Raw genomic sequence first — 55,636 nt, 5'->3', positions numbered from 1 at the left:
GAACGCCTAAAATCGTTGCGACCGTGAGACCTGTGAACATGATGGAGACGGCAGTCCCTTGCTTCGTGGGTGGAACGATTCGTGTCGCCACAATCGTCGCCATGGCGAAGAATAATCCGTGTGCGACAGCAGTCACGACACGAGACACCATCAACCATTCATAGGTTGGTGCGATGACCCCAAGGGCATTCCCAATCGTGAACACGACCATTAACCAAACGAGCAAGCGTTTTTTGTTCATCCCGCTGAAGACGACCGCTAAAATCGGTGTCCCGATGGCCAATGCGAGTGCGTAACCGGAGACGAGACTTCCAGCCGTTGTCAACGAGATGGCTAAATCATCCGCGACCGTCTCGAGCAGACCGACGATGACAAACTCGGTCGTCCCAATGGCGAAGGCACTGATGGCCAACGCGAACAAGGCGCGGTACATCTGTTTCGTCATAATGAATTCCTCCTGAATTATTGAATGAAGGAGGTGATGGCTTGACTATACTGCTGAAGGACTTTACTGAGCTGACGGTCACGCTTTTTCGTCAACCGTGAACTCGGACCCGAGATGGCGAGTGCGGCGATGACATGACCGTCACGCATAATCGGGACCGCGATACAACGCAGTCCGATTTCGGCTTCTTCATCATCGACTGCGTACCCTTGTTCATGGATGGCATGAAGATGATAGGTCAACAACTGACGATCGACGAACGTGTGCGCCGTCTTTTGAACGAGTTCGAGTTCCGTCATGACACGCTGTAACGACGACTCGTCCAAGAAAGCGAGAATCGCTTTTCCGAGCGCGCTTTGATGCGCCGGCGAACGTTCTCCGACTTCCGTGTGACTTCGAATCGAATGCGTTCCGTCCACGACCTGTGTATTGACGACGTTTGTGCCATGCAAGATGGCGACATATACCGTTTCGCCAGTTTCTTCACTCAACTGTTGGAGCGGTGGCACGGTATACCAGTTCGTCACCGTATCAATCGGCGCTTCGACCGATTCGAGCTTGTCACCGAGGCGATAGCCGTCTTCCGTTTTCTCCACATAGTTCAACTGCTCGAGCGTATACAGGAGACGGAACGTCGTCGTCTTGTTATAGCCTGATGCTCGCATCAGCTCGGTCAATGTCATCGATTCATTCACCCGAATCAAATCAATCAAATGTAGTCCTTTTTGCAGTGTGGTCACCATGTATGCTTCCATGTTGAATCACCTCATGTCGCTTATCATAAGCAGAATGTATTGTTACTTCAAAGATACCCAAAAAAGTTTCGATATATGAAACAAGCCTGTCACACACGGTGACAGACTTGATTAATCTTCTATGTTGAATTGTTTTACAATCCGCTCTGCCGACCGTAATGCCCCTTCGATATGTCCCCCGAACTGTGCATCCATCTCCGAACCGATCAAATGGAGATGGTCACCGAGTTCGATTGGACCGTAAGCCGGGAATGCCGTGAGCGGCATGAGGTCGTCAGAAGTTGCTGTCTCTGATTCTGTCGACCAGTCCATATAGTGAAATCGCAAGAAGTCATTCGCTTTCGGACCGTATAACTTCTCCAGTTGCTCAATGACACGTGTCTTCACTTGTCCTTCTCCCAACGCTTTACGTTCATCCGGTGACAGACGGAAGAATCCGAATAGCGCGCCTTGACCATCAATCTGCGAGGCGTCATGAATCTCTTGGAGCGGACCGACCCAGCTCATCCCAAATCCAGACAGACCCTCTTCTCGCCAGAACGGTGTCTCGTATAGGATCAGTGCCTTCGCCTGAGACGCCATCCAAGTTGGTGTCGTCTTGAGCGCATTTCGCGTTGAAGCTGATAATTCAGGCTCAATTGTTAGATTGGTGACAAGGCGTGGAGGAAGTGCAAGAATCACTTCGTCCGTGTGATGCACCGACCCATTTTGGAACGTCAATTGAACTCGGTCTGACTGTCGGTCGATGGATGTGAGGCGATGCCCAATCCGAACGATATCCTCGGGTAACTTTGCGTATAATGCTTCCACTAAACTCGTCATCCCGCCGACTAAACGTTTCGATCGGACGATGCTTTCCTCCGGCAGCACATGTCGTTCAGGCGCAGTCGTCGTCTGGCGTTCGAGCACCATTTGTCCTGTCGTATGTTGAAGGAAAGACTCGAGTCCGAGTGTATCCACGAGTTCCGAGATGGTCTTCTCCGTATCCGGCCAATACCATGTCGGACCGAGGTCAAAGCCTTCCTTCGTGAAGATGCGTCCACCAACTCGGTCACGTGCCTCGAAGACCGTGACGTCATATCTTTTTTGATGAAGCTCGCTCGCGGCATAAAGCCCACTGACACCAGCTCCGATGATGGCGATTGATTTCATTGTAAATTCTCCTTTGTCGTCCGTCTCTCCTCGATTATACTGAGTTAGATGATTGGATCTGTTCTAGAAAGGACGACATCAATTGAAAAATATGTTCTATTATCTCTACTTCCCTTATATCGTATTGATGCGCATCCTGTACCGATTTATTCGGACAGAGAATGGGATGACTTGGGCGATGTGTCTCGTTTCACACTCTATATGGTTTCTATTTTTATTCGATTTCATTCAATGGTCGATTTTAGTCGAGTCTGTTATCGTCCTTTACGTAATGAGCGCTCTATACACGCCCCAACTCTACTTTGAGACGGACGTAAAGCGAAGACGACCAAACGGATATATCCCAATCGAGGAGCGATATCGTTAAGTCCAATCTATTTCATTCAAATAGTCTAGAAGCTGTTGATTAGAAATCTCATTCTGCATCAATAACTTCTCCCCTTTTTCTATCCTCTGATCGTCTGGGTAGTAAAGTCTCAAAATTTTCAAGCATTCGTCTACGGTCGTCGCAAAACTCTTGTCCTTCACGTTAATGGTCAAATACCAACCTCGAATGACACGCTTCACGATGGAGCGCTTCTCCAGATGAGACATCTGTCCACGAAGTAATTTGGACTTAGCTGTTTCAATGGCGGAAACTAAATCCTGGTTCAATGCCTCACTTACACGAGCGTCCGGCTTCATGAGTGGGAATTGAGTTGAAACATCTTCCCCGTAAACACACGTACAGAGATGCCTTATCCAAAAGCCCCATTCAAAACGGTTCGCCGGATTTAGTGCCACATCCAGACGACCGATATCGTAGTCGATTTTAATGACTTCCCGATGTTCCGTTAGTAATTGCTCCGTCTGTTCTACCAATTCCGTCGCATCGATGTCCTCATGCACAAGCACCGTCAAATCGAGATCCGATTCACCAGCAACGGCCGTCCCGCGACCGATACTTCCGTATAGGTATATGCTATGTAGCTGTTCATCGAATGCTTCTTTCACCATTTCGATTGCTTTAAAAAGAACGGTTTCAAAGTCAGGCTGTATATGACGGATGGACGTCTGGTTGATGACGTACCCCGCCTCGTCCGTACCAAGTCGGGTTGGCTTGTTCATGACACACCTTGTTCGACGAACGATTGGACATCAAGCACTTGGTGAAGATGAATCTGGTCGACGATGTAGTAATATTTCGTATTCGTTTCAGGATACTCCTCAACGATTGCTTCACACCATTCACGGTCGAACATCTTCTCCCACGATGTACGCAGCTCTTCCTCGTTCTCTGCCTCACGGTCTTCAAAAGAGAGGAACCATCGATTTAACGCGAACACCCAATACCCTGCTTCCAGTTCTAACACGGCCTCATCAGGTAGCTCGACGGTCAATACGACACCCGGTTCCCCTGCCTCTAGAAAACCACCACGCGTGACGTTTGGTGGGGTATCACTAAGCCAAACGGGATCATTCCCATTCAGTAATCGTTTCGTACGCTTCTCATATTGGTCAGCCAGCCAATCGTAGGCAGATCGATGATTGGCATCTTCCTCATCTTTACACATGCCGTAGTTCGGGTCACCGAATAAAAAGCCATTCTTCTTAGCGGCTTCCCACGCACCTGCATGTTGATATGTATAATAGATTGCCACTTTCTCAACCCCTTTCCTTCTTTTATTTTCATTGTATCGAGAATAAATCCTTCAACGCTACCGCTAACCTTTCCATTTGGATGGATTTGGAAGTATAATAAAGATGTAAAATAGGGGGGGATTTTTAATGAACGTTATGATGATTTCATTATTCGGACTCATTTTCGAGATTTTACCGATCGTAGTACTAATCATCGGTATCTTGTGGATTCGCAATGTCGTGGCACGTTCTGAGAAACGAGCAGACGAGCAACTCTTTATGGAACGTGAACGCTCGAAGCAGATGCAAGTATTGATTGAACGTCTCGACCACATCGAACAGCAACTAGATTCGAACGCAAAACGCAGCTGACTTAAGTTAGCTGCGTTTCGTCTGATCACACTTTCCATTCAAACGGTTTAGACCGAATGAAACCAAGCTTATACCCAATCCGCCATCCCATCCCTTTTACACGATCCAACCAGTTGTCACCTCGCCCGACAAATGGCATGACCGCTCGCACTTGCGTAAGCTCGATACGATGGGTGACATACTGATATGTCAAACCGACTGAAGGTTGATTCGCTACGGTCGACTCACACCACGCACGATCAAAAATACGCTCCCATGATTTTCGGATCTCTTCTTTTGAAAAGTGAGAGTCGTCATAATCAGCGTTCTCCTCATCATAACTTTCGAAAATATATCCATTGTTCAAGACGATATGCCAGTATTGAAACTCTGATGCCAATACTGCTTCATCTGGAATCTCAACCGTCAAGACAATTCCTTTCGCACCTTGATCAATATGTCCATCCCTGCCTAAATCGGGAAACTCGTCCCAACACCAAATGGGATAGTTCCCATTCATCAAAATGTCGGTACGCTTCTCGTATTGCTCGACCATCCAGTCATAATATATTTTAAAATCATCATAGTCAGGATCCATAAACAATGCGTGTTCCCCACTTGCTTCAAGATATCCCCTCTTTAAAGCCTGGCGCCACGCTGCTTCATGCTGGTATGTATAATAAATTCCCAATGCCTTTTTCATCCTTCCACCGTTCGTCTCCAGCTAGTTTATAAAATTTACGCAGAAGCACTACGACAAAAAAATAACCAGGTTATATTATATGATGGGTCTGAATGATACAGGTGAAGATAGATTAATCAACGACGAGGGACGACCGTATCCCATTGATTCGTCGATGAACGTCTCTAGAGTGCGTACATTCTCCGTCACCACTTTGACGAGGTAACTATACTGACCGGCTAAGCGATGACACTCGATGACAGACGGCTGCTGACGACAAAATTCACGGAACGCCTCACATCGATGTGTGTCGTAGAGGATGAATGCAGTCACGTGTTTGTCCATCCTTTCGGGATTGATAACGGCCCGATAGCCTGTAATGACTCCGCGTTCTTCAAGTCGCTTTACCCGTTCGGTCGTAGCGGGCGTGGATAATCCAATCTGTCGTCCTAATTCGGTCATCGAGATTCGGGCCTGTTGTTGCATCAATTCAAGAACATGGCGGTCAATTTCATCCATTTATCATTCACCTTTCAAAAATAAAGTGAAACGGTACATAATCCGTTCTTTCTTAAGTCATTCGCTGAAACTTCCGTCAAACCTCTATGTATCTGTATTCCTCCGTTGCATACACTTGAAGTAACCAATTCAAGGGGGAATCCACATGCAAACACCGGTCGTTCCATTACTCATCATCGATGTCCAAAAAGCCTTTCATGATCCAAGCTGGGGAAACCGCAACAATCCACAATGTGAAGAGAACATCGCGCGATTGATTGAATCTTGGGAAAATCATAATCAACCGATCATCTACGTCCAACACGTCACCAACGTTCCGACCTCACTCTTCTATTTCAAAAAAGATGGCCATTTGTTCCAAGACTTCATTCAACCTCGTGAACAAGATGTCATCCTGACGAAACAGGTGAATAGTGCCTTCATCGGAACGGATTTACAAGAGCGACTCGAAGCACTTGGTGCGACACAGATTGTCATCACCGGATTAATCACAAACCATTGTGTCGAGACGACCGCACGGATGGCAGGCAACCTAGGATTTAATCCAATCGTTGTGTCGGATGCGACGGCGACGTTCGACCGTCAATCAATCAGTGGGGCATGGATCCCCGCAGAGGTCATCCATGACGTGTCACTCGCTAGTTTGAATGAAGAATTTGCATCGATTCAAACGACGGATGCAATGCTCCAATTCATTCAACAAAAAGAAGTACAGCCCTTCTCATGAAGGCTGTACTTCTTTGATGTCATCCTGCTTGATCTCGAAGGGCAGCATGAGATGTGAGAAAAGAACTTTTCTTAAAATATACACTTGAAACGAGTAACGTCAACGCTCCAATCAGATACAGGAGATTGGGATTGATCCAGTCCGCAAACATTCCTCCAAACAAATAGCCGAATGGGGCCAACATTCCTTGAAGCGCATAAACGACCGTCAACGTTCGTCCTAGGTATTCAGATTGAATTTGACGTTGAAGAAGTGTCTGAAACTGAATGCCCATCATACCGATTGCAATCCAAGCTATCCCAAAACTGGTCAACGTCACGCCAACGTTTCGATTCAACCAAATTGCAGATACACACCAAGCAAACCCTCCAATTCCTGTCGCCAAAACGAAAGTCCAACGCAATGAGCGACCACCGTAACGGGTAGACAGACCGCTCCCAAGTAACGTTCCTACGGAAATCGCCGCAAGCCATAAGCCATACATGTTCTCAGTCGTAGCGAGTATCGGGAGTACACCAAGTGAGATCGACACCATAAAGTTAAGGCATGTGAATGCAACAATCAATGTCCGAAACGTACCGAGTTTCCAAACATATCGAAACCCAACTTTCAAATCAGTCATATACGTCACATCGTCTGATTCACGAGTCACCGTCTCACTGATTCGAAGGAAGAAACCGATGACCGCAAACAAAAAGAGATAAAGAACTGCGTTACTCGTAAACATGAGACCGATACCGATGATTGTCAGCAAGAATCCCGCAATCGCATTACACAACAAATCGAGACTATGGTGTGTGAACGTGAACCATGCGTTCACTCTCTGTAAGTCCGCTTCTCGTACAAGTTTTGGAACGAGTGCATATTCTGTCGGATAACTCAGCTCACTCGCTAGCGTTGCGAGGAACAATCCGGCGATGACAATTCCAACAGTTAACTCCCCCACTGCATATAAACTCGCCAAAATAATCAAAACCATCGCCTGGACCGCCATGGCAACGAGCAATAACTTCTTTTTTGAATAACGATCAATGAGTGGTCCATAAAGTACTTGGAATGCCACTGGTATCATTGCCGCAAACGTGGTGACACCTATCCAAACCGAGGCATCCGTCGTCTCTTTGACATACCAGACCGACGCCAAAAAATAAAAGCTATCCGCAAAGTTCGCGATGACACGCACTACTAATAAAACCAATATATTCCGATTCATCTTATCCGCTCCTCATTTGATTTGTCGATGTCATGACAGACAAATCAGAGGGCGGTCCACGTATGCAAGGTTATATATCGTTCAAGTAATGGTACATGGTCTACTCCTTTTCCAATATGTTTCGAGTGCTTTCAATCAAAATGACCAACTTTCCCCCGACTGTATAATCGATGGGTCACATGACTCGCATCGACTTTCTTCAATCTACGGTCAAGATTCGAGGATGCAACGATTCCAAATAAAACGAGACTACAAGACAATAGCAATCCAGAAGTGTACCCTTCTCGATACAAAATTATCATACTCATGAGTGTAAATAGTACAATCATTCCAAGACCTAAAGCACACTCATACCAGACGAGTCGTCGATATCGCACGCTTTCGTTAAATGTCAAAAGAACATTCGTCCGAAAGGCAATCTTGATACACGCCGTGACCGGAAATAAGACGATGAACCAAGTGATTTCGGCTAACCGCTGATGATCATTCCAGTAAAACAAGGCACCGCTCAAAGTAATCAAGAGTCCCACTTGAATTGCAAGTCGGGTCGAGCGTTTTCCAGATGCGTAAAGTTGAGAAAATCGCTCAGCACTATTCATCCAGAGAATCCCTCCTTCTGTGTATATCACCTTTACTGATACTATGGACATAATCATTAAGCATGAAAGAAGGAATGAAATGTTTACTACAAAATCAGAAGTAAATGTCTACTTCAAGCTTGTCGGTGATGATTTTTCGATTGATGAAGTGACAAGGCTACTGGATTTAACCCCAACCGAATTCTATAAATTGGGCGAGACACGGGAACCTTCTAAACGTCCATCTACCTTTACCGCATGGATGATTGGTACGGGTTATCAACCTTCATTTGACGTGAACGATCAGTTAAAACAAATTATTGAAACATTAAATGGGAAAGAACTAATATTAGACCAACTCTATCAAACATATGAAAATCTACAAGCCAAATTTGTCATCGTCATCGTGATTGAAGATGGACAGGCTCCAGCGCTAGTCATAGATACGGATACAATCCAGTTTGCTCACCGAATTCAAGCCGAGTTTGATATTGACTTGTATGCGAATCCTTACGAAGAAGATGACTTTTTTGATGAAACTTAACGCATCACTCTACATGAATTCGTTTCATCCGCTTCCAATGTATAAACGCATTCGCAAACCAAATGATTGTTAGTAGCGGAAACATGACGTTCATCCAGTTCGAACGTTCTATGTGGAATAAGGGAATCGCAAGAAAGAGAGCCAAACTCAATATGCCTGCTCCAAGATACATGACGAATAGTAATCGATGGTTCGACTTCATCGTGAATCTTCCGCACTCAAAATCGGATACTTCACTGCATTTTTCACAAGCTTGTCTTCAATTGCTTTCGAGACATCGATTCCAGCAGCGTGAGCGAACGTCAACGCGTAAATCAACACGTCAGCAAGCTCCTCTTCCATCTCCGTCTTTTTCGTCTCAAGCGCTTCTTCACTCGAGATCCACTGGAATACTTCAAGTAACTCACTCGCCTCGAGCGACAAGGAAAGTGCCAAGTCTTTCGGGTTATGGTGAAACGCCCAATCGCGCTCATCTCGGAACTTAATAACCTCGTCCATTAATCGTTGTACTTCGTTCATATTTATACCCTCTCTCTTTGTAGCTTCAATAATTTTCGTCGTAGCGATTCATCGGACGCATATAGATAGAGTCCTTTGACGCCACGCTTCATCAATATGTTAATCGAGTTCAAGACGATCTGTTCTTTTGCCGAATCGACGTTCTCAGTTCCTTCGACTCCAGCATATGCGCCTGTGTCTTTATATAAATTCGGATCAATCACCAGACACTCCTGCTCCTCGTCATAAGATACGGATGGACCTAAAACGACACCTACATAATTTAAATCGAATCCTTGAATCGTGTAGATGGAACCGGCCTCGGCGATGGTTTCTGCTTTTTCGGCCCACGTCGTCTTTCCACCGGTCGTATTCCACGGCATTTTATAATCTCCGTTCGATTCATACACATAATAAGTGTCTCCGTCTTTTTTGTGTAAAAAATCAAAGGTCGAAACGACACGACTCAAGCCGTATTGTCGGTCTTGTTGAATAATGGCACGATGCATTTCCTCCAATGTTTCAAATATTCGTAAGTCATATCGCTTCGATTTCGGCAACGGATTGATTCGTTTTTCTTTGAATGCATTGACCCAGTTCATCATATCTTCATCCGCTTGCATTCGGAATTGATTGGTTAGTTTATAGGTCTCAACCGTCCTTGCTCTCTTTTTATAATCATCCAATTTTAGCGAATTCCAATGACTCTTCAATTTCAATACTTGATGTTGATCAAAAATAGCAATGACAATTTTGGCTTTCTTCAACAATTCCTCGAGATGATTGTCTTGCCGAAAGTTGTTATAGGCATCTGATTTCGTCAGCAACAAATGGGCTTCGTCCACAAAGATAATATCGACTTTCTCATCTTTCAGTTTATTCAATAACGGCGTCGGTTTTGTGAAGTCCCCTGCTTTAAGATGTTTCACTTGCTTTGCGATTCCTTTATAGGTCTTCAACATCTCTTCATGATTAACGACCAAATAATTTTTTGTCTGATGAAGTGTTGAATTGGTGTCTTTTGTTCGAGCTTGGATTGTATTAAAGATTGAGCTTAAGACAACACTTTTTCCCACACCTGCTTCTCCTTCAATCACATATAGATCTCCGTATGTTTCATTTGGGTCTACTTTCGACATTTGCGTTTCACAAAAGTCGAGTACCTTCTCTTTTAAATCTAACTGTTCGACAGATAATTCTTTAAACGGAGACAGCTTGAAGATATCCTTGTTTTCAATGGCGTGAAGCTCATTTTGAACAAGTCCCTTACGATGTAATTCATCCCAGAGTTCGGGAAACAATTCGTTGTCGTAATAAGTTTTATTGTAGTAATTGTGCGTGAAGTCGTTCGCAGTTTTACTTTTATTCTGAAGCGTATACTTCTCATCTCCTAAAAAATAATTGATGAGCTTTGTTTCGAGATGGAATGTTGCTGAACGGTTGAACTTATCATGATCGACGAGATGAATTTGACTCAGTTGTTTCCGTTCTGTTTGTTTAAGCTTTAGATGTTGCTTCATTCGCTTTTTAAAGTGAACCGTTTCTCCAATGTATGCTTCTTTCTCTCCGTTCAAAATGTAAATCACCGGATAGTTCACATATGTTTCTGTATCATCAATGCTATGTAGACTACTTTCTTCGAATGTGAATGGAATGACGTTAACCATACAACAAACCTACCCTCTTATAATTTCAAATTATATCCATTTTATCATACAATGCCTTTTAGATGATTACTTGCTACTTTGCAAGTTCTAAATCAGATAATGGTATAATTCCAATAAAAAGGGAGGGATTCGGTGCTTACTTTCCAAAGTGTCTCGGTTCGTCAACAAGACACACTCATTCTCGAAAATATTTCATTTACGATCCAACCAGGTGAGTTGGTCGCCATTCATTGTGGCGTCATTTCTCGGGAAATCATCTTCGGTCTCATCAGTCAGGAGATCTCGACATACACCGGGAACATCGACCATGCTTCAACGTTTTCTCTCTTCTCTATCCGGGACGGCTTATACGACCGACTCACCGTTGAAGAATATTTATGCTTCACTAAGCGTCTTTATGACTCATCCGACTCGGTCGAATCGGTCATTGAGCGTCTCCAACTCACCACATATCGAAAGAAGCGTCTCCATCGTCTCAGTCGCTCCCTTGTCAGACGCACGCAGTATGCTGCGATGCTTCTCCAGGACCGTGACCTGTATGTGTTTGAAGAACCGGATCAAGACGTAGATCAAGAGACACGTCACCTTTTACGCGATACGCTACAGACATTGACGTCGAGACAAAAAGCCGTCCTCATGTTGACGAGTAACATGGAAAGTGCGCTCTTCATGACATCGATCGTTTATCGGATCGACCATCGTCACTTACGCCTGTTAGACGTGGAACCAGAAGAAACGGATGAGACAGAAATCTCATCTGAGGTCATCCACGTCCGTTTCGAAAAGATCCCGACGAAAGTGAACGAAAAAATCATCTTACTTGACCCTCCTGAAATCGACTTCATCGAAAGCCAGGACGGCCAATCGATTTTACATAGTCAATCGGATCAGTTCCCGAGCGTCTTCACGATGAACGAACTCGAGACGCGTTTGACCCCGTACGGTTTCTTCCGCTGCCATCGGTCATATCTCGTGAACTTACAACGTGTCCGCGAAGTCATCACCTATACGAAAAACAGCTTCAGTCTCGTCTTGGATGATTCAGAGAAGACAACGATTCCGTTATCTAAGACAAAAATGGCGGAATTGAAGACGATGATGGGGCTCAAATAGTCTCCATTCATAGCTCATATCGCTTCATTCAACTCCTGATAAGCGCTATTTGTCGCCATTTGAATGCGATCCCCTTTTATTCCTTATACGATAGAGACAAGAAAGATGATATCGACAAGGAGGAACCGGAATGGAACCAATCATTCAAGTGAACGGATTGAAGAAATTGTTTGGAAACGAGGAAGCGTTACATGATGTGACGTTTACGGTAGGAAAAGGGGAAGTGTTCGGCTTCTTGGGACCGAGTGGTTCTGGAAAGACGACGACGATTAAAATTCTGACGTCACAGCTCGCACAGACATCTGGAGATGCAACTGTCTTCGGTGTGCCGGTCGCTGACTTGAAACAAGAACAGTACCGCAAACGCATCGGCGTGTTGACAGATAACAGTGGTCTATACACACGACTTTCGATTGAGGAAAATCTCAGTTTATATTGCGATCTATATGATGAACCGAAGACCCGGATTGATGAAGTATTGAACATGGTCAATCTCAGCGGGGAACGAAAGAAGCGCATCGACAAACTCTCTAGAGGAATGTTGCAACGGGTGACGCTCGCACGCGCCCTTCTTCATGAGCCAGAGCTCCTGTTTCTAGATGAACCGACATCGGCTCTCGACCCGGTCAATTCTCGACACATCTATAAAGGGATTGAACGGTTGAAGGCAAACGGGACGACCATCTTTTTAACGACACACGATATGCAGGAAGCTGAAGAGCTGTGTGACCGTGTCGCTTTTTTACATCAAGGGTCGATTCAATTACTCGATGCTCCGAACGTATTGCGCAGGAAATATGCGACTGGATCGATGCGAGTCGAATTGAACAACGGCCAGACGCATGAAGTGACACAAACTGACGAAGGCGCAGACTGGCTTCATAAACAGATGCGCGCTAAAAATATCGCGTCAATCCACTCCAATGAGCCGACACTCGGCGACATCTTTATCGAAGTGACAGGGAGGAAATTATCATGACTTTTTCAATGAAACGTGCACTCGCCATTTTCCAAAAAGACTATAAAGATTTGTCTCGAAACTTGTTTGTCTCGTCGACCTTGATCATGCCCCTCTTCTTCGCTGTCTTTTATTCGCGAATCGGTGACGGTGGCGTCGACATCACGTACTTCGTCATCAACATCACGTTCAGCCTCGTCGCCATCTTTGTACAGTGTGCGTTGATTGCCGAAGAGAAAGAGAAGAACACGCTTCGCGGGCTCATGTTGTCCCCCGCGGGCACGCTCGACATCTTGCTTGGGAAGAGCGCCCTCACATTCGTGACGACGATGATCCTCATTGTCGGATCGGCATTTTTGATGGACTATGCCCCGCAAAATCTGTCTGTGATCGCCCTGGCGCTCATCGTCTCGACATTCTTTTATATCGGGATCGGAACGATGTTCGGCTTGATGACGAAGACGGTCATGGAAGCTTCATTGATTGTCATGTTGCCGTTCTTTTTCTTCTCGTTCTCACCGATGTTGTTGCCACTACAAGACCGTTTCGCCATCATCGGAGTGCTCGAGTATTTACCGAACGTACTCTTGATTGATGTGGCCCATCAAGTGGAAGACGGTGCGAACTTCGGTACCGTCGGGCTAGAGCTCGGGTTGCTTACGGTGTGGGCGCTTGCCGCATTCGTCGGTAGCGTCGTGATGTATAACCGAAAACAGACGGACTGAAAAAAGAATCGCCTGAGAAAGGGCGATTCTTTTCATATACACTCATTTATGTTCCGCCGGTGTCCAACGCTCCTGTTCACTCGACGCAGGGTAATCAATTCCATCCGGATAGGCAATCAGCTCAATGAGTGATCCCCACGGTGCCTTCCCGTATACACCTTGGTTATTCCCATTGTCTTCGACACCGGCTAACGGATGCGGTTTCGACAACAACTGCCCACCTGCACGTTCAAAGCGCTGAGCCGCCTCTTGCATATCATCCACATAAATTGCGAAATGATGTAAACCGTACGATGAAATTCCTGTCGGTTCGGTTTCATTTACTTGTGCGACTTGAAACAACTCGATAGACGGTCCTGATTTGATTTGAAGCAGCCGCATATGGAGAATTTGTTGTCCGTCTGGTAAGTCCAGTTGTTGCTCTGCTTCTTCCCCTTCCATCGGCTCATCTTCTGGACGTTGCACGTCGTAGCAAATCTCAGCGTGGAACGCATCTTTCAAAAAAGTAGTTGCCTCCTCAATAGAAGGCACCGTCATTCCGATGTGATCAATTCCTCTGTTCATGATGAGTCCCCTTCCATTGTTGACGGATCTGATCCATCCACGTCATGACATCCCGTGAATAAAGTCGCGTCTCGTCAGATTCACCAGAAATGACACGATGCATCGCGTCGATTTCATAGCGTAATGCCTTCTCCGTCTCCCCGAGCTGAACGGTCTCAACCGAGCCATCTTTCGTATACGTGATGGTCGCCTCCGTTGCACGAGGAAACGAATTGACGGTAATGTACCCGTCTTCTCCAGCGACTACGCCTTGCTTCGGTAACTTCGTGCGCATCGCAAGGGTAATGTTCACCATTTGATTAGAATCCGTACGAAGGATCGTACTTGATTGTTCATCGACCCCGGTCTTGTATGGCTCCATTGTCGTCAACACGTCCACTACTTCTTCGTCTAAGAAATTTCGAGCGAACGATAAGGCGTACGTTCCGATATCGAGCATCGCACCCCCAGCCAATTCCGGATTGAAGAATCGGTTAGACGGATCATCTTCTTTATAACTGCCGAACGTCACATGAATCATATTGACTCGTCCGATTGCACCTTCCTGAACACGCCGTCTCAACTCTTCAAAGAGCGGCATATGATAAATCGTCATTGCTTCGAGCACAATCACCCCTTGATCATCAGCCAGACGTTTAATGTTCTCCAGCTCTTCACTGTTTAGTGTGATGGCTTTTTCGCAAAGGACATGTTTTCCATGTGCGATGGCTTGTTCCATCATCGAATAATGGAGGTGATGAGGTGTCGCCACGTAGACGATGTCGATGTCAGGTGAAGACAACATCTCATCTAACGTTTGGTACACATATCTCACACCATATTCTTGCGCGAATTGTTCGGCTTTTTCTACATCTCGTCCCCATACCCCGTAGGCAATACCATCTGATTGTGCGAGTGCTTGAGCGAATTCTGTAGCAATCGCACCTGGTCCAATGATTCCCCATCGCTTCATTTCACTTCCCCCGTTTCTGTTGAATAGACGACTGTATCGTGATGCGATGCAACGATGACGTGCGTGACGACATCTGTGAACAAGGACGTATCAACCACGCCACGCACTTGAGATAACTGGTGGTGCACCTCAATCGGATCTTCAGACGGATGGACAACCACGTCGAGTAATCGGTTTCCGTTCACGGTCACCAAGGCCCCGTCACTGTTCAAACTTTGACGAACTTGTAGAGATGTCACCCAAGGGAACTCTTGAATTTTTTGGTTCACATAAGTGAATGCTTGTGGAAGAACCTCTAAGACAACCGGATGATTAAACGTTAATCGTTCAACAAATTTAGAATCATCCACTAGTAATACATACCGCTGCGCCATGGTTGCAATGAGTTTTTCTTCCGTATGAATCCCGCCTCCACTCTTTAAGGCGTGGTGTCGTGTATCAACTTGGTCACATCCGTCAAAAGCAAGGTCAATCAGCGAGACATCCCCCGTCTCAACAACCCGAAGCCCTTTTTCCAGACAAGCACGTCGTGTGACAAAAGAAGGCGTCACGATTGTCAAGTCCAGTTCATTCGCATGAATCATATTGATGAGGTGTTGAATGGTACTGCCGCCCCCAAGACCGATTGTCATCCCCGATTCAATCCAAGGGAGTGCGGCTTCAGCACACTTCTTTTTTACATCCATCTGTTCATTCCCCCTATAACAGTTGTTGGGCCGTGCAATCAGTTGTCACGATGACATCAATCAACCGATACTGGGCAGCAACTCGAATCGCCTCTACTTTCTCACTTCCATAGGCCACTCCGATTTTAAGCGGCACCTTCGCGAGTTGTTGATGCTCAATATGGACTGTTCGATCCGATAACGAAGTGGTCACGGTCTCTCCATTTTGATTATAGAAGTGCGAGCAAAGATCTCCTATGATTTGGAGTTCGTTCATTTCCTCGGTAAACGTTTGACCATAGAAGGCCAACCAGTTGGATTCCTGGTTCAATTGGGCCGAACCGATTCCAAAGAGGGCGATGTTCATCCGCCCCCACAGCTCCACGACTTCCTGAGCATGTGTTGACTGCGTCAATGCTTGTTTGATGGCAGCATTCGGTAAAATAGCAGGAACGTCGATAAGTTTAGATCGTCCACGCCATTTCCGTGAGGCGTCATACGCTAATGTGTTCGCATGAAAACGACTTTCGAGCTTTCCGTCCGGCCCACCGATGAGTGGCACACATTGGATAGTTGAATACGCTTCTTTCGGTGTGAATGCTTCCACAACGGCAGCGAGTGCTGTCCCCCAAGAAAAGCCGATCACATCGTCATCGGTCACCATCGACTCGACGTATGTTGCGCACGCTTCCCCCATACGTTGTAACGTCTCTTCGCGTTGTCCTGATTTTTCTGGTACAAGGATGACATGTTTTAGACCAAACCGCTCTTTCAGTTGGGCTGCCACGTCAATCGATTGATAGCGATCATAATCGATTTGGAACTTCACGATTCCTAATTCCCGAATGCGTTTTAACATGCGACTAACCGTGGCCCGATTGACATCGAGTGTCTCTGCAATCTGGTGTTGTGTTTGATTCTGTTCGTAATACAAGTGCGCTACTTCGTAAAGCCTTTTCAGTTCTTCTGACATTCAGTCACACCCCTTTGCACAAATGTACACCTAAATGAACATATGTGCAAATCGATATGTGATTGACTTGGTGAAACCGAAAAGAGCGACGAATTGAATCGTCGCTCCTGCTCTCGTTATATACTTCGTGTATTTATCAGACTTAAGACGCTCAGTCTTTTTTCGTCAGCAAATTAGTCAGTGTTTTTCTCACTTCTGGACTTTTTGCTAATGCTAATGCGGCACCACTGACTCCTGCTACAATCGATGCCCCCATCCATTTCTTGAACTCCGAATCTTTTTGAAATGACTTATCTACCATGCGTTCAATACGATCATTGAGTTTGTCTCTAGTTTCATCTGATAGGTTGTCTTCTTTAAGTTGCTCGGAAAAGACATCAATCGCTCTATCAATCGTATTGTATACTTTGTCTTGCGATTTTGAGCCAACTCCTCCCATGTTGCTAACGGCATTTATGACGTCTAGAGTATGCTTCAATATCATTTCGTATTGTTGAAAAAGGATGTCATTCATCTCATGTTCATCTCCCATAAGTTGTTTTGCAGATTGAACAATTTCTCCTTTTTCACTCATCACTCTACCTCCTGGTATGATCTCAATTCAAAGTTACGGTACGCATCGGTCCCAATATTCGACAAGCGGCGATACTGAAAAAACGGTATGACACCTTTCAATTTTACATGTTATACAAAGGGCAATGCCTCTTCATGTTCTGTATTCGCATTGAGCAAGCCACGGTTATGGAATGTCGAACTTAAATCTGCATAATGCGTCGTGATCGGCAGTCTTGTTTTCAATAGCGAGTGGACGTGCATGAACGACAATCGATAGACATCCGTCAAAATGGCTTCGAACGGCAAGGTCGTTGTTTGTTGTACGACTTTGAGTGGTTTTGCCATCCCGACACGAATATGAGGACTCGTCGTGAGGAGATAACCCATGCGCTCTTTTGTATAACTGAGTCCCTGTGAAGTTTTCCACCCATCTTCATGAATCGCCATCCGTCGATTGATATTCTTCAAAATTTCCACGTAGTCGAATTGAATTTCACGCGGAGATAGAATTGAATCAATAAGAGTCAAATCTTCACGACCAAATCCATCTCGATGGAACGTGATATGCTTCGGCGCATATCCGTACTGTTCTTCGAACGCGTGAAGTGTGTCATAGACAATTTCCCGCATCGTCTCAGAACTGATTTTCTCCCCTGCTTCACTTGTCGAGAGTGCTTTCTGCTTGATCATCGCCCCGTCTTTTCCAATGATTTGAATGATGCCTGCTGCATGTTTACCATTCTCATGGCTTACGTCTAACCCGACAAAACAATCCGAATGGAGCGGCTCACCAAGAATCCAAGGTTGTAGACCGGCCTTCACGTAAATACCGAGTAGAATGTTATATAGCGTGTCCTCAGAGTTCAATACACGGTCATGTAGCTCGACGCATTGCGTCACCACATCCTGTTTCCCACCAAACTGTCTTTTGATGGCTTGATATGAATGCTGGAGCGATTCTTCCTCGGCGATGACAACGACGACACCTTCAAAGTGTTGAGGGACACTCTTCAGTTGATATAGAACATCCTCTGCTTGCAATAAATCAGAAGGTAGTTTCTGGCTCAATCCTTTTGGTTTATTCGAGACATTGAGGGTCACCCCAAAGCGCTCAGAGGTAGTTTTTAGTTTATTGATAAACTCTATGACTTGCCGTTTTTGATGATCTCGTAATTTCGGGTCGACAAAGAAACTGACAGTCGCTTCTCCTGTTTCAAACACACCGCCTTGATTTAGACCAGTTTTTGCATAACTCGTAGTCTTCCCTTTACCAAATTGAAGACGTGGCGAAGGCAACGTTTGAATTGAGTAACCAAGACGAGCCGCCCGTACATCTTGTCGCTCAAACTGAAGCATTGGAAGACGACCAATCAACTTAAGCGCTTCCGGCATAAGTTTCGACATCCGCTCTTCAGGCGACAGTTTGATGATCCGATTGACTGCACCGAATTGATGAGTGGGGATCGTCTCAAATGAACAACTTTGTTTAAGCTGTTCAGGTAAGTATGGAAGAATGTGATTGTTTCGATCTTTAACATGAACGACGAGCGCATCTGGCGCAATTATACGCTTCGGGTCTTTCTTTGTGAAATAATCAATAATGGAACACTTCATAATCGGACTCACTTCGTTCGCTCGATATGGCGCGACCTCTACAAATTCGTACTCATACGACTTCGGATGAGTCGAATCCATGACACGCATCCCCGCAGATACGGATTTCGGATCACGCTTGATCTGCTGCAATAAGTTTTCACGGTATTCAAACTGATGAGTCAAATTGAATCCGAATACAATTTCAGCCGTCTCAGATACATTCACATTGAGATCTAATGCCGGATAAATGAGCAACCCACTTGTAGACTTTGGATGCGCCTGTTTCGAGCGGAACTTTCCTCGGTTCATCATGTAATCTGGATGAGCCAATCGCTCCAACTGTTTTTTCAACAGACGTTCAATTAATGTTCTCTCGACATTCAGTGAAGGACTAATTGGACGCGCCTCATATTGAAGAAACGTCTCGTCTCCCCATTGTTTGATTTCCTCAAATGAAGCAATGTACTGATCAAAAAACACCATCGGTTGAAAATTGTTCAATTTATTCAAGTGAAAAATCAACTTTCCACCCTGTGTATTTCGCGATGATGGGTCTTTGAGCGGTACGGTATAGATATGAAGTAGCACTTCCGTTGCTTTCGTTAACGCTCGCCATTCTGTTAAATAATACTGGTTCATCTTTCCCTCATCCTTCCCCGTTGTTCAATTCTTGCATCCACTATAACGGATTTCCTAATATTGGGTAGATAAAATAACGGATAGGGTTCAAATGAGTATATTTTGCACTACACAAATAATTCTTTGAAGTGTGTAAATTTAGTAATAATTGCCTTATAAACTTCATAATAATTTTAGTAGTTTTTAAATATTTGAATAAACAGAATTATAAGGAAAATAAAAAGGATGGCCTTGATAGAATATGGCCATCATATAATCGTATAAATTAATTTTTTCATAGTTATAAGTTAAAAACGATTTTAACTCACTTTTTTATTTAATCTTTTTGTCTAAGACGACATCTAATTGACTATTATAATTTTCGATTTCTCCATTAATCAATTTTTTAAAAAAGATGTCGTAATCTTTAGGTGTAATAAAAATGCATTTGTACTTGAATGGTAAATCTTCGTTTTTAAAATGCTTATTAAGTAATTCAAAGTGAGTCACTGCAGCTTTATACTTCCCAATATTTTCAACATCAGGATTAGTTATTTGTGAATCGTCTTTAGTTTCTACAACTAAAGTTAAGTTACCTTTTCTTATAAACCAGTCAGGATTAAATTTACCAGTTTGGTGGTGACTCCCTTTTTGCCATGAATAGTCAAAATCATAAAAATTCATATCAGCAGATTTTATAAAGCCATGGATATTTTTTGCCACTTCAGAACTGATAAGTTTTTTTAAAAATTCCGTCTCAGGGGCTCCATTCGTTGTGACAGCATACATGGGTGTTTTAAAATTATACTTGTTATTTACTTTCATTTGCTTGTATCCATTTGATGTATCTACTAACTCTACGAAACTTGCCTTGCTTGAATCATCGTCTAAACTATTTTCAAGTTCATCTGTATAAAATAAAGTTCTATTTTTATGGAAGTTACTTAATTCACTAGTTTCTCTTGGTAATTTAGTAGTGCTAATATTAAAATACTCTTCCGGTTTTACATCATAGGTTACACTTTTTGATCCTTGTCTGAAAAGAATGTTCATAGATGATAAAAAAGCATTTTTTATTCTTTTGGTTATGAATTCATTACTACTTTTTCTTAGAGAGACATCTATCATGTCTTCTATTTTTTCAATACTCCAGAACTTTTTGTATTCATTTTTAAGAATTTTATCATCTAAATCATCAAATCTTGAATATAAAATTTTAGCTAATTCTGACTTTTTTATAATCTCATGCTCGTAAGATACCGATAAATTCCTTGTTGAATTTTTATTTTGAACGCCAATTAAAGTTAAATTAGCTATTGCATCTTTAGAATCTGTGGGTAACTTAACTCCAATTATATTGTCATTTTCATCCATCCATATGTTATAAGAACCCATTTTTAAAAAAAATGGAGAAGTTTTTGCTTCAGATTTATATTTAATATTTTTTAATTCGAAATTAAATTTTGAATCTATATTTACTTTTATGGTTAAAGTTTTCTTTAATTCTAAAATTTCATCTACAATCGATTTCACATTATTTGCCCACTTTTCATGATTAAAGACTGTAACAGTGGGTGTTCCCCAAGACATTTCCCAATTTTCAGGTCTACGAAGTCCTCTCCCTAATACTTGAGCAATTAATAGTTTCGAATTAAAAGCACGCTCTTCATCTGGCACTATTTGAAACACTCTTTTTACATCCCAGCCTTCTGTTAACATTGAAACACTAAAGATAAATTCAACAGAATTTTTGGGTTGATCAACATTTTTTAATTTAACTCTATCACTGGCTGCAGAAGATCCACTATGCACACACAGTACAATGTTATCTATTTGAGCATCAGTTAGTTTTCGCTGAGTTTTTAAAAATTTTTTAAAATTCTTAGCTTGTTGATCAGCTTTTTGCTGAGTTGCAGTAACTATTATCGTTATTGGTTTTTCTCCAAGAGTTGATTCCAATTTTTTTGAAATTTCGTTATGTGAATTTAATATAACTTGCCAACGCTCATTCTTATCATTTGGCATATCTTCTTTGGAAATATACTCAACATCTTTGACAAAACTCTGTTCTATGGCATCTCGTAATGAATATCTAAAAATAACATCTGAAAAATAGTCATTGGCATCCCCAGTTTTTGTTCTTCTTTTATATGGGGTTCCTGTTAAACCTATTACATATTTAAAATTAATTCCGTGGTTATTGCTGTCAAGAATAAATTCCTTCCATTGATTTGATTCAGAATAATATACATGATGTACTTCATCATTAAGAATTAGTGTTTTTTCACCATTATTTTTTAGACTATCAATAATTGAATTTCGATTTGCTTGAGCTTTATAGATGGCGTTTCGATTCTCAATGGCAATTGAATTCTCAATTAAAGTACTATCCCCATTAAGTATTTCTGGTGTCACAAAATCAAGTCCTAAAGACTTTACCAACTGTTCTTTAGATAAAACATCTCGAAATTTTTGAGTCAATTCACTTTCAATTGTAAGGCTTGGCACCAAAACTAAAACACGATTTACCTTCTTACTAGCAAGCATGATTAGGGCGAGAGCAATCATTATATAAGATTTGCCTGTACCGGTAGCTAAATCAAGGGTTGCAGACAGTTTATCGGACAAATCCAAACTGTTCTTAAAAGACTCAAAGTTATTATTAAAACGGTCCTTGATTACTAAATTCTTATCAAAGTTTTCTTTGGCCAGCATTTCAAGATTTTTATACTCTTCAGAATTTAAATATCTAAGGGTTGTTTCAGTTGCTTCTTTTTGATATACACGATCATTAAATAGGAGATTTAAGAAAGTTTGATAAAACCCTTCGTCCCAAATTTGTGGATCAACGTTTTTTGATACTTTTAAAACTAGATCGCTCTCTTTATACGCCATTAATTTTACTCCTTTAAAGTGGCTTTGAGTTCATTTCCAAACTTATCAACAAAAATGTACATCATTTTTTCGGTTGCTTTATTAATATCAAGAGTTACTGTGTTATGCTCATCAAAATCATGTTGGTAAAAAACTTTGTCCATTACAAAAATGTTACCATCGTAACTATAATCAACTAACAGCATGGAAAAAGCTTCAAAACCATTACTTTGATATTCGCCTTTAATTCTTGAAAAAGCTTCAAATGATAAAATAGAAAGTAAGTTACCTTCTACTTTGAATTCCACTTTCGGAGGTCTAATAAAATCAAATCCGACTGCATCAATAGCTTCATTAACAGAATTTAAATCATCAGCCTGTTTAAGAGGAGTAAAGTTTTCAGTGAACTTTTGGAACATAGAATAAGGCACACGTAGTAGATTAAATGTCGTATCCCATTCACCATCGTTATCATACTCATCTACAGCAAGTCCAAATTTCCCTTGAGGGGCAATTATGAATACTTCATTTCCTAAAGATGGGCCTATACGCATTTGTATATCCCGCAGAGTATCTTCAGTTATTTTGGTATTTTCTTCAAAATCTTGAGGTGAATAAACTTTTACCAACTCACCATCTTTTAAACCATCAAAATCGAATCCCTTTATTGTATCTTGATGAGGTTCAACATCATATAACGACATTGCGAATTTTTTCCATTCATTTGTTTCAAATGAATTTAATTTACTTTCGTCATAATGCCCAGCATTATAAACTGCAAAACTTTTATGGTTATCAATAGCCAATATTCTTTTCTGAATTGTATAAATGGATAACTTACCAACATCCCCAGTTATCCATCGACGCCCAAGTTTTTCTGCTACTGCAGCAGTGGTACCAGAACCTCCAAATGCATCAAGAACCAAGTCACCTTCATTCGAGGATGCTTGAATAATTCTTTCTAGTAATTTTTCTGGTTTCTGAGTAGGATAATTAACATCTCTTCTTTCTCTCGCCATTGGATTTATCATTGAGATATCAAAAACATCAGGCATAGGGACACCTTTAGATTCTTCATCTTGAAGAATAGATTTTCGCTTTCCTGTTACTTCATCAATCACACTTAGCCAACTTTTCCCTTTGCCGCTAGATTTTTCAGATTTAGGTATATAGAGATTATTAAAAACATGATTTTTATTATTTTTTTCATAAAATAAAATGGTATCGTGATTTCTTGCAAAAGTGGAACCAGCAATGTTCCAACGTCTGTAATACCAAACAATCTCATTTAAGAAGTTACCTTCTCCGAAAATTTCATCCATTAATACTTTGACATAATGTGATTTATGCCAATCTAGATGCACATAAATAGAGCCGTTGTCAGAAAGAACTTCTCTTAGTAACACAAGGCGTTTTCTCAACCATTCTAAAAATTCAGCACCCTTTAATTTATCTGCATAAGCTTTCTGATCTTTAATGGAAAAATCTTGTTTAGTAGCAAAAGGCGGGTCAATGTAAATGAGCCTAACGCCATCAGTCCCATCACTATTCTTTAACTCACCTCTTTTTTTCATTTCTACTAAAGATTTCAAAAATTGAATATTATCACCAAAAATAATTTTATTAATCCATCCTTGTTCACCACTCCCCTTAAAATTTCTATCCATTTGTATAGGTGCAGCAAAAGTTTTAGATATAATTGATTGAACACTTTCTTTCCCATAATAAGTCAATTCATATTCTTTGCGTGAAGGTGGGAAAAGAACTCGAGCAAATTCAGTTGAAACTTCTTCTCCATTTTCTACAGACTCTTGAGCCTTTTGAAGTAACTGCAATAATTGTTGTTGCCGATGAAAGTCTATTTTAATCACCCTTAATTTCATTAATTGTGAAAATTTTATAATTTTTAAAGAGGGAAAATATCACAAATTCATTATACATAAATTTGTTGATTATTTACCAATCTCTTAACAAATAGATTATATAATTTTGTATTGTGCTTAAAAATTGAATTTACATAGCATTAATTTCGATGAATTTCTAAAATTAACTATGAGTAGTACAGCAATATGAGTAGTACAGCAAAATGATAGGTTTGCTTCACGCATTTTCAACTGAGATATTATACAAATGAGTAAATAGAAGTTTTAATTAAATCTCTCACTAAGCAAACTTCAAAAAGTAAATACTACATAATTTTACTGATGTAATTTCTTTTCTTTTAAATCTGATAGACTTCTCGGATTTCCTTCACCTATGTCCTCAACGTGCTCGATCCGACTCAGAGTTGGCGATATCTTTCAAGTTAATCAGTCATGGACTTCTGGGCTGCTCAAATACGGATACTCCTCCAACCAGGCAATGATTCAGTCCCGATATGTGTCGAGTTTCTTCTTTCGTGAACAGGCTTTTTGGTCAAATTCATGTAGTGCATCTTCATACGTCATTTTCAGGTACTTATATACCGTTGGTCTGGATACCTTCAGCGCTGTGGCGATTTGAGTCACTTTGATGTTCTGCTGATACATTTGATGAATCTTGATGTGTAGCACTTTTTTTTCTCCAAATCCATTCCCACCAGATAAAATAGCCTCAACTACTCTATCGGAGTTCTGTTCTGATTCTTCGGAAATAGTGTAAAATCGTATCGAGCAAAAACTATCAATTTTATTCTAGCGTTCCTACAGGCTAAGCGAAATATAAAGGATAGGTATATTTAATTTTTAATTTTGCTACTGAATTAGTTTTGTTGAACATAATACTAGCGAATTTTTGGACTTACTAAACAATAAACTATGACAAATAAATTTTAATAATTACTAGTATATTTTTATTTCTTGTTAGCATTAATAGTTTGAGTCACGATTAATATGTAATATTAGTTCATTTACTAGCTGATTTTGAAGTGGGAACGTGCAAATATCAGTACTTAAGAGTTTTTATTATTCTTTTCAGAGTTAAAAAAGTGATTTATCTTACTATTTAATTCAATAAATACAAACAGGATAGATAATCAAATAATGATGTTGAAAACAACTTCCTACACAAAATACAAAAGGCCTCCCATTAGCTAAATAAACTAATGAAAGACCTTTCACTTCAATACCACAAGATTTGAGATGGGAAATTAGAGTGAGCATTAATTTCTAATCACTTGTGAAATCGTTATATATTACAGACTTTTGTAACTCATTATGTTATCACATCATGCCGCCCATTCCACCCATGCCGCCCATGTCAGGCATTGCAGGGCCATCTTTTTCTGGCTTGTCTGCGATGACGGCCTCTGTTGTGAGGAACATCGCTGAGACAGATGCTGCGTTTTGAAGAGCTGAACGCGTCACTTTCGCTGGATCGACGATACCATGTGCGATCATGTCGACGTATTCGCCAGTTGCCGCGTTGTACCCGACACCGACTGACTCGTTCTTGAGTTTCTCGACGATGACCGAACCTTCTTCACCCGCGTTTTCCGCGATTTGACGGACCGGTGCTTCGAGAGCACGAAGGACGAGTTTGACACCTGTCGCTTCATCCGCTGTCACTTCTGCAAGGAGCGCACGAACAGCTGGTATGACGTTGATGAGTGATGTACCACCACCCGCAACGATTCCTTCTTCAACGGCCGCACGTGTCGCGTTGAGCGCGTCTTCGATGCGGAGTTTACGCTCTTTGAGTTCTGTCTCCGTAGCTGCACCGACTTTCACGACGGCTACGCCACCTGCGAGTTTCGCGAGACGCTCTTGGAGTTTTTCACGGTCGAAGTCAGACGTTGTCTCTTCGATTTGGTTACGGATTGTTTGAACGCGTGCTTTGATTGTTTCTTCGTTCCCTGCACCTTCGACGACAGTCGTTGTGTCTTTTGTGACGACGACTTTCGATGCGCGACCGAGCATGTCAAGTGATGCTGATTTAAGATCGAGACCGAGGTCTTCTGTGATGACTTGACCACCTGTGAGTGTCGCAAGGTCTTCAAGCATCGCTTTACGACGGTCACCGAATCCTGGTGCTTTGACGGCTACCGCGTTGAACGTACCACGGAGTTTGTTCAAGACGAGTGTCGCGAGGGCATCGCCTTCGATATCTTCTGCGACAATCAAGATCGGCTTCCCTTGTTGCACGACTTGCTCGAGCACTGGGATGATTTCTTGAATGTTTGAGATCTTCTTGTCTGTGATCAAGATGTACGGGTTGTCGAGTGACGCTTCCATCTTGTCAGAGTCTGAAATCATGTAAGGTGACAAGTAGCCACGGTCGAACTGCATCCCTTCGACGACGTCGAGTTCAGTCGTGAAGCCGCGTGATTCTTCGATTGTGATGACACCATCGTTCCCGACGCGCTCCATCGCTTCTGCAATCAATTCGCCGACTTCTTCGTCCGCTGCTGAGATGGCCGCGACTTGTGCGATTGCTTCTTTTGACTCGATTGGTTTTGAAATCAATTTCAATTCTTCGAGTGCACGACGAACCGCTTTGTCGATTCCTTTACGAAGGATCATCGGGTTTGCGCCCGCTGTGACGTTCTTGAGACCTTCACGAATCATCGCTTGTGCGAGGACTGTCGCTGTTGTCGTACCGTCCCCTGCGACTTCGTTCGTCTTCGACGCGACTTCAGCAACGAGTTTCGCGCCCATGTTTTCGAAGCGGTCTTCGAGTTCGATTTCTTTCGCGATTGTCACGCCATCGTTTGTGATGAGTGGTGAACCGAATTTTTTCTCGAGGACGACGTTACGTCCTTTTGGTCCAATCGTTACTTTGACTGCGTCAGCGAGTGCGTCGACGCCGCGAAGCATCGCGTGACGTGCATCTTCTGAGAATTTGATATCTTTTGCCATCGTTCATTTCCCCCTAAAAAAGTTTTTGAATAATGGTGCTTAGCCTACGATTGCGAGAATGTCGCTCTCGCGAACGATTAAGTACTCTTTTCCATCATGCTTCACTTCGGTACCTGCGTACTTCGAGTAGATGACCAAATCATTTTCTTTCACGTCGAGATCGATGCGCTTGCCTTCGTCTGTCACGCGGCCCGTTCCGACTGCGACGACTTTCCCTTGTTGCGGCTTTTCTTTCGCTGTATCAGGAAGCACGATGCCCCCGATCGTCTTTTCTTCTTTCTCCACGACTTCGATGATGACACGATCGCCTAGTGGTTTTAACATGGAAAAACCCTCCTCCGAATATGAATGATGTAATGTGTATCGTAAGGTTTTAGCACTCAGTTAAAAGGAGTGCTAACATTGATAAGTGTAGTATGCGACGATTAAAAAATCAAGTAGGGAACATCAAAAAATGCTCCTACTCGCGGTCAAGAGAACTTATTTGTTACAATGAGAAAAAGGTAGGTTCATTCTTATGATTAAGGACGTGTTGAATTGGCTACATTAAACTCAAACCAATCGATAAATACCCGTTTTTCGATGGCGCCTAACATTCGTCTCCGGCACCTCACCCCGATTTTACTATATGCGTTCGTCCAACTGTTTCCGCTCGCCATCCGTGAAGTGCGACCGGAATGGTTAACAGAAACGTTCGTCGGGCTCTGGCTCGCCATCGGATTCGGTGTGACGATTGTTCTGTCGATTTTACTCATCTGGCCGGACTTGAAACAATACAAGGCGCAAGGCATCCAGTCAAACTTGAACGACACGGTCAAATGGATCGGGCTCGGGATTTTGATGCAATATGGACTTGTCATCGTAGCGAACTTGATTGAGACGGCCATCTCTGGTGAACTGGTCGAATCGATGAACACACAAAATATTGCCGAAATGGTGGAAGTCATTCCACTCATGATTTTGCCGGTCGTCTTGCTCGGACCGATTATCGAAGAGATTCTCTTCCGTCATATTTTGTTCGGGAACTTGAACGCTCGCTTCGGATTCTGGATTGCTTTTGGGGTCAGTTCGATCCTATTCGCGCTCATCCACCAAGACAATCGGTTCCTCGTGTATATCGCGATGAGCTTCGCGTTCTCATACGCGTATGCGAAGACGAGACGATTAATCGTGCCAATCGCCATCCACGCGTTCAACAACGCGCTCGTGATGCTCGTACTATTTTTAATGTAGAAATGAGGTGGCAGTTATGCCGCGACAATTAAAAGTGATGTTGCTCTTTAGTCTCTCGTTCGGTGTGTTGTTCACCGTCCTCGCGTACTTCTCCGTACAAGAGTATGGGTTCAGCTTCTGGACGTACTTCATCATCGCCGTCGCCGCTTACGACTTTTTCAAAGTGTATCAAATCTTGGCACTCGCCCGAAAAGTCAAAAAAGAAGGCACGGACAAATCCGCATAACGAAACCCCGAGTCTTACGAGCTCGGGGTTTTTCTTATCGTTGTGACTTTCGATCGATCCTGTATTTCTTCTTGATAGACACTCCGAATGAGCAGTCCACGCAGACCGAACAACACACCTAATGCGACATAAATGGCATCAATCAGTAGGATTTGCGGTTCATCCAAGAAGAAATTGATGACCACACCAATGACCAGCAAACCGTAAATCGTGATGTTCATGAGTGTCGCATCGACTTGTCTCATGATTCTCTTACTCACCTTTTCCTCAAGCTTTTCAATTTCTTCGTGTCGATAACCATAAACCGCAAACCCTAGGCCTGTAATTGACAAGGCGACGAACTCACCATCCCATAGCGCAAATAAAAACAGTCCTACAAAAAAGATCATGAACCCAATTAGTAACTTCTTACGCACCATACCCCTCCTTAAGACGGAATCCATAGTTTTGCAAAATCAAAATAACCGAACAAGTCGACACAGACGTCCTTTAGCTCGACCGGGAACGGAATCGTCCGCTCCTCGTTATAGAGCGGGATGAAGTACGACTTCTCTTTCAACTCGCGCTCGATTTCTCGGTGCAACGACAACCAGTCCTCAAATGGCAAGTCGTCATACCGTTCGATTCGTTCCGCTAATCCCTCCATGTAAGGGATCACTTTATGTGGCGGCGAGTACTCGTTCGACATAAATTGTTCGAACCCAAGCGTGATATTCCGCTCAAACACTTCCCCATGAACGACCAAATCGACGTATTCATAATACGTTTTGTCGTGAATCGAATCTTTGAAGCTGATGGGCACAAACTCATAGGCAATCCCGTGACGTGTCAACATCTCCGCAATCCAGTCGGTCGTATCGTTCGTGTAGTCCGTCTGTTTGATTCGTATCGGACGATTGAACGTGACGGGTGCTCCTTCCGGAACATCATACGTCTCACTCAGCGAACCGAGAAAACCTCGGTCGTTCGGCGTTCTTCGCTCATTCAACGTCCCAATCTCCGGACGAATCTCCGCAATCAAGCGATGTATATAATGCCTCGCCTCTTCATTCGCGAACACACTATTCGGATGACTGTTTAAGATGACAAGCCCGAACCCGGACGGTGTCGAGATCAGTCCTGTCTCTTTGGAATCCCGCGACGAGATCCGATATGTCGGGTCATATCCGTCTGGCACTTTGATGAACTCGACCCGATCCAAGAGTGCTCGGACTCCAAAATAGTTCTCGAAAGCGAGAAGGACCGTCTTCTCCTTGTCGTGGCGATCCAATTGAAAGGGACCCGTCCCAACACTCCCTTTCGCGATGCTCGTATGAATCATCGACAGTTTCGGGATGTAGGAATTTCGGCGCCGGTCGAGCGTGACATCGACGCGATACGTGCCGTTCGATGCGATATGCCGGACGTGCCGGTACATATAGCGATACACATCCGACTGAACGAGTGTGCGTAAACTCTTCGTCACGTCTTTACTCGTCATGAGTGACCCATCATGGAAACGGACGCCTTTCCGAAGAAACAAGACGAGCGTATTTCCCTGCCATTCGTAATGATGAGCAAGCTCTCCTGTGACCTCTCCGGACGCGTCAATCATGAAGAGACGATTGAACACGTTTTGGACGAGGTGGGCGCTATGGATGTCAGCCGCCTCAAGCGGATGTGTCGTTAAAAAGTGACGACGGCGCGGAATGATGAGCGCATCGCTCGATGTTTGGACGTAACCGAACTTCTTCTCAAGCTGGCGCATGAAGCGCCCTGCCTGCGCAGGCGACCAGTCCCATTCGAGCTGACTCGTCACCGCCTCGACCGACTCTTTCTCCATGCGTTCGAGTAGCTGTTTCGCCAAGTCGCGCTCCACGTGTCGCAGCCATTCAAGTCGCGTCAAATTCCCCCGGCCGCGTCCGCTCGTATACGTGAGCCATCCTTCCTCTTGCCATCGTGCCAAATGACGCTTCGTCTGTTTCGGGCTTAAATGGATGGCTTCCGCCATATCAGAAATCGTGTACGCCCCGTCCCGACACTCTTTCCACAATCGAAATAAATATGCATCCACGTCGCATCCCCCTAAAAGTGGACATCACTTCCCCATGTCGTCCATTTTTTAAATCCGTTGTCTTGTTTATCATACAGGTACAGAATGGAAGGTGACAAGATGAAATGGAAAGATATACCTAAACCTATAAAAGTTCGACTCGTTACATCGTTTTTCAACCGCTCGGTCTCTTTCGCCATCATGCCGTTCATGGCACTTCTCTTTGTCAAAGCGTTCAATGAATGGATTGCAGGCGTCTTCTTAGTCTCGCTCGTCTGTCTCGGATACGTCATCGGGTTGATCGGAGGATACCTCGCTGATAAATTCTCACGGAAGCGACTTCTCGTGTTGACGGCAAGCCTCACGGCATCCATGTTTCTCGTCATGACGCTCAGTCTCCAGTTCGACCAGATGATTATCTTCATGATTGCTTATACAATCTTCACGGTCACAAATAACCTCGGTCGGCCGGCGATGAGCGCGATCATCATCGATGCGACGACGCCGGAGAACCGAAAAGCCGTATACGCGCTCGATTACTGGTTGATCAACTTATCGATCACGATTGGGACGGCGCTCGGGGGCTGGCTCTATGTCAGCAATCAGCTGTTACTGTTTTGGATTTTGACGTTCACGTCGAGCATGTTGCCGATTGCGTACGCCATCTTCCTCGAAGACACGAAACGGACGTGGACCTCACAAAAGCTCAAGCTCGTCTTCGTCGACGTGTTCCAAAGCTATCAAATCGCCTGGCGTGACCGCCCGTTCGTCAAAGTCGTCTTCGGCTCGATGTGTATTCTCGCTGCCGAGTTCTCCATGGGCAGTTACGTCGCCGTCCGACTCGCTGATTCATTTGAATCGCTCTCGTTCGAAGACTGGACGATCAACGGGGTGCGGATGATGAGCTTGATCCAAATCGAGAACACGCTCATCGTCGTCGCGTTGACGTTCTTCATTCAACGTCTCGCCTCACGCTTCTCGAACAAGCACACGCTTCTCGGCGGGCTCGCGTTGTACACAATCGGCTACGCGGTCATCACGAGCGCGAATTCGATGATGCTCCTTCTCGGCTTCATGCTCATCGCCACGTTCGGAGAATTGTTGTACTCACCCGTATTGAACACGGAGAAGGCGAACATGATGCCAGAAGACCGACGTGGTGCGTACTCAGCATTTGCCGGGACGTCGTTCGCCGGTGCCGACTTCTTATCGCGCTCGACGATTTTGATCGGATCGCTTCTCACACCGTTCATGATGAGCGTCTATATCGGACTGTTGGTCAGCTTCGGCTGCTTCCTCGTCTATAGCGGCATCTATGTAAAAGAAAAGCTCGTCCTACGGCGAGCGGCTTCCTAAATCAAAACCATCCTTTCTCACGCGAAGGGATGGTTTTTAGTCGAGATGTTCTTGGTGCATCGCATAAATCAATGTCAACGCCCGGATACAAAAGATTGTCGAGAAGCCGTAGATGCTCAGCTCGAGCAATGAAATAGAAGGTTCTTGTAAACCGAGCGAGACGGCATAGCCTACGAAGCAAAGCAAGATGACGAGTGTGATTGTCCACTCGTTCGACCGCTGCTTCATCTTTTCGGCTAACGCCTTGTCTTCTTTCTCGACACGTTCCCGTTGCCAAAAGTAAAAGAACAAGGCATACATCGCAAATGAGATTCTCGGAACGTCACCTAAAAGTAAATCAAAGATGATGAGACCTAAAAATAGATATGTCCCCAACTGATAGCCACTCTGCATGTGAAGACGCGAACGAAGTGGTCCATTTGCCCTCCACTTCATAACCCGATCACAGCTACAGTCAACCCTCCGTAGACGAATCCGAGTACGATGGCACTGATGGCCATTCGTTTATATTGTGGATACTGATACAGTGCAATCGCCCCACCGACGACGTGAACAAACGCGACGATGAACGTCAAAATCGGAAAAAGCATAGCAAACCTCTTTTCTTTTTAGGAAATCATGGAAACAAATCCATTTTCCGATATACTAGAGTCCGAACTTATTATAACAATTATGGATAGGGAGTTGAAATCCGATGAATGTGTCACGCATGGATTTGACGACGGAAGAAATGCAGCTCGTCAACAGCGAAGTCGAGAAGCGCAAGCGCAGCTTACTCGTCGCGTATTTACTTTGGTTTTTCCTCGGTGCACTCGGTGCACATCGCTTTTATTTCAAAAAGATTGGGTCAGGAATTGCGATGGTCCTCCTCGTCGTCTTGACGCTCGGTTTCGGTGCCATCATCACAGGAATCTGGGCACTCGTCGATGCGTTTCTCATGCCAGGTTGGCAACAGCGCGAAGTCGAACAAATCGAACGTGAGACGATCGAGCTACTGCAAACACGCTCTGACCGCTACACAGGATTCTAATCAAAAGACGATCGAGGCATTTCGCCCCGATCGTTTTTCACTGTTCTTTTAAGTAGAATGCGAAGTCCCGTGTCTTCCGTTCTTTCACCGCATAATGAATCCATAGCCACGCTAACCCTTCTAGTTCACGGGCAAGCTTCAACCCATGGAGCGGATGCGTATCGAAGCCGATCTTGTTCGATAGCTCGACGACAAGGCGCACCGCTTCTTCATCATCTCCTGCGACAAACATGACAGAACCATCCGGATTACCTAAATTCTCGACGCCTGTCTGGTTGAACGCCTTGACGACTTTCGTATCGGGAACGAGTCGCTGCAAATACTCCGCGCCCGACACCCCATCAGGGCGCTCGACTTCGTTAAACTCGATCGCAATCGGATTCGTCACATCAATCAGGACTTTCCCATTCAGTCCATCAAGTGTCGGCAGCAGGTCGACCGCAGCCACAAAAGGCGTACAGAGCAGGAGCACATCGCTTGCTGAGGCGACTTCTTGTAACGTCAATGTCCCTTCCCGCTCCGTCCGTGTCCCGTACAGCACCTCATAACCTGCCTGTTCGAATTGCTCCCCGAGCGTGCGACCGACTTTCCCGGCACCTAAGATTCCGAGTTTCATGTCTCACAACTCCTCGTCTGTCCGTGTGACCGTTCCTCCATACTCTTCTGCGAGCCCGTCTAAAATCGATGGGTCGAATTCTTCCCCGATGGCCATGACGCCTGTCTGACCCGGTTCGATGTTTCCGACCGTCCGTTTGAATGTATCTTGAATGCCTTGTAAATGTTTTACGTCTTTCGTACCGCCGATGAGACCACCTGTGAGTGTCCCGAACAGGATTCCGAACGGACCTCCGAGGATCCCAACCGCCATCCCGATGAGCGCACCTTTCGTCGACTTGTTGACGGGTGCGAGCTGCGCCGCATCCTCAAACGAGAACGCCCCGTTTTCTTCACGCTTGATGACGACCAATTGTTCAAAACCGACAAGCCCATCCGAATGGTACTTTTTCAGTTTACTGAACGCCTGATACGAAATCGCCTCTTCTGGGAACGTGAACGTGACGATGTGATACGGTTGTTTTTCCTTTTTAGCCATGAAAAATTCCTCCTTTAAGGTCGAAAACATGACGCGCACTTACCCTTTCCTATTTCCCCGAGTACCCTGTAAATAATCTACATTAACAAATCAATCGATGGGCATGTTTATGTACTGATTATGGTAAAATTTACATATCAACTCAAAAGGAGCTTTGCTATGCAACGTACACTTCGTAAGTCCGCGACGGACCGCTCTCTGTCTGGAGTATGCGGTGGGATTGCTGAATACTTTGGTATTTCTTCAATCGGAGTTCGACTCATCTTTTTGATTCTCCCTGGGAGTTTCCTTCTTTATATGATCTTAACGAATTCCATGAAAGATGCACCTCGCTATCTATAAGAAAACGCGAAAGCTCTTAGCTTCCGCGTTTTTTGTTAGGCATTCACTTTATCTTTCATCGCTTCAAGCGCTCCGCTGTTCAAGAAGTGCCATGGCTTGTTGTAGTGCGGTTGGAAGAAGAAATCGACATATGCGAGCTCTTCAATCGTCATCTCGTTTTGGATCGCAAGAGAGAGCGTGTTGACCGCTTGTGTCAAATCCGCTTTTGATAACACTTGTCCACCGACAATGCGATGTGTTCCTGTCTCATAGACGAGTTTGAATTCGACTTTCTCTGCGGTCGGCATGAACTCCGGACGATATGCATCCTCAATGACGACACTTTCTACGTCGAGTCCGAAAAGGGATGCCGCTTCTTCCGTCAAACCAGACGACGCAATGTTCCAGTCATAAAGTCGAAGTCCTGACGTTCCTTGCGTCCCTTGGTAGCGAACGCGTGGTTGCATCATGTTTTCCGCGACGAGCGTTCCCATACGGACAGCATTCGTTGCAAGCGGGATATAGGCATGTGTGCGTGCCGGGTTGTAGTAGACGGCACAGCTGTCACCTGCCGCGAAGATATCCGGGTTGCTCGTGCGCATGTATTCATCAACGATGATGGCACCGTTCCCGAGCATATCGACCTGCCCTTCGAGGAGTCCTGTGTTCGGACGGAATCCGACGCATAAGATGATGAGGTCCGCCTCGAATTCACCTTTGTCCGTCACGACATGTGTGACATTTCCATCTGTACCACGGAACGCTTCGACCGTCTGACCGAGTTCGAGGTCGATTCCGCGACTTGTCATGTCTGCTTCTAATGGATCCGTGAACGACTTATCGAGATATTTGTTCAAGATGCGGTCGGCACTATCGATGAACGTAACATGCTTCCCGTATGTTTCGAACGCCTCGACGAGTTCGACTCCGATATAACCCGCCCCGATGACGGCAATCTTCGTCGCATCTGTCGCACGCTCGATGATGCGTTGTGCGTGCGCATAGTTTTTACAGAGCTCGATTCCATTCATCTCAATGCCCGGGAGCGTTGGGACGATTGGCCACGAACCCGTCGTGACGATCAAGCGGTCGTACGTGTCATGCACGTCTTCCCCCGTCTCGAGATTCTTGGCGTGGACCGTCTTCGCTTCGGCGTCAATCGACAAGACATCATGTTTCATGCGCATTGTCGCTCCGAGCTCTTCAAGCTCACGTGGAGAGGAGTAGAACAATTCTTCCGCACGTTGGACGACCCCACCGACGTGGAGCGCAATCCCACACGAGAGGAAGCTGACGTTGTCGTTCCGCTCGTAAACGGTGATGTCGAGATTGTTGTATCGATTGAGTAACCCTTTGACAGCTGCTGTTCCTGCGTGTGTACATCCGATGACTGCGATTTTCATATGAGTCGTCTCTCCTTTTATGTTAGACAGTACGTTTTGTTTTTACATTGTGATAAATATCACATTCACTTCCTGACCTTAGTGTACTATTTCACAATATAGGATTCAACGACTATGCTCACTATTTCACGTAAAAGTGTCTAAAGTTTGAACAGGCTTTTTGAAAAGATTATGAGGACGCTTATAAAAAAAGACTTGCACACGGTTACAGTCGGATGTAAGATAAATTTAAATTTTCAGATTTCTCATAAAAGATGCATAGATGGGAAGAGCGAGTGACCGAGATTGTATAGAGAGCTTCTGTTGCTGGAAATGAGGCGAATCTCACACTCAAAGATGGTCCCGGAGCAGTCGGAAGAACGCGAGTCCGCTCGCCATTAGAATCGACCGGTATGACGGATACCGATATCATTCCATGGAGTCTCGAACTCCTTGAGGTGATTCGATGCGAATCGGATCACGAACAAAGGTGGTACCACGTGATCAGACATCACGTCCTGCGTAATGAGGGCGAGATGTCTTTTTTATGGGGTCCGCCCGGAAGGAGGAGACGGAAATGACGGAAGCATTGGTTTTGCAATCAGATTTTGGAGTAAGTGATGGAGCAGTCAGCGCGATGTACGGTGTAGCACACAGCATTAATCCTAGCATTCGTATCTTTGATTTAACACACGACATCCCACCGTTTCATATTTGGGAGGCCTCCTATCGCCTCGTTCAGACCGTCCCCTACTGGACCGAGCAGACGGTATTCGTATCGGTCGTGGACCCGGGTGTCGGTTCGAACCGAAAGAGTGTCGTCGCACGAACGCATGCCAATCAATATGTCATCACTCCCGATAACGGGACGTTGACACATCTTTGGCAAGCAGGGCTTCTTGCAGAAGTTCGGGAGTTGGATGACAAAACGCACAGGCTACCGCGCATGGGGGAATCCTACACGTTCCATGGCCGTGACATTTTCGCCTTCACAGGAGCGCGGTTGTCCAGTCATGACATCACGTTCGAGGAAGTCGGACCGCTCATCCCGCTTGACGAAATCGTCTTACTTGACCGGACACCCGCCACACGTGATGAGGATGCGGTTGAAGGGATTGTCGAGATCTTAGATATCCGTTTCGGGAACGTCTGGACGAATATTCCGGTTCAACTCGTCCGACAGGCTGGCGTTGATATCGGTCATCGTGTCATTGTCACGATTTCGTTCCGAGAACGTACGGTTTACGAACAAACCTTATCGTTCGGTCGCTCGTTCGCAGATGTTCCAGTCGGTTCAGGAGTCGTCTACATCAACTCGCTCGACCAAATCGCCATCGCTCTAAATCAAGGATCTTTTGCTCACGCTTTTGATATCGGTATCGGGAATGATTGGAAAGTTCGCTTACAACAAATTTAAGGAGGAAAAATTCATGAACTCATTCACAACGAAACAAATCGTCGCAACAGGAATCGGCGCAGCCGTTTTCATCATCCTCAGTCGCTTTGCGGCTATCCCGACAGGTGTGCCGAACACGTCAATTGAAACCGCCTACGCATTTCTTGCGTTTATGGCTGTCTTATTCGGTCCCATCACAGCTGGATTGATCGGTTTAATCGGTCACGCGCTGAAAGATGCGATTCTGTATGGATCCCCTTGGTGGAGCTGGGTCATCGTTTCAGGTTTTGTCGGTCTCGGAATCGGTCTCGTCGCCAATCGCATTCGTCTTGAGGAAGGTGGTTTGACGACTAAAAAAATCATTTTGTTCAATGCGACTCAAGCTGTCGTACAAGCCATCGGATGGATTGTCATCGCACCGGTCCTTGATATCTTGATTTACGCTGAACCAGCGAACAAAGTGTTCGTACAAGGTGCTGTGGCAGCCACTTCGAATATTTTGACAGTCGGTGTCATCGGGACATTACTCCTTGTCACTTACGCAAAAACACGAAGCCAGGCGGGAAGTTTAAAACGAGAAGCATAATGACGAAGGGCTGGCATCATGTCACACATGACTTCAGCCCTTTTGTATGGAGGTCAAGAGTTTGAAGACAATCATTGAGTTTGATCATTTTTCATTTACCTACCGTAGCCAGTCCGAACCGACACTACGACACATTCACCTATCAATCCAAGAAGGAGAACGCGTTCTCATCGTCGGACCTTCTGGGTCTGGAAAAAGTACGCTGGCCCAATGTATCAATGGGCTGATCCCTTTTTCTTACCCCGGGACGTGGGAGGGCAACGTTCGGATCAACGATATGGATGCACGTGAGTTGTCACTCTTCGACCGTTCCAAACAAATCGGAACGGTACTTCAAGACCCGGACGCACAGTTCGTCGGATTATCGGTTGGGGAAGATATTGCGTTCGCACTGGAAAACAAACGGGTCGCACGGCCGGAAATGTCACACATCGTCGAGCGCGTAGCTAAGTTAACCGATGTCGACCATCTCATCGATTCCCGATTGAACGAGCTGTCAGGCGGTCAACGACAACGGGTCGCGTTGGCAGGTGTCCTCGTTGAGGAAGCAGACGTCCTATTATTTGATGAGCCGCTCGCCAATCTTGACCCGGTCGCCGGTAGTGAAGCGATGGCCTTGCTCGATCGGTTGCAACGAGAGACGGGACGTACGCTGATTGTCGTCGAACATCGCATCGAAGACGTGCTCTCCATTCCTTTCGACCGCATCATCGTGATGGTCGATGGTACCATCATCGCGGACGACCATCCGGATGCCATCTTGAGTAACGATAGTTTGATGAACGCCTTTTTACGCGAACCCTTGTATGTAAGTGCTGCGCGCTGGGCGGACATCGCCGTTCAACCACAGGATCGTCCAAGTGATCTCGAGACGTTTGTCACACGTTTCGAACGTGAACCGATTTTGACTAAACTTGAAGAAGAAGCAGTGACCATTCATCAACCAACGTCACCACTGCTCGAATTAGAACACGTACAGTTCCACTATCATCAAGAGCAGCCTGTTCTCGAACGCATTGATGCCACCTTCGAAAAAGGGACACTGACGACACTCGTCGGTCAAAACGGAGCAGGAAAGTCGACGCTTGCCAAACTGTTGAGCGGTTATAAGCGTGTCAGTTCCGGCACCATTCGATTGAATGGCGAGGACATTACGAATCAGTCCATCGCCGATCGCGCAAAAAAGGTCGGCTTTGTCCTCCAAAATCCAAACCATATGATTTCAAAACAAACGGTCCATGAAGAAGTGCGTTACGGAATGCAGGCGCTCGGATTGAGTGATGAAGAGGAGTCCGAGCGTCTTGAACAGACGCTTCGTCGCTGTGGTCTCTATCCGTTTCGTAATTGGCCAATCCAAGCACTTAGCTTTGGACAAAAGAAACGTGTGACGATTGCCTCCATCCTCGTTCGCCAACCCGATGTCTTGATTCTGGATGAACCGACAGCTGGTCAAGATTATCGTCATTACTCGGAAATCATGGACTTCTTAGAGGCCCTGAAACAGGACGGGATGACACTTCTCATCATCACGCATGACATGCATCTCGTTCTCGAATACAGTGATCAAGTCTGTCTGCTCCATGGAGGGCGCATTCGCTATGCGGGTGACCCGCTGTCGCTCCTGCTTCAAGAAAACTTGTTGCACCATGCCCATTTAAAACAAACGTCTCTGTTCACAGTCGCGCGACATCTCGATGTGGATGTCAAACCGCTCTTGTCGGCCGTGATCAGAGCTGAACGAAAGGATCGGAAACAATGGCAGTAGAAATGCTCGGCTATATCGATAAACCGTCTCCCGTCCACCGCTTGACGGGGACGACTAAATTAATTGGCTTCATCTTGTTCACGACCGCCACAATGTTCACGTATGACACACGGGTTCTACTCGTCTTAGGTCTTTTCAGCATCGGACTCTTCTCGATATCACAAATCCGATTCAAAGAAGTTCGGTTCGTTCTTGTCTTCACCGCAATCTTTGTCTTACTGAATGCACTTGCTGTCTATTTATTTGAACCGGAACAAGGTGTCACCATCTATGAGACGCGCCATCTGTGGTTCGAGGGAATTGGGCGCTTCACCCTCACAGCAGAGCAAGCGTTCTATATGTTCAACCTCATTTTAAAATATAGCGTGATTGTCCCGATTGCCGTCTTGTTTCTCGTCACGACGCATCCAACCGAATTTGCGTCTTCCTTGAATCAAATCGGTGTGCCCTATAAAGTCGCATTCGCCGTCTCGCTCGCGCTACGTTATATCCCTGATGTTCAGCAAGATTTCCGTACCATTGCGGACGCACAAGCAGCCCGAGGTGTCGCGGTGACACAAGGGTCGCTCTTAAAACGGGCCCGACACAGTCTGCAAATCTTGATTCCGCTTCTCTTTACGAGTCTTGAACGGATTGAGACGGTCAGTAACGCGATGGATTTACGCGGGTTCGGCGCCGACAAAAAACGGACGTGGTACAATCAACGCGCGATGACCCGAATCGACTATATCGCCATCGGCATCGCCCTCTCGTTGACAGTATTCTCGTTCATCGTGACCTTCTATGATGGGAGTCGATTCTATAATCCGTTTTAAGTACACAAGCAAAACAGGCACCTAGCTCCCAATATGACAACGGGGACTAAGTGCCTGTTTTATTTCTCATTCATCTGTTTCATTAAATCCATCTGTTCTTGCACCATCGCTTCTTTCTCCCGGCGCAACACCCCTTTGTAGGCGACGCGTGAAATCGATAAACTGATTTCATACAGGAAGAAGAGTGGCAATGACACCATAAGGTGCGACGTCAAATCCGGTGGTGTGATGAATGCCGCGACTACGAATAGCGCGAAGTACGCATACTTACGAATCTTCGATAAGAAGTATGGTGTCACGACACCAATTCGGGTCAAGAACATCGTCACGACCGGCAATTGGAACAATAGACCGAACGGAATCGTCAGTTGCAACAAGAACGTGAAGTAATTGTTCGCCCCGATGATTTGTTCGAGTCCGAGGTCTTGCCCGAGGTCCGTCGAGATATCGAGGACGAGCGGGAATAACCAGTAGTAGGCGAACGCAAGGCCGATCAAGAACAATCCGAAGATGATCGGGATATAAGCAAGGGTACCTTTTCGTTCATTCGGATGCAGACCGGGTGCGACAAACGCCCACACTTGATACAGTAGGAATGGGCTCGCCGCAATCAGGCCGATGATGAGCGCCAAGTTCAAGTAAATCATGAGCGGGTCCGCGACCCCAAAGGCGTTCAGTTCGAGCCCGCGTTCGACGAGATCTTCTTGCAAGTACGCGAGTACATATTTGACACTCGGCAAAGCCATCAAAAAGAAGGCAAAGACGACAAATGCAGATAGCATCAGTCGTCTCCGCAGCTCTGTCAAGTGATCGGTGAGTTCCCGCTCTTGATCAGGTTGATGATTCATGGCTTACTGCTCTTTCTTTTCGATAGCTTTCTTGTCGTTCTCGTCGTGCTCGTTCATCATGCCGTTCGTTGCATTTTTGAACTCACGAAGCGTTTGTCCGGCCGCGCGACCAAACTCAGGCAATTTCTTCGGTCCGAAGAGAATAAGCGCGATGATGGCGATGACGAAAATACTGACGCCGCCAGGCATACCGACGACGAGTGATGATGCTAGTAATTCCATTATTGATGGACCCCCTCAGCGGTTGGATAGTGTTGCATAAAGTAAATGAGTGACTGCAGCTCAATCGACAAATCGATGTGATGGACGCGAACCGTGTCCGGTACGGTAAGTCGTGCCGGTGTGAAGTTCAAGATGCCCTTGATGCCGAAACGGACCAAGTCGTCTGCGACGGACTGCGCATAGGCAGAAGGTACCGTCAAAATGGCGACGTCAATCTTGTTTTGCTTCATAATCTGTTCCATCTCATCGACGTGATGAATTGGGACGCCTGACATCGTCGTGCCGACTTTTGTCTCGTCTGCGTCGAACCCGACGACGATATGTGTGTTATTGTTTTTAAGGAAGTTATAGTTGACGAATGCCGTCCCAAGGTGACCGACCCCGACCAAGGCGACATTCGTAATCTCGTCCTGATTCAGTGTCTTTCGGAAAAAGTCTAACAGATACTGCACGTTATAGCCATATCCCTTTTTACCGAGCGCACCGAAGTACGAGAAATCACGGCGAATCGTAGCCGAATCGACCTTGACCGCCTCACTCAGTTCTGCTGAAGAGACACGTTGTTTACCTGACGTGTGCAGGCTTTGAATAAATCGATAGTATAGTGGCAACCGTTTGGCTGTCGCTTGTGGAATCTTTGGTTCGTTTTGACTCAACGGAAAGAGCCTCCTTTTTACGACACGTTACAAACGAATCTGAATTTCATACACCTTGATTGTAAACGAATTCACATGACCACTCAACGAATATACCTAAAATCGCTGAAAAATACAGTATACTAAATAGAGAGAAAGGGGTTTTTTCACTTGATCCTACTGCAAGTCAATAACTTATCCAAATCCTTCGGCGTCGAGCCGATTTTAGAAAACGTCAAACTCGAAATCCAAGAAGGCGAACGCGTCGCCCTCGTCGGCCGAAACGGGGCTGGGAAGTCGACGCTTTTGAAAGTAATCGCCGGGGAATATAACTATGACTCTGGGGACATCATGAAACCAAAAGACGTCACCATCGGCTATCTCGCCCAAGACTCAGGGCTCGAATCCGACGAGACGATCTGGAACGAGATGCTCACCGTCTTCACGGACTTGATCGAGCAAGAGAAGACGCTCCGTCGCATGGAGGCCGACATGGGATCCGAACGGATTCTAAACGACGCCGCTGCGTACGAACGCCTCCTCTCCTCTTACGATGAAGAGCAGCACACGTTCAAAGAGCGCGGCGGTTACCAGTATGAAGCGACGATCCGCTCGGTCCTTCACGGGATGCGCTTCTATCCGGACGACTTCGAGCGCCGGATCGACACCCTCTCTGGTGGACAACGGACACGTCTCGCCTTGGCAAAGATGCTCCTTCAAAGTCCCGACCTGCTCATCTTGGACGAGCCGACGAACCATTTGGACATCGAGACGCTCGCCTGGCTAGAGAAGTACTTGAGCGGCTATAAAGGTGCCGTCCTCATCGTCTCCCACGACCGATACTTCCTCGACCGCGTCGTCTCGGTTGTCTATGAGCTGTCACGTCATCGGAGCCGCCGCTTCGTCGGGAACTACACGAAGTATCTCGAACAAAAGGCCGCTCTCTACGAACAAGAGAAGAAGCAGTTTGAGTCGCAGCAAGAAGAGATTGCCAAGATGCAGGACTTCATTCAGCGAAACATCGCCCGGGCGACGACGACGAAACGGGCGCAAAGCGTGCGAAAACGTCTGGAGAAAGTCGACCGCCTTGATGCTCCGGACGGTGACGAACGCAGTGCTGTCCTCTCGTTCTACATCAAACGACAGAGCGGGAACGATGTGTTGAGCACGAGTGACCTCGCCATCGGGTATGAAGAACCGATCGCCCAAAATCTCCGTTTCCAGCTACAGCGCGGGGAATCTGTCGCTCTCGTCGGTCCGAACGGGGTCGGAAAATCGACACTTCTCAAAGTATTGACGAAACAACAAGCCGCCCTCACGGGTGAGATTCGTTACGGAACCGGCGTCGAGATCGGTTATTACGACCAGGAACAACAAAACTTGTCGGACGCGAACCGTGTCATCGACGAGATTTGGAACGACTGGCCGCTCATGCGCGAGCAAGAAGTGCGGAGTCTTCTCGGACAGTTCCTCTTCAGCGGGGATGACGTCATGAAGCGTGTCCATGAACTATCCGGTGGCGAACGTGCACGTCTCACGTTGGCCAAGCTGAAGCTTGAGCAACCGAACCTCCTCATTTTGGACGAGCCGACGAACCACTTGGATCTCGACTCGAAGATGATCTTAGAGAACGCCCTTCTCGACTATCCAGGTACGATTCTCTTCGTCTCGCACGACCGCTACTTCATCGATCGTCTCGCGACGCGTGTGTTAGAAATCACGCCGAACGGCATCGACGAGTATCTCGGTGACTATTCGTACTACGTCGAGAAGAAAGAAGAACTCGAAGAACTCGCGCGACTCGCCCGTGAAGAGACGAAGCAGGTCGTCGTGAAAAAACAGCGTGCCGATAAAGAACAACAACGAGAAGAGCGCCGCATCAAACAGCGCATCGAAGAGATTGAGCTGGCAATCGAGCAACATGAAAATCGCCTCGACGAGATTGAACAGTTGCTTTGTGAGCCGGACGTCTTCAACGACTTCGCCCGTGCCCAGGAGTTGTCGACCGAATCGGACGCAGCGAAAGAATCCATCACCGCACTTTATGCGGAATGGGAGGAACTCCATACATGATGCGTACACGTGCCATGCGAATCGAGTTCATTCAAGCGTTTCTCACGGGACTGGCCTATATCGTACCAACCGGGACTGAGTTCGTATCGGAACTCATCCGCGGGGAGCCAACGATCGTCCCGTCTATTCTCTTTTACTTTTTACCGGTCGTGATCGGCTTCATCATTCAGACGTGGCCTGGGATTCTACTCAGTCTTTTCAGTGGTCTGCTCATGAGCACACTCTTCATCCGTATCGTCGTCTGGCCGGTCGATGTGACGGTTCACACGTTCTATGCACCGGGATCAGTGTGGGCCCACTTTTATGAAGAGACGCTCTTCATGTGGATCCTCGCCCTTCTCGTGTTCATCGTGAGCCGCATCAACACGTGGCATCGGGAGAATTATCGACAACCGAAAGCCTGAACAGTCCGTCCTCTTTTTTGAAGGGGACGGCTTTTTCATTTATGTATAAATTTATTTATAGATAAGGTTTTTTTTCTTAATTTGTTTTTCGTTAGAGCGCGCGTTATTCTAGTCACGTACCGAAACAACGGATGATTTCTTAGGAGGAATGACAGATGAGTAAACATGTATTAATGGTCGTGACGAACGCAAAAGAAATGAAGGACGGTCACACGACTGGACTTTGGTTGTCTGAGTTTGGCGAGGCATACGTCGAGTTCAAACAACAAGGATATGACATCACGGTCGCTAGCCCGAACGGTGGCCAATCTCCAATCGACGCACGCAGTTTAGAAGGAGAAGTACCGGCTGACATTCAAGCAACGGCTCCCCTTCTCGAAGATACGATTGATTTGAAGACGATCACCAACTTCGATCAATTCGATGCCATCTTCATGCCAGGTGGTCACGGAACGATGTTCGACCTTCCACAAAGTGAAGCGTTGAATGTTGCGATCCGTTCACTATTTGAAGCAGGTAAAACGGTTGCTGCCGTCTGCCACGGTCCAGCTGGTCTTGTCGGTGCGACATTGTCTGACGGCACACCACTCGTGAACGGTAAAACGATTGCGACGTTCACGGATGAAGAAGAACGTGCGACAGGTCTTGATATCTACATGCCGTTCATGCTTGAAACGCGTCTTCGTGAACTCGGTGCGAACATCGTGCTCGCAGACAACTTCACAGAAAACGTTCAAGTCGATGAAAACTTGGTAACAGGCCAAAATCCACAATCGACCGTTGCTGTCGCAAAAGCCGTCATCAACACGTTAAACTAATCGATTCTTTCTCGTTGCCAATCGATGAAAGAGAGCGACCCGCCTGTTCTCAAACAGGCGGGTTTTATAGATGAGGAGGAATGAAGATGATTACCATATTAGCTCAGATTCAAGCGAAGCCCGGTCTCGGGTCCGCGCTTGAGACACACTTACGCCAAGTCGTCACCCCATCACGCGCGGAGGCAGGTTGTGTCTTCTATACGTTACACCGTGTCGAAGGCAACCCGGACGCGTTCGTCTTTTATGAAAAGTGGGACGACAAGGCGGCACTCGATGCGCATATCGCCTCACCCCACTATCAAACGTATCGCCAAGAAGCAGAGGCACTTCTCGCTAGTCGCGACGTTCAATACTTAGAAGAAATCAAGGAGGTTTATTAACCAATGGAACGTTTTCAATATCACAACCCGACCAAACTTTTATTCGGAAAAGGACAACTGGAATCACTCCGTACCGAAATCCCACGATACGGGGACCGTGTCCTTCTTTTATACGGTGGAGGGAGCATCAAAGCGAACGGGCTTCATGAGGAAGTAACCGCTCTATTAGCCGACATGAACGTAACCGTCGTCGAACTTTCTGGTGTCGAACCAAACCCACGTCTAACGACAGTTCAAACAGGGATTGACTTAGTCCATGAACATCAAATCGACCTCATCCTAGCTGTCGGTGGAGGTAGCGTCATTGACTGTGCGAAAGGAATCGCAGCCGGTGTAAAATATGACGGGAATCCGTGGGATATCGTGACACGACAAGTCCCCGTCACAGATGCATTACCGATTGGGACAGTCTTAACATTGGCGGCAACGGGATCGGAAATGAACGGTGGAGCCGTCATCACGAACTGGGAGGCGCAAGATAAGCGCTCGTTCGGCTCGCCCCTCACTTACCCGAAATTCAGCGTACTCGACCCGACCTATACGTTGAGTGTACCGGCGAACCAAACCGTATATGGAATCGTCGATATCATGTCGCACGTCTTCGAACAATATTTCCACGCTTCAGAGAACGCCCTACTCCAAGAACGGTTCGGGGAATCGATTTTACGGACCATGATGGAAACGGCACCTCGCCTCGTTGAAAATTTGAATGATTTTGACGCACGGGAAACGATGTTGTTGAACGGAACGTTTGCCTTAAACGGGACCTTATCGATGGGCGTGAAGACGGACTGGGCGACTCATATGATTGAACACGCGGTCTCTGCCGTCTACGATATCCCACACGGTGGCGGACTTGCGATTCTCTTCCCGGAATGGCTTCGCTATGTCGGAAAGAGACGTCCTGAACGCATCATTCAACTCGGTGAACGCGTCTTCGGCATTGACATGAACGACAAATCGGATGACGTGCTCGTCGAAGAGACGGTTCAGGCGTTACAAGACTTTTGGACATCGATCGGTGCACCATCACGTCTCAGTGATTATGAAATTGACGCCACGCATCTCGAATTGATGGCAGAACGGGCGATGGTCGCTGAACAGATCGGCCAGTATGTCCCGCTCCGTCAACAAGACGTAGCGACAATCCTAAAAAATGCATTATAAAAAGTAGGGCCCACGTGGACCCTACTTCATTTTGCATCCTGCAGCGCTTGGATGACTTGGTTGATGACGGGGTCATGCTTCGACTCGGTCCGATGCGCGAGATAAATGACGTTCGTCGCAAAACGCTCCGGTGCTACGATTTGAACGCTTCCTCGCTCGAGTGCGTGTCGAATCAAATAGTTCGGTAAGATACTAATCCCGCACTTCGATTCGATTGCCGCAAGGATCGCGTCGACGTTTGGTAAGATCATCTCCGGACGGATGTCTGGGCGTTCCCCGAACTGCGTCTGATAGTATCGACGGATGATAGGAAGCTCCAGTCCGTAACTGATCCACGGCTGATGATCCATCCAATCTTTTAACTCATCGGTTGGGATTTCCCAATCGTTCGGCGCCACTAACAAAAACGATTCGTCGGCAATCGGGACGTATTGGATACCAGGCTCCTCCATCCGCTTCGTTGCGATGACAAAGTCGAGCTCCCCGTCTGCTAAGCGTTTGATTAAATCTGCTGTCATCCCGAAATCTGCGATGTACTGTGCAGCATCAAGCGGCAAAGCGGGTATAATCTCATGTGTGACGAACTCGGTCGGTCCACCGAACTTGAGCACGGGACGCGGTTGCTCCCCTGAGACATATTTCATCTCAAGCGATAGTTCTTCAAGACGGTCGATCAAGCCGACCACTTGCGTGTATAGTTCCTTCCCCGCATCCGTCGGAATCATCTGACGTGGTGCCCGTGTGAAGAGGGACGTTTCGAGTTCTGCTTCGAGTGCGGCGATATGTTGGCTGACAGCCGGTTGGGTCAAAAAGCGAACACGCGCCGCTGCCGACACGGAACGTTGCTGGTACACGTGGATAAAACTGCGATACCATTCAAAATCAATCATCTGTGTAAACTCCTTTTATATTCATTATCTTCAGTATAAAAGGGAGTAAATCATAAGACAAATAACGTTTAAATCATCAATCGATAAATAAATTTATAAGGAGTGGCTATTTGATGAAAGCTTTATTACTACATGAACCGAACACGTGGCAGACGATGCAAATCGAGGAGGTAGATACACCGACGCTTCGTTCCGGTGAGGTATTGATTGAGGGAGAATATGCAGGGCTCAACCCCGTCGACTATAAAACGGCTACCAATGGCAAACCCGAATGGTCATATCCTCACGTACTCGGGCTCGATGTCGCGGGTACGATTGCCGCTGTTGCGGATGACGTGACGAATGTACAGATCGGTGACCGTGTCCTCTACCACAGCAACTGGAATGAATGGGGTGGCTTCGCCGAGTTCACACGTGCCAAGGCGCACATGGTCGTCCCGATTCCAGAATCGATCTCGTTCGCTGATGCAGTCGCTTTACCGACAGCTGGATTCACAGCGTACCAAGCCATTTTTGAAAAACTTCCGATGAATGCAATCGATACGATCCTCATTCACGCGGGTGCCGGTGGTGTCGGTGGCTTTGCCATTCAACTGGCGAAGTATCTCGGAAAACGTGTCATCACGACCGCTTCAGCGCGTAACCATGACTGGGTCAAACAGCTCGGAGCCGACGAGGCAATCGATTACAATACGGAAGACTGGCAACAACGGGTGATGGAACTGACAAGTGGTCACGGTGTCAATGCCGTCATCGATCCCGTCGGTCGGGAGACGGCGACCGCTTCCCTCCAAGTTATCGCCTACAACGGACACATCGCCCATATCGCCGGAGCCCCTGACATGAGTGTTATCAAACCGTTCACACGTGTCATCTCCTATCATGAGGTCGCACTCAATGCGATTCATCATCAACAAGACCGTGTGAGCGAAGCGAACATCGTCCGCATCGGTACGCACATGCTCGAACTGCTTGCAGCGGGTGAGATTCAACCGATGATTCAAGAGACAATTCCATTTGCGGATATCCCGAAGAAGTTGGTCGAACTTTCGAACCGACATGTCGTCGGGAAGATTGTTGCCAATTTGAAGGCATGAAAAAAAGAGGTCGGCGTGTTTAATACGCTGGCCTCTCTTTTTATTAGAAGTATCGTAACGGTTGGAATCCCACCGTATGGAAATCGAGCTTCGTCCCGTCCTCAGCGATAAAGAAGACCGCCTCGTTCGTATCGACGTCACGTGTGAACACTTTATAGAACGTCATCGGTTTTTCGTCATTCGTCACATAGCGCGCCTCGTGTGTCGAGATGACTTGTGCGAACAGTTGCTGTTCGTCAAGTTCCTCGATCAAAGCGTCAAACTTCGCAGCCTCTTCTTTCGTTGCCTCGCGACCCCGCTCAATTTCATAGTAAGCATCGCTCGCTTTTGGCTGAACGCCGAGATTGCGATCAACGACGATCACACGCTCTGGCTCTTGGTCGATGACACTCGTGTAACCATATAATGACTCGATGAGCGTATTCTCTCCGGTCACACGACCGATACCTTCTAATGACTCTTCTCCAGTCAACGACTTCACTCGTGTCTCTTCTGGCACAATTTCCTCTTGATAGGCGATATTGTAAGCGCGGATGATTTCTCGTACTTGTAAAAACGTCGCGACGACGAGTAGTACGATGAGTCCTCCAATGATGATGCGTTTCGTCATGTCTCTATTTCCCCCTAGACTGTCATGCTCTCTTCTAAGGATAACCCAGGAACCGCATTCATCGCTAGTGTATCGCGCTTCCCGCGCACATACGCGTGATGTGCCGCGACCCCGATCATGCCGGCATTGTCTCCACAAAGATCGAGTGGTGGGATGACAAGTTGAATCCCTTCAGCAGCAGTCGCTTCTTGAAGCGCAGCGCGGAGTCCACGGTTTGCCGCAACACCACCGGCAACGAGTAATTGTTTCGCTCCTTTTTCTTTCACAGCGCGAATCGCTTTCTCAACGAGCACTTCGACGACACTTGCTTGAAAACTCGCTGCCAAGTTTTCCGGGATGACCGTCTCCCCACGTTGCTCCGCATTGTGTACGGCGTTGATGACCGATGACTTCAAGCCACTAAAGCTGAAGTCGAAGCTACCCGGTTCAAGGCGAACACGTGGGAAGTTGTACGTATCTTCTCCAATAGCTGCTAAACGGTCAATTGCCGGACCACCCGGATATGGGAGGCTGAGTGTGCGTGCGACTTTATCATACGCTTCACCCGCCGCGTCATCACGTGTCTCACCAATGACTTCAAAGACACCGTGTTCTGGCATATAGACGAGCTCTGTATGTCCACCTGAGACAACGAGACAGACGAGTGGGAACTCCATCTCTTCGACGAGTTCGTTCGCGTAAATGTGTCCCGCGATATGATGGACGCCGATGAGCGGTTTTTGATGGGCGAACGACAATGCTTTGGCCGCACTGATGCCGACGAGAAGGGCACCGACGAGACCCGGTCCTTGTGTGACCGCGACCGCATCGACGTCTTCCATCGTCACGCCTGCTTCGCTCAACGCATCGTCAATGACATACGTGATGCGCTCCACGTGATGACGAGACGCCACTTCAGGGACGACGCCACCAAATCGTTTATGGCTCTCAATTTGAGAAGAAACGACGTTCGACAATAGCGTCTTCCCGTCTTTGACGAGCGCAACAGACGTCTCGTCACAGCTCGACTCGATTGAGAGAATCAGTGATGTGTTCATTCTGAGTCACTTCCTAACTTCGCCCAATAAATATAGGCGTCTTCATTATTATCCTGATAATAGCGTCTTCTTCGTCCGGCTTGCATAAACCCAAACTGTTCATACAGTTTTTGCGCCCCAACGTTCGACACGCGGACTTCTAACGTCAATCCGACAAGCCCCTTTGACTTGGCAAACGCGACAAGTTCCGCTAACAGTTGATTACCGATCCCTTGCCCACGAAATTCAGGTAAGACGGCAATGTTCGTGATATGTCCTTCGTCGACGATTGTCCATACTCCGACAAAACCGACGACCCGTTTGTCATGGACCGCGACAAAATAAATAGCCTGTTCATTTCGAAGCATCTCGTTCATGAACGCCTCTTTTGTCCAAGGAATGGAGAACGACGCTTCTTCGACTTTCGTCACTTCTTCGACATCGAGCCACGTCATTCGACGAATTTTAACGTCAGCCATTGTTTTGACCCTCTAACCATTTCGCTTCCGCTTCAGCGAGTCGCAAATACTCTGGCTCAAACGCATGGACATCACTCGTCTCATCGCTAAAGACGACCAAATCACTCGCGCGGCCGTAACGATGTGCAGCCGGCGCTTCGACATACTCATATTCACTCAACACGTCACGGAACGGTTCGACATCTCCAACGACGAGGAAACGTCCTTGGATATTCAGTCGTAGCCAGTCGGCGACAGACGCGTGTTGGTCGTGCGTCAGTGCCTTGTTCTGTTGATAATATCCGATATAAGCGTTACCGCGTCGCGCGTCAATCAACGAGACGACAGGCAAGTCCGTATTCGGGGCTGCTGCCATGAGTTGAAGGGCAGACACGCCGATTAGTGGAATGTTCAACGTATAAGCAAGTGTCTTCGCCGTCGTCACTCCAATCCGAATCCCTGTGTACGACCCAGGACCTGTCGTAACAACGATGCGTTCGAGCATATTCGGAGTCCATTTCACAGCTGCCATGAGTTGTTCAATCATCGGCATGAGTGTGACCGCATGGTTTTTCGAGACCATGACCGTCGCTTCGGCTTGAATTTCTCCAGCCTCACTTAATGCGACAGATAAACGTGTCGTCGCCGTATCAATCATCAATTGCTTCATGCGAGCACCTCCTTGGCGATTTGAACGTAACGCTCACCCGTTGGAGCGAGTGTCAATTTCCGTTCTTCATCACTGACTCGTTCAATCGTAATCGCCAAGCGTTCTTCCGGAAGAGAAGACTCGATCAAGTTCGACCACTCTACGATGGCGACACCGTCACCGTTGATATATTCCTCAAGACCGATGTCATCCCCCGTATCCTCGAGTCGATAGACATCCATATGATAGAGCGGTAAGCGCCCTTTGTATTGTTTCATAATGGTGAAGGTCGGACTGTTGACGTTCCGTGTGACACCGAGTCCTTTTGCGAACCCTTGTGTGAACGTCGTCTTTCCGGCACCAAGGTCACCGTTTAACGTGATGACCGTTCCTGCTTCGACGAGCGTGGCCAAACGTTCTGCCACTGCCTGCGTCTCCGCCGCAGAATGCGTAATCAATGTATACATGAATGGTTCTCCTTTTATCACTTCTCATACGTACTCATTGTACACTTCATTTTAAGCAAAAAAAAACACGAAACGCTATCGTTTCGCTATCTCATTTAAAAATTGGTTGCGGGGGCTGGATTTGAACCAACGACCTTCGGGTTATGAGCCCGACGAGCTACCAGACTGCTCCACCCCGCGACGACATATGAAATTAAATAAAAATTGGTTGCGGGGGCCGGATTTGAACCGACGACCTTCGGGTTATGAGCCCGACGAGCTACCAGACTGCTCCACCCCGCGATGGTTTGAATTGTTTCGACATCCTCTATAATAAGTGAGACAGTTATAAAAAGCAACCTTTTTCTCAATGTTTTTTGAAAAATGGAATCGGGAACAGGTATAACAGCATAGAATTTAGAGAAAAGGGGCGCGACCGCCATGTCCAAATGGGGAAACCGATTCAAGAAATGGTTCTTTTCGGAGATCGAAGCCGACATCACGTTTGACCCGGCAGCACTCATTCCGAAGCAGGTAGTGACCGGGACCCTGCACGTATCCAACCCGACGACGACTGTCGTCCGGTTACAAGAACTGACACTCAACTTTTTGACGACATTTAAAGACATCACCATGGAAGGAAATGAATTCAATCGAGAAGCCGACATTCAAGAAATCCCGATTCCACTCACTGTCGTACTAGAACCTGGTGCGAAGGAAGACGTTCCGTTCTCATTCGAATTGACGATGTATGCCCCTTCGTCTGCTGGAGCCCCATACAGCGTAGAGGCGACGTTATGGGACAAGGACATGAAACGTGTCTGGTTTGACGTGATTGAACACATTGAAATCGAACCGATGCCTGAGCTGAAACGATTGCTCGACGCAACGGCTCATGCTGGACTTGAACCGATGTTTGTTCGGAACGTGATTGACCCGCTCGGAGAAGAGCGTCCTTATCCGTTCGTCGAAAAGTATGGGTTCAAACCGGTCGGTGAGTGGGCCGATGAGTTTGAGGTCGTCAAATCATTTTGGCGTCTGCATGAAGATGGAATCGACCTCTACTACTGGCTCGACAACATCGAGACTCAGCGCACGCTCGAGTCGATGGCGACCGACGTCGAATTGCGTCATCGTTCCCTCACATGGGAACAACTCGAACGTGAGCAAGAACAGCTCGGTCTCGGTATTCAAGATACGCTACGCAGTCACCGCTCCTCGTGAGCGGTTTTTTCAATTTGAATTTCATCCTTACTCGTATTGACGATGGTTTGGAAGTGATGGCGATACGGATGCATGAACACGTCATATTGAATACGTCTTTCGTCATGCGAGGCGCGTAAGTAATCCATTTCCATTCCCCGTTCCTGGATATCACGATTCGCTCTGCGTCTAAATTCTGTTTCTCCGTCCGTATAAAGATAAATCGACTGGTCAAAAGAGGAGAGATCTAGAAATGCGACACTCATGCCCTCAATAATCGTAATCATTTTTTTCGGGTCAATCCACGTACGTTCTAAATATGAGACATCGATTGTGTAAAAGCCGATTCCCTCTCGAATCATACGAACATCACGCTCGAGTGAAAGCAGATGATGCGCAGCTGGATGACAAGCCGTCATCTTATAATGATGGGTTTTTCCATTCTGTTCATAGGTGAGTATCGTTTGTTTCCGTAACTGTGAATCGATGATGTATGGATCTGTGTGAAGCAGGTTTATATCACCGAGTCGTTCCCGTAATCTTTCGGCCAATGTCGATTTTCCTGCTGCCCCATGTCCAGAGATACCAATCAGCGTTCGTTGTCCTGTTTGCACATTTTGCACGATTTCATCGATGAGTCGTTCCATGATTCTCCCCCTTTGGTACACTTAGTATTGAAAGGAAGTGTATCTATCTCATGTCCACTTGTCCATTTTGTCACCCGACACTCGATCCACATCAAACCATTATTGCCGAGAATGACTCTTGTTACTTTCTCATGCATGACCACGAGCAAGACATCCTCGTCGGCTCGGGCGTGATTGTCCCGAAAGCACACCGCGCAACGACATTCGACTAACGCCTTTAGAGTGGCAACATACATATGAATTACTTCATCAGGCCAAGGAATACCTTAATCAATCATTTCAACCTGACGGATACACACTGGGTTGGAACGTCGGCACTGCATCAAACCAAACCGTGCCTCATGCCCATCTGCACGTCATTCCTCGTTACGAGGCAGGACCTCATGCAGGGAAAGGACTTCGCCACTGGTTAAAACGACCGGAGTAAATAAGCAGCTCATCGCGTGAGGATGAGCTGTCTTCTTTTTTCACCAACCTCTTCGAGTCTTTCTCCCAACTGTTCCATTTTTGTCGTCATATGCGTAATCAACTGACTGATTTCCTTATCCAGTCCTTTCACTTGATTTAATGAATCATTGATTCTTCCATGCATCGTCCATTCTGAAAAAATATCATCCAAAAAGTAATCTGCGAACTGAATCAGTGAACCTCGATCGACATGTAATTCCTGTACAATTTCTTGGACGTCTGCCAATTCACGGGAGAAACGTTCCAATGCCGATTGAAGTTCATGCATCGTCTGCTCGGATGCATCTAACGCATCATGTTTCATTGCCGTCGCAAACAACCCTCCTCCGAAGAACGTGTCATACGTCGACCAACCTTTGGCACTGTCTAAATGCTTTAGCGTCTTCGTAATCGTTGCTCGTGCTGCCTTACCCGCAACAATGGCTTCTCGATATTCGATGATAAGTTCATTCGTCTGAGCTTGTTGATTGGTGAGATCATGTAGGTCTCGGCGAATAGCTGGATCTTTTGTTAGGTGTGCCTCTTTTGTTTCTAAGAAGGTCTCCCACTCCGTATCGATGCTTTCATATCTCTCGAGCTGTTCTTGTAAATCTCGATGCTCGAGCGTCAGTTCATCAATCATCTTCTCGTGTTCGCGCAATTTCAGTTCAGCACGAGCAGCTTCTTCTACTTCCTTTATGCGTTGCTCATCAAATGTGCCTCGTAATTTACGCCACGTATTGACGAGCGAAAAACTTTCAAGATCGTAAACATCGCGCTGTTCTTTCGTAAATGTATTCAACAATTCTTTCCGTATCACTTCATGTTCCTTTAGCTGTTTTTCAAGTGTCTTTTGTTTGCGGACAAGTCGATCACGCTCGGCGATACGTTGTTGTAAGTCTAATTGGATTTGCTGAAGATCTTTCATTATGCTTCCCCTCTCGTTTTGTTTCCCCGATGAATCACTGTAAGGAGACATATTGTTCATAAAAAAATCCCCTCTTTCTCATATTCACTACGAGGAAAGAAGAGATAAAGTTTCAATGAAACAAAAAAAAACGACCGAGCGTATGCTCGGTCGTCCTCTCTGTTGTTGCCTGGCAACGTCCTATCCTCACAGGGGGAGATCCCCCAACTACTTTCGGCGCTGAGACGCTTAACTTCCGTGTTCGGCATGGGAACGGGTGTGGCCGTCTCGCTATCGCCACCAGA

Annotated in this window: 65 protein-coding genes, 2 tRNA genes, 1 rRNA gene and 1 pseudogene (1 of these 69 cut by a window edge); 25 read left to right on the top strand and 44 right to left on the bottom strand. The window is 46.1% G+C overall.

Annotation, left to right across the window (positions count from 1 at the left end; genetic code table 11):
• The 3 genes and pseudogenes from LCM29_RS13955 to LCM29_RS13945 all read right to left on the bottom strand — a co-directional run.
• A protein-coding gene (locus tag LCM29_RS13955; RefSeq protein ID WP_224863542.1) for an MFS transporter crosses the window boundary here: on the bottom strand, window positions 1–445 show its beginning. Its footprint begins 731 nt before the window's first position; the window shows 445 of its 1,176 coding nt (coding positions 1–445); its start codon is at window positions 443–445; the stop codon falls past the left edge of the window.
• A gap of 17 nt (window positions 446–462) precedes the next feature.
• Window positions 463–1,200: an IclR family transcriptional regulator gene (locus LCM29_RS13950; protein WP_214876758.1), complete on the bottom strand. Its 738-nt coding sequence runs from the start codon at window positions 1,198–1,200 to the stop codon at window positions 463–465.
• Window positions 1,201–1,311: 111 nt separating this feature from the next.
• Window positions 1,312–2,370 (bottom strand): annotated as a pseudogene (locus LCM29_RS13945) (flavin monoamine oxidase family protein); the annotation flags it as partial.
• A 64-nt stretch (window positions 2,371–2,434) separates the two neighbouring features.
• Between LCM29_RS13945 and LCM29_RS13940 the strand changes: the two are divergent.
• Entirely contained in the window at window positions 2,435–2,719 is a 285-nt protein-coding gene (locus LCM29_RS13940; RefSeq protein WP_224863537.1) for a hypothetical protein, read from the top strand.
• Here LCM29_RS13940 and LCM29_RS13935 read toward each other — a convergent pair.
• Window positions 2,716–3,459 carry a nucleotidyltransferase domain-containing protein gene (locus tag LCM29_RS13935; protein WP_224863535.1) on the bottom strand — a complete coding sequence of 248 codons (744 nt, stop codon included), beginning with the start codon at window positions 3,457–3,459 and terminating at the stop codon, window positions 2,716–2,718. The two genes, LCM29_RS13940 and LCM29_RS13935, sit on opposite strands and share 4 nt — an antisense overlap.
• Window positions 3,456–3,992, bottom strand: coding sequence for a DUF3841 domain-containing protein (locus LCM29_RS13930; protein WP_224863533.1), 537 nt, complete (start codon window positions 3,990–3,992; stop codon window positions 3,456–3,458). Before LCM29_RS13930 ends, LCM29_RS13935 begins: the two co-directional genes overlap by 4 nt.
• A 127-nt stretch (window positions 3,993–4,119) precedes the next feature.
• On the opposite strand from LCM29_RS13930, the gene LCM29_RS13925 reads away from it, so the two are divergent.
• Window positions 4,120–4,344, top strand: a complete 225-nt coding sequence (locus LCM29_RS13925; RefSeq protein ID WP_224863531.1) for a hypothetical protein — start codon at window positions 4,120–4,122, stop codon at window positions 4,342–4,344.
• A 25-nt stretch (window positions 4,345–4,369) separates the two neighbouring features.
• Here LCM29_RS13925 and LCM29_RS13920 read toward each other — a convergent pair whose 3' ends face one another.
• Window positions 4,370–5,014, bottom strand: a complete 645-nt coding sequence (locus tag LCM29_RS13920; RefSeq protein WP_224863529.1) for a DUF3841 domain-containing protein — start codon at window positions 5,012–5,014, stop codon at window positions 4,370–4,372.
• 87 nt (window positions 5,015–5,101) lie between these two features.
• The gene (locus LCM29_RS13915) at window positions 5,102–5,524 is read right to left on the bottom strand and encodes an Lrp/AsnC family transcriptional regulator (RefSeq protein WP_224863527.1); all 423 of its coding nucleotides are present in this window, start codon (window positions 5,522–5,524) and stop codon (window positions 5,102–5,104) included.
• A gap of 145 nt (window positions 5,525–5,669) precedes the next feature.
• Here LCM29_RS13915 and LCM29_RS13910 point away from each other — a divergent pair, with 145 nt between their 5' ends.
• A complete protein-coding gene (locus LCM29_RS13910) occupies window positions 5,670–6,251 on the top strand; it encodes a cysteine hydrolase family protein (protein WP_224863525.1) in 582 nt (193 codons plus the stop codon).
• 19 nt (window positions 6,252–6,270) lie between these two features.
• Here LCM29_RS13910 and LCM29_RS13905 read toward each other — a convergent pair whose 3' ends face one another.
• Together LCM29_RS13905 and LCM29_RS13900 are read right to left on the bottom strand one after the other, a co-directional pair.
• A complete protein-coding gene (locus LCM29_RS13905) occupies window positions 6,271–7,464 on the bottom strand; it encodes an MFS transporter (RefSeq protein WP_224863523.1) in 1,194 nt (397 codons plus the stop codon).
• 131 nt (window positions 7,465–7,595) lie between these two features.
• A complete protein-coding gene (locus LCM29_RS13900) occupies window positions 7,596–8,063 on the bottom strand; it encodes a hypothetical protein (RefSeq protein WP_224863521.1) in 468 nt (155 codons plus the stop codon).
• Window positions 8,064–8,142: 79 nt separating this feature from the next.
• On the opposite strand from LCM29_RS13900, the gene LCM29_RS13895 reads away from it, so the two are divergent.
• Window positions 8,143–8,586, top strand: a complete 444-nt coding sequence (locus LCM29_RS13895) for a DUF4279 domain-containing protein (RefSeq protein ID WP_224863519.1) — start codon at window positions 8,143–8,145, stop codon at window positions 8,584–8,586.
• Between the two features lie 4 nt (window positions 8,587–8,590).
• Here the strand turns inward: LCM29_RS13895 and LCM29_RS13890 are convergent, their stop codons facing one another.
• Genes LCM29_RS13890 through LCM29_RS13880 form a run of 3 tightly spaced genes read right to left on the bottom strand, consistent with a single transcriptional unit; the run spans window position 8,591 to window position 10,751 of the window.
• On the bottom strand, window positions 8,591–8,788 hold the full coding sequence (locus tag LCM29_RS13890) for a hypothetical protein (RefSeq protein WP_224863517.1): 198 nt from the start codon (window positions 8,786–8,788) through the stop codon (window positions 8,591–8,593).
• Window positions 8,785–9,105, bottom strand: coding sequence for a nucleotide pyrophosphohydrolase (locus LCM29_RS13885; RefSeq protein ID WP_224863515.1), 321 nt, complete (start codon window positions 9,103–9,105; stop codon window positions 8,785–8,787). Before LCM29_RS13885 ends, LCM29_RS13890 begins: the two co-directional genes overlap by 4 nt.
• Before the next feature lie 2 nt (window positions 9,106–9,107).
• The gene (locus LCM29_RS13880; RefSeq protein ID WP_224863513.1) at window positions 9,108–10,751 is read right to left on the bottom strand and encodes a DUF2075 domain-containing protein; all 1,644 of its coding nucleotides are present in this window, start codon (window positions 10,749–10,751) and stop codon (window positions 9,108–9,110) included.
• Between the two features lie 132 nt (window positions 10,752–10,883).
• Between LCM29_RS13880 and LCM29_RS15280 the strand changes: the two genes are divergently transcribed.
• From LCM29_RS15280 to LCM29_RS13865, 3 genes are all read left to right on the top strand, one after another.
• Window positions 10,884–11,864, top strand: a complete 981-nt coding sequence (locus LCM29_RS15280; RefSeq protein ID WP_224863511.1) for a LytTR family transcriptional regulator DNA-binding domain-containing protein — start codon at window positions 10,884–10,886, stop codon at window positions 11,862–11,864.
• A gap of 130 nt (window positions 11,865–11,994) precedes the next feature.
• Window positions 11,995–12,843, top strand: a complete 849-nt coding sequence (locus tag LCM29_RS13870; protein WP_224863509.1) for an ABC transporter ATP-binding protein — start codon at window positions 11,995–11,997, stop codon at window positions 12,841–12,843.
• Window positions 12,840–13,547 (top strand): ABC transporter permease, encoded by a 708-nt coding sequence (locus tag LCM29_RS13865; RefSeq protein ID WP_224863507.1) that lies wholly within the window; start codon window positions 12,840–12,842, stop codon window positions 13,545–13,547. The genes LCM29_RS13870 and LCM29_RS13865 overlap by 4 nt, the downstream gene beginning before the upstream one ends.
• Window positions 13,548–13,589: 42 nt before the next feature.
• On the opposite strand, the gene LCM29_RS13860 is transcribed toward LCM29_RS13865, so the two are convergent.
• The 11 genes from LCM29_RS13860 to groES all read right to left on the bottom strand — a co-directional run bounded on the left by LCM29_RS13860 (window position 13,590) and on the right by groES (window position 27,503).
• A complete protein-coding gene (locus tag LCM29_RS13860; RefSeq protein ID WP_224863505.1) occupies window positions 13,590–14,111 on the bottom strand; it encodes a VOC family protein in 522 nt (173 codons plus the stop codon).
• Window positions 14,095–15,063 (bottom strand): Gfo/Idh/MocA family protein, encoded by a 969-nt coding sequence (locus tag LCM29_RS13855; RefSeq protein ID WP_224863502.1) that lies wholly within the window; start codon window positions 15,061–15,063, stop codon window positions 14,095–14,097. Before LCM29_RS13855 ends, LCM29_RS13860 begins: the two co-directional genes overlap by 17 nt.
• Window positions 15,060–15,749: a ribose 5-phosphate isomerase A gene (gene rpiA, locus LCM29_RS13850; RefSeq protein ID WP_224863500.1), complete on the bottom strand. Its 690-nt coding sequence runs from the start codon at window positions 15,747–15,749 to the stop codon at window positions 15,060–15,062. The genes LCM29_RS13855 and rpiA overlap by 4 nt, the downstream gene beginning before the upstream one ends.
• Before the next feature lie 13 nt (window positions 15,750–15,762).
• The gene (locus tag LCM29_RS13845) at window positions 15,763–16,701 is read right to left on the bottom strand and encodes a sugar-binding transcriptional regulator (protein ID WP_224863498.1); all 939 of its coding nucleotides are present in this window, start codon (window positions 16,699–16,701) and stop codon (window positions 15,763–15,765) included.
• A 151-nt stretch (window positions 16,702–16,852) separates the two neighbouring features.
• Window positions 16,853–17,275 (bottom strand): hypothetical protein, encoded by a 423-nt coding sequence (locus LCM29_RS13840; RefSeq protein ID WP_224863496.1) that lies wholly within the window; start codon window positions 17,273–17,275, stop codon window positions 16,853–16,855.
• A 110-nt stretch (window positions 17,276–17,385) separates the two neighbouring features.
• A complete protein-coding gene (locus tag LCM29_RS13835; protein ID WP_224863494.1) occupies window positions 17,386–19,491 on the bottom strand; it encodes a Piwi domain-containing protein in 2,106 nt (701 codons plus the stop codon).
• A gap of 312 nt (window positions 19,492–19,803) precedes the next feature.
• On the bottom strand, window positions 19,804–22,365 hold the full coding sequence (locus LCM29_RS13830; protein WP_224863491.1) for a DEAD/DEAH box helicase: 2,562 nt from the start codon (window positions 22,363–22,365) through the stop codon (window positions 19,804–19,806).
• 5 nt (window positions 22,366–22,370) lie between these two features.
• Complete coding sequence (locus LCM29_RS13825; protein ID WP_224863489.1) at window positions 22,371–24,215, bottom strand: DNA methyltransferase; 1,845 nt, start codon at window positions 24,213–24,215, stop codon at window positions 22,371–22,373.
• Between the two features lie 495 nt (window positions 24,216–24,710).
• Window positions 24,711–24,872, bottom strand: a complete 162-nt coding sequence (locus tag LCM29_RS15340; RefSeq protein ID WP_263600868.1) for a helix-turn-helix domain-containing protein — start codon at window positions 24,870–24,872, stop codon at window positions 24,711–24,713.
• 672 nt (window positions 24,873–25,544) lie between these two features.
• On the bottom strand, window positions 25,545–27,179 hold the full coding sequence (gene groL / locus LCM29_RS13815; RefSeq protein ID WP_224863484.1) for a chaperonin GroEL: 1,635 nt from the start codon (window positions 27,177–27,179) through the stop codon (window positions 25,545–25,547).
• 39 nt (window positions 27,180–27,218) lie between these two features.
• On the bottom strand, window positions 27,219–27,503 hold the full coding sequence (groES, locus tag LCM29_RS13810) for a co-chaperone GroES (RefSeq protein ID WP_015880602.1): 285 nt from the start codon (window positions 27,501–27,503) through the stop codon (window positions 27,219–27,221).
• Between the two features lie 213 nt (window positions 27,504–27,716).
• On the opposite strand from groES, the gene LCM29_RS13805 reads away from it, so the two are divergent.
• Window positions 27,717–28,412, top strand: a complete 696-nt coding sequence (locus tag LCM29_RS13805; protein ID WP_224863481.1) for a CPBP family intramembrane glutamic endopeptidase — start codon at window positions 27,717–27,719, stop codon at window positions 28,410–28,412.
• Window positions 28,413–28,428: 16 nt separating this feature from the next.
• Window positions 28,429–28,638 (top strand): YdiK family protein, encoded by a 210-nt coding sequence (locus LCM29_RS13800; RefSeq protein ID WP_214697034.1) that lies wholly within the window; start codon window positions 28,429–28,431, stop codon window positions 28,636–28,638.
• A 14-nt stretch (window positions 28,639–28,652) separates the two neighbouring features.
• On the opposite strand, the gene LCM29_RS13795 is transcribed toward LCM29_RS13800, so the two are convergent.
• Together LCM29_RS13795 and LCM29_RS13790 are read right to left on the bottom strand one after the other, a co-directional pair.
• Window positions 28,653–29,054, bottom strand: coding sequence for a hypothetical protein (locus tag LCM29_RS13795; protein ID WP_224863479.1), 402 nt, complete (start codon window positions 29,052–29,054; stop codon window positions 28,653–28,655).
• Window positions 29,055–29,065: 11 nt separating this feature from the next.
• The gene (locus LCM29_RS13790; RefSeq protein WP_224863477.1) at window positions 29,066–30,691 is read right to left on the bottom strand and encodes an ABC transporter substrate-binding protein; all 1,626 of its coding nucleotides are present in this window, start codon (window positions 30,689–30,691) and stop codon (window positions 29,066–29,068) included.
• Between the two features lie 99 nt (window positions 30,692–30,790).
• On the opposite strand from LCM29_RS13790, the gene LCM29_RS13785 reads away from it, so the two are divergent.
• The gene (locus LCM29_RS13785; RefSeq protein ID WP_224863475.1) at window positions 30,791–32,026 is read left to right on the top strand and encodes an MDR family MFS transporter; all 1,236 of its coding nucleotides are present in this window, start codon (window positions 30,791–30,793) and stop codon (window positions 32,024–32,026) included.
• A 36-nt stretch (window positions 32,027–32,062) separates the two neighbouring features.
• Here LCM29_RS13785 and LCM29_RS13780 read toward each other — a convergent pair whose 3' ends face one another.
• On the bottom strand, window positions 32,063–32,461 hold the full coding sequence (locus LCM29_RS13780; protein ID WP_224863473.1) for a hypothetical protein: 399 nt from the start codon (window positions 32,459–32,461) through the stop codon (window positions 32,063–32,065).
• Window positions 32,458–32,616: a hypothetical protein gene (locus tag LCM29_RS13775; protein WP_015880595.1), complete on the bottom strand. Its 159-nt coding sequence runs from the start codon at window positions 32,614–32,616 to the stop codon at window positions 32,458–32,460. The genes LCM29_RS13780 and LCM29_RS13775 overlap by 4 nt, the downstream gene beginning before the upstream one ends.
• Window positions 32,617–32,720: 104 nt before the next feature.
• Here LCM29_RS13775 and LCM29_RS13770 point away from each other — a divergent pair, with 104 nt between their 5' ends.
• Window positions 32,721–33,056, top strand: a complete 336-nt coding sequence (locus tag LCM29_RS13770) for a TM2 domain-containing protein (RefSeq protein ID WP_214697039.1) — start codon at window positions 32,721–32,723, stop codon at window positions 33,054–33,056.
• A 37-nt stretch (window positions 33,057–33,093) separates the two neighbouring features.
• Here LCM29_RS13770 and LCM29_RS13765 read toward each other — a convergent pair whose 3' ends face one another.
• Together LCM29_RS13765 and LCM29_RS13760 are read right to left on the bottom strand one after the other, a co-directional pair.
• Window positions 33,094–33,672, bottom strand: a complete 579-nt coding sequence (locus LCM29_RS13765) for an NADPH-dependent F420 reductase (protein ID WP_224863471.1) — start codon at window positions 33,670–33,672, stop codon at window positions 33,094–33,096.
• Between the two features lie 3 nt (window positions 33,673–33,675).
• Window positions 33,676–34,149 carry a hypothetical protein gene (locus LCM29_RS13760; RefSeq protein ID WP_159563401.1) on the bottom strand — a complete coding sequence of 158 codons (474 nt, stop codon included), beginning with the start codon at window positions 34,147–34,149 and terminating at the stop codon, window positions 33,676–33,678.
• A 159-nt stretch (window positions 34,150–34,308) separates the two neighbouring features.
• On the opposite strand from LCM29_RS13760, the gene LCM29_RS13755 reads away from it, so the two are divergent.
• Window positions 34,309–34,491, top strand: coding sequence for a PspC domain-containing protein (locus LCM29_RS13755; RefSeq protein WP_074032578.1), 183 nt, complete (start codon window positions 34,309–34,311; stop codon window positions 34,489–34,491).
• A 35-nt stretch (window positions 34,492–34,526) separates the two neighbouring features.
• Here LCM29_RS13755 and LCM29_RS13750 read toward each other — a convergent pair whose 3' ends face one another.
• Window positions 34,527–35,873: an FAD-dependent oxidoreductase gene (locus tag LCM29_RS13750; RefSeq protein ID WP_224863469.1), complete on the bottom strand. Its 1,347-nt coding sequence runs from the start codon at window positions 35,871–35,873 to the stop codon at window positions 34,527–34,529.
• A 556-nt stretch (window positions 35,874–36,429) separates the two neighbouring features.
• On the opposite strand from LCM29_RS13750, the gene LCM29_RS13745 reads away from it, so the two are divergent.
• The 4 genes from LCM29_RS13745 to LCM29_RS13730 all read left to right on the top strand — a co-directional run bounded on the left by LCM29_RS13745 (window position 36,430) and on the right by LCM29_RS13730 (window position 40,414).
• Window positions 36,430–37,269: an S-adenosyl-l-methionine hydroxide adenosyltransferase family protein gene (locus LCM29_RS13745; protein WP_215113797.1), complete on the top strand. Its 840-nt coding sequence runs from the start codon at window positions 36,430–36,432 to the stop codon at window positions 37,267–37,269.
• 13 nt (window positions 37,270–37,282) lie between these two features.
• Complete coding sequence (locus LCM29_RS13740) at window positions 37,283–37,834, top strand: ECF-type riboflavin transporter substrate-binding protein (RefSeq protein WP_224863467.1); 552 nt, start codon at window positions 37,283–37,285, stop codon at window positions 37,832–37,834.
• A 61-nt stretch (window positions 37,835–37,895) separates the two neighbouring features.
• A complete protein-coding gene (locus LCM29_RS13735) occupies window positions 37,896–39,599 on the top strand; it encodes an ABC transporter ATP-binding protein (RefSeq protein ID WP_224863464.1) in 1,704 nt (567 codons plus the stop codon).
• On the top strand, window positions 39,590–40,414 hold the full coding sequence (locus tag LCM29_RS13730; RefSeq protein WP_224863462.1) for an energy-coupling factor transporter transmembrane component T family protein: 825 nt from the start codon (window positions 39,590–39,592) through the stop codon (window positions 40,412–40,414). Before LCM29_RS13735 ends, LCM29_RS13730 begins: the two co-directional genes overlap by 10 nt.
• Before the next feature lie 59 nt (window positions 40,415–40,473).
• Here the strand turns inward: LCM29_RS13730 and tatC are convergent, their stop codons facing one another.
• Genes tatC through LCM29_RS13715 form a run of 3 tightly spaced genes read right to left on the bottom strand, consistent with a single transcriptional unit; the run spans window position 40,474 to window position 42,140 of the window.
• Window positions 40,474–41,262 carry a twin-arginine translocase subunit TatC gene (gene tatC, locus LCM29_RS13725; RefSeq protein WP_214742996.1) on the bottom strand — a complete coding sequence of 263 codons (789 nt, stop codon included), beginning with the start codon at window positions 41,260–41,262 and terminating at the stop codon, window positions 40,474–40,476.
• Between the two features lie 3 nt (window positions 41,263–41,265).
• Window positions 41,266–41,484 carry a twin-arginine translocase TatA/TatE family subunit gene (locus LCM29_RS13720; RefSeq protein ID WP_074032583.1) on the bottom strand — a complete coding sequence of 73 codons (219 nt, stop codon included), beginning with the start codon at window positions 41,482–41,484 and terminating at the stop codon, window positions 41,266–41,268.
• Entirely contained in the window at window positions 41,484–42,140 is a 657-nt protein-coding gene (locus tag LCM29_RS13715) for a redox-sensing transcriptional repressor Rex (protein ID WP_224863460.1), read from the bottom strand. Before LCM29_RS13715 ends, LCM29_RS13720 begins: the two co-directional genes overlap by 1 nt.
• A gap of 150 nt (window positions 42,141–42,290) precedes the next feature.
• Between LCM29_RS13715 and LCM29_RS13710 the strand changes: the two genes are divergently transcribed.
• The 5 genes from LCM29_RS13710 (at window position 42,291) to LCM29_RS13690 (ending at window position 46,961) form a co-directional block, all read left to right on the top strand.
• Window positions 42,291–44,192, top strand: a complete 1,902-nt coding sequence (locus LCM29_RS13710; RefSeq protein ID WP_224863458.1) for an ABC-F family ATP-binding cassette domain-containing protein — start codon at window positions 42,291–42,293, stop codon at window positions 44,190–44,192.
• Window positions 44,189–44,596 (top strand): hypothetical protein, encoded by a 408-nt coding sequence (locus LCM29_RS13705; RefSeq protein ID WP_026824457.1) that lies wholly within the window; start codon window positions 44,189–44,191, stop codon window positions 44,594–44,596. The genes LCM29_RS13710 and LCM29_RS13705 overlap by 4 nt, the downstream gene beginning before the upstream one ends.
• 155 nt (window positions 44,597–44,751) lie before the next feature.
• Window positions 44,752–45,414 (top strand): type 1 glutamine amidotransferase domain-containing protein, encoded by a 663-nt coding sequence (locus LCM29_RS13700; protein WP_224863456.1) that lies wholly within the window; start codon window positions 44,752–44,754, stop codon window positions 45,412–45,414.
• Between the two features lie 86 nt (window positions 45,415–45,500).
• Window positions 45,501–45,794 (top strand): putative quinol monooxygenase, encoded by a 294-nt coding sequence (locus tag LCM29_RS13695; protein WP_224863454.1) that lies wholly within the window; start codon window positions 45,501–45,503, stop codon window positions 45,792–45,794.
• Window positions 45,795–45,797: 3 nt separating this feature from the next.
• Window positions 45,798–46,961 carry an iron-containing alcohol dehydrogenase gene (locus LCM29_RS13690; protein ID WP_224863452.1) on the top strand — a complete coding sequence of 388 codons (1,164 nt, stop codon included), beginning with the start codon at window positions 45,798–45,800 and terminating at the stop codon, window positions 46,959–46,961.
• 26 nt (window positions 46,962–46,987) lie between these two features.
• Here LCM29_RS13690 and LCM29_RS13685 read toward each other — a convergent pair whose 3' ends face one another.
• Entirely contained in the window at window positions 46,988–47,851 is an 864-nt protein-coding gene (locus LCM29_RS13685) for a LysR family transcriptional regulator (protein WP_224863450.1), read from the bottom strand.
• Window positions 47,852–47,964: 113 nt separating this feature from the next.
• Between LCM29_RS13685 and LCM29_RS13680 the strand changes: the two genes are divergently transcribed.
• Window positions 47,965–48,948 (top strand): zinc-binding dehydrogenase, encoded by a 984-nt coding sequence (locus tag LCM29_RS13680; RefSeq protein WP_224863447.1) that lies wholly within the window; start codon window positions 47,965–47,967, stop codon window positions 48,946–48,948.
• Between the two features lie 43 nt (window positions 48,949–48,991).
• Here the strand turns inward: LCM29_RS13680 and LCM29_RS13675 are convergent, their stop codons facing one another.
• The 7 genes from LCM29_RS13675 to LCM29_RS13645 all read right to left on the bottom strand — a co-directional run bounded on the left by LCM29_RS13675 (window position 48,992) and on the right by LCM29_RS13645 (window position 52,430).
• Window positions 48,992–49,558: a hypothetical protein gene (locus LCM29_RS13675; RefSeq protein ID WP_224863445.1), complete on the bottom strand. Its 567-nt coding sequence runs from the start codon at window positions 49,556–49,558 to the stop codon at window positions 48,992–48,994.
• A 14-nt stretch (window positions 49,559–49,572) separates the two neighbouring features.
• The gene (gene tsaD, locus LCM29_RS13670; protein ID WP_214786289.1) at window positions 49,573–50,595 is read right to left on the bottom strand and encodes a tRNA (adenosine(37)-N6)-threonylcarbamoyltransferase complex transferase subunit TsaD; all 1,023 of its coding nucleotides are present in this window, start codon (window positions 50,593–50,595) and stop codon (window positions 49,573–49,575) included.
• The gene (gene rimI / locus LCM29_RS13665; RefSeq protein WP_224863443.1) at window positions 50,592–51,053 is read right to left on the bottom strand and encodes a ribosomal protein S18-alanine N-acetyltransferase; all 462 of its coding nucleotides are present in this window, start codon (window positions 51,051–51,053) and stop codon (window positions 50,592–50,594) included. Before rimI ends, tsaD begins: the two co-directional genes overlap by 4 nt.
• Window positions 51,046–51,702, bottom strand: coding sequence for a tRNA (adenosine(37)-N6)-threonylcarbamoyltransferase complex dimerization subunit type 1 TsaB (tsaB, locus tag LCM29_RS13660; protein ID WP_214697083.1), 657 nt, complete (start codon window positions 51,700–51,702; stop codon window positions 51,046–51,048). Before tsaB ends, rimI begins: the two co-directional genes overlap by 8 nt.
• On the bottom strand, window positions 51,699–52,148 hold the full coding sequence (gene tsaE, locus LCM29_RS13655) for a tRNA (adenosine(37)-N6)-threonylcarbamoyltransferase complex ATPase subunit type 1 TsaE (protein WP_074032590.1): 450 nt from the start codon (window positions 52,146–52,148) through the stop codon (window positions 51,699–51,701). The genes tsaB and tsaE overlap by 4 nt, the downstream gene beginning before the upstream one ends.
• Window positions 52,149–52,251: 103 nt before the next feature.
• Window positions 52,252–52,328, bottom strand: a tRNA-Met gene (locus LCM29_RS13650).
• A gap of 25 nt (window positions 52,329–52,353) precedes the next feature.
• Window positions 52,354–52,430 (bottom strand) — tRNA-Met (locus tag LCM29_RS13645).
• 138 nt (window positions 52,431–52,568) lie between these two features.
• Between LCM29_RS13645 and LCM29_RS13640 the strand changes: the two genes are divergently transcribed.
• Window positions 52,569–53,351: a sporulation protein gene (locus tag LCM29_RS13640; protein WP_214748859.1), complete on the top strand. Its 783-nt coding sequence runs from the start codon at window positions 52,569–52,571 to the stop codon at window positions 53,349–53,351.
• Here LCM29_RS13640 and LCM29_RS13635 read toward each other — a convergent pair.
• On the bottom strand, window positions 53,336–53,977 hold the full coding sequence (locus LCM29_RS13635; RefSeq protein ID WP_214876702.1) for a uridine kinase: 642 nt from the start codon (window positions 53,975–53,977) through the stop codon (window positions 53,336–53,338). The two genes, LCM29_RS13640 and LCM29_RS13635, sit on opposite strands and share 16 nt — an antisense overlap.
• Before the next feature lie 50 nt (window positions 53,978–54,027).
• Here LCM29_RS13635 and LCM29_RS15335 point away from each other — a divergent pair, with 50 nt between their 5' ends.
• Together LCM29_RS15335 and LCM29_RS15330 are read left to right on the top strand one after the other, a co-directional pair.
• Window positions 54,028–54,189 carry a hypothetical protein gene (locus LCM29_RS15335; RefSeq protein ID WP_412093993.1) on the top strand — a complete coding sequence of 54 codons (162 nt, stop codon included), beginning with the start codon at window positions 54,028–54,030 and terminating at the stop codon, window positions 54,187–54,189.
• Window positions 54,180–54,404 carry an HIT family protein gene (locus tag LCM29_RS15330; protein ID WP_412093994.1) on the top strand — a complete coding sequence of 75 codons (225 nt, stop codon included), beginning with the start codon at window positions 54,180–54,182 and terminating at the stop codon, window positions 54,402–54,404. Before LCM29_RS15335 ends, LCM29_RS15330 begins: the two co-directional genes overlap by 10 nt.
• Before the next feature lie 9 nt (window positions 54,405–54,413).
• On the opposite strand, the gene LCM29_RS13625 is transcribed toward LCM29_RS15330, so the two are convergent.
• On the bottom strand, window positions 54,414–55,352 hold the full coding sequence (locus tag LCM29_RS13625) for a hypothetical protein (RefSeq protein WP_224863441.1): 939 nt from the start codon (window positions 55,350–55,352) through the stop codon (window positions 54,414–54,416).
• A 167-nt stretch (window positions 55,353–55,519) separates the two neighbouring features.
• Window positions 55,520–55,636 (bottom strand): 5S ribosomal RNA (gene rrf / locus LCM29_RS13620).

This window comes from Exiguobacterium aestuarii, from assembly GCF_020171655.1.
GTDB classification, from domain to species: domain Bacteria; phylum Bacillota; class Bacilli; order Exiguobacteriales; family Exiguobacteriaceae; genus Exiguobacterium; species Exiguobacterium aestuarii_A.
The sequence above is the reverse complement of the archived record's forward strand: the minus strand, read 5'-3'. Positions and strand labels throughout refer to the sequence as shown.

Coding starts and splice junctions, on each gene's coding strand:
- groL (WP_224863484.1), bottom strand. CDS start 27,179: ATGGCAAAAGATATCAAATTCTCAGAAGATGCACGTCACGCGATGCTT.
- LCM29_RS13760 (WP_159563401.1), bottom strand. CDS start 34,149: ATGGCTAAAAAGGAAAAACAACCGTATCACATCGTCACGTTCACGTTC.
- groES (WP_015880602.1), bottom strand. CDS start 27,503: ATGTTAAAACCACTAGGCGATCGTGTCATCATCGAAGTCGTGGAGAAA.
- LCM29_RS13865 (WP_224863507.1), top strand. CDS start 12,840: ATGACTTTTTCAATGAAACGTGCACTCGCCATTTTCCAAAAAGACTAT.
- LCM29_RS13680 (WP_224863447.1), top strand. CDS start 47,965: ATGAAAGCTTTATTACTACATGAACCGAACACGTGGCAGACGATGCAA.
- LCM29_RS15340 (WP_263600868.1), bottom strand. CDS start 24,872: ATGTATCAGCAGAACATCAAAGTGACTCAAATCGCCACAGCGCTGAAG.
- LCM29_RS13700 (WP_224863456.1), top strand. CDS start 44,752: ATGAGTAAACATGTATTAATGGTCGTGACGAACGCAAAAGAAATGAAG.
- tatC (WP_214742996.1), bottom strand. CDS start 41,262: ATGAATCATCAACCTGATCAAGAGCGGGAACTCACCGATCACTTGACA.
- rimI (WP_224863443.1), bottom strand. CDS start 51,053: ATGGCTGACGTTAAAATTCGTCGAATGACGTGGCTCGATGTCGAAGAA.
- LCM29_RS13860 (WP_224863505.1), bottom strand. CDS start 14,111: ATGAACAGAGGAATTGATCACATCGGAATGACGGTGCCTTCTATTGAG.
- LCM29_RS13950 (WP_214876758.1), bottom strand. CDS start 1,200: ATGGAAGCATACATGGTGACCACACTGCAAAAAGGACTACATTTGATT.
- tsaE (WP_074032590.1), bottom strand. CDS start 52,148: ATGTATACATTGATTACGCATTCTGCGGCGGAGACGCAGGCAGTGGCA.
- LCM29_RS13880 (WP_224863513.1), bottom strand. CDS start 10,751: ATGGTTAACGTCATTCCATTCACATTCGAAGAAAGTAGTCTACATAGC.
- LCM29_RS13890 (WP_224863517.1), bottom strand. CDS start 8,788: ATGAAGTCGAACCATCGATTACTATTCGTCATGTATCTTGGAGCAGGC.
- LCM29_RS13775 (WP_015880595.1), bottom strand. CDS start 32,616: ATGCTTTTTCCGATTTTGACGTTCATCGTCGCGTTTGTTCACGTCGTC.
- LCM29_RS13785 (WP_224863475.1), top strand. CDS start 30,791: ATGAAATGGAAAGATATACCTAAACCTATAAAAGTTCGACTCGTTACA.
- rpiA (WP_224863500.1), bottom strand. CDS start 15,749: ATGGATGTAAAAAAGAAGTGTGCTGAAGCCGCACTCCCTTGGATTGAA.
- LCM29_RS13900 (WP_224863521.1), bottom strand. CDS start 8,063: ATGAATAGTGCTGAGCGATTTTCTCAACTTTACGCATCTGGAAAACGC.
- LCM29_RS13750 (WP_224863469.1), bottom strand. CDS start 35,873: ATGAAAATCGCAGTCATCGGATGTACACACGCAGGAACAGCAGCTGTC.
- LCM29_RS13720 (WP_074032583.1), bottom strand. CDS start 41,484: ATGGAATTACTAGCATCATCACTCGTCGTCGGTATGCCTGGCGGCGTC.
- LCM29_RS13935 (WP_224863535.1), bottom strand. CDS start 3,459: ATGAACAAGCCAACCCGACTTGGTACGGACGAGGCGGGGTACGTCATC.
- LCM29_RS13895 (WP_224863519.1), top strand. CDS start 8,143: ATGTTTACTACAAAATCAGAAGTAAATGTCTACTTCAAGCTTGTCGGT.
- LCM29_RS13625 (WP_224863441.1), bottom strand. CDS start 55,352: ATGAAAGATCTTCAGCAAATCCAATTAGACTTACAACAACGTATCGCC.
- LCM29_RS13755 (WP_074032578.1), top strand. CDS start 34,309: ATGCAACGTACACTTCGTAAGTCCGCGACGGACCGCTCTCTGTCTGGA.
- LCM29_RS13695 (WP_224863454.1), top strand. CDS start 45,501: ATGATTACCATATTAGCTCAGATTCAAGCGAAGCCCGGTCTCGGGTCC.
- LCM29_RS13730 (WP_224863462.1), top strand. CDS start 39,590: ATGGCAGTAGAAATGCTCGGCTATATCGATAAACCGTCTCCCGTCCAC.
- LCM29_RS13845 (WP_224863498.1), bottom strand. CDS start 16,701: ATGTCAGAAGAACTGAAAAGGCTTTACGAAGTAGCGCACTTGTATTAC.
- LCM29_RS13870 (WP_224863509.1), top strand. CDS start 11,995: ATGGAACCAATCATTCAAGTGAACGGATTGAAGAAATTGTTTGGAAAC.
- LCM29_RS13635 (WP_214876702.1), bottom strand. CDS start 53,977: ATGGAACGACTCATCGATGAAATCGTGCAAAATGTGCAAACAGGACAA.
- tsaB (WP_214697083.1), bottom strand. CDS start 51,702: ATGAAGCAATTGATGATTGATACGGCGACGACACGTTTATCTGTCGCA.
- LCM29_RS13855 (WP_224863502.1), bottom strand. CDS start 15,063: ATGAAGCGATGGGGAATCATTGGACCAGGTGCGATTGCTACAGAATTC.
- LCM29_RS13925 (WP_224863531.1), top strand. CDS start 4,120: ATGAACGTTATGATGATTTCATTATTCGGACTCATTTTCGAGATTTTA.
- LCM29_RS13740 (WP_224863467.1), top strand. CDS start 37,283: ATGAACTCATTCACAACGAAACAAATCGTCGCAACAGGAATCGGCGCA.
- LCM29_RS13690 (WP_224863452.1), top strand. CDS start 45,798: ATGGAACGTTTTCAATATCACAACCCGACCAAACTTTTATTCGGAAAA.
- LCM29_RS13905 (WP_224863523.1), bottom strand. CDS start 7,464: ATGAATCGGAATATATTGGTTTTATTAGTAGTGCGTGTCATCGCGAAC.
- LCM29_RS13765 (WP_224863471.1), bottom strand. CDS start 33,672: ATGAAACTCGGAATCTTAGGTGCCGGGAAAGTCGGTCGCACGCTCGGG.
- LCM29_RS13835 (WP_224863494.1), bottom strand. CDS start 19,491: ATGAACCAGTATTATTTAACAGAATGGCGAGCGTTAACGAAAGCAACG.
- LCM29_RS13915 (WP_224863527.1), bottom strand. CDS start 5,524: ATGGATGAAATTGACCGCCATGTTCTTGAATTGATGCAACAACAGGCC.
- tsaD (WP_214786289.1), bottom strand. CDS start 50,595: ATGAACACATCACTGATTCTCTCAATCGAGTCGAGCTGTGACGAGACG.
- LCM29_RS13770 (WP_214697039.1), top strand. CDS start 32,721: ATGAATGTGTCACGCATGGATTTGACGACGGAAGAAATGCAGCTCGTC.
- LCM29_RS13840 (WP_224863496.1), bottom strand. CDS start 17,275: ATGAGTGAAAAAGGAGAAATTGTTCAATCTGCAAAACAACTTATGGGA.
- LCM29_RS15335 (WP_412093993.1), top strand. CDS start 54,028: ATGTCCACTTGTCCATTTTGTCACCCGACACTCGATCCACATCAAACC.
- LCM29_RS13745 (WP_215113797.1), top strand. CDS start 36,430: ATGACGGAAGCATTGGTTTTGCAATCAGATTTTGGAGTAAGTGATGGA.
- LCM29_RS13830 (WP_224863491.1), bottom strand. CDS start 22,365: ATGGCGTATAAAGAGAGCGATCTAGTTTTAAAAGTATCAAAAAACGTT.
- LCM29_RS13705 (WP_026824457.1), top strand. CDS start 44,189: ATGATGCGTACACGTGCCATGCGAATCGAGTTCATTCAAGCGTTTCTC.
- LCM29_RS13780 (WP_224863473.1), bottom strand. CDS start 32,461: ATGAAGTGGAGGGCAAATGGACCACTTCGTTCGCGTCTTCACATGCAG.
- LCM29_RS13685 (WP_224863450.1), bottom strand. CDS start 47,851: ATGATTGATTTTGAATGGTATCGCAGTTTTATCCACGTGTACCAGCAA.
- LCM29_RS13800 (WP_214697034.1), top strand. CDS start 28,429: ATGCCGCGACAATTAAAAGTGATGTTGCTCTTTAGTCTCTCGTTCGGT.
- LCM29_RS13640 (WP_214748859.1), top strand. CDS start 52,569: ATGTCCAAATGGGGAAACCGATTCAAGAAATGGTTCTTTTCGGAGATC.
- LCM29_RS13675 (WP_224863445.1), bottom strand. CDS start 49,558: ATGACGAAACGCATCATCATTGGAGGACTCATCGTACTACTCGTCGTC.
- LCM29_RS13885 (WP_224863515.1), bottom strand. CDS start 9,105: ATGAACGAAGTACAACGATTAATGGACGAGGTTATTAAGTTCCGAGAT.
- LCM29_RS13910 (WP_224863525.1), top strand. CDS start 5,670: ATGCAAACACCGGTCGTTCCATTACTCATCATCGATGTCCAAAAAGCC.